Source organism: Nonomuraea sp. 3N208, from assembly GCF_052245935.1.
Taxonomy (GTDB): domain Bacteria; phylum Actinomycetota; class Actinomycetes; order Streptosporangiales; family Streptosporangiaceae; genus Nonomuraea.
The window spans coordinates 55,503-113,173 of the sequence record NZ_JBQQBR010000026.1; the positions used below are offsets into that span (position 1 = coordinate 55,503).

The 57,671-nt window shown below is 70.8% G+C and carries 43 protein-coding genes and 1 riboswitch (2 of these 44 cut by a window edge); of the genes, 23 read left to right on the forward strand and 20 right to left on the reverse strand.

Annotated elements, in window-relative coordinates; translation table 11 throughout:
• Positions 1 to 186 carry the start of a precorrin-8X methylmutase gene (locus ACTWPT_RS34675; protein ID WP_443181725.1) on the reverse strand. It extends 435 nt beyond the left edge of the window, so only the first 186 of its 621 coding nucleotides appear in the window; its start codon is at positions 184 to 186; its stop codon lies off the left edge, out of view.
• Positions 186 to 1,487, reverse strand: coding sequence for a precorrin-3B synthase (gene cobG / locus ACTWPT_RS34680; RefSeq protein WP_443181726.1), 1,302 nt, complete (start codon positions 1,485 to 1,487; stop codon positions 186 to 188). Before cobG ends, ACTWPT_RS34675 begins: the two co-directional genes overlap by 1 nt.
• Before the next feature lie 12 nt (positions 1,488 to 1,499).
• A riboswitch (cobalamin riboswitch) is annotated at positions 1,500 to 1,705 on the forward strand.
• Positions 1,706 to 1,736: 31 nt separating this feature from the next.
• Here cobG and cobN point away from each other — a divergent pair.
• Positions 1,737 to 5,333, forward strand: a complete 3,597-nt coding sequence (gene cobN, locus ACTWPT_RS34685) for a cobaltochelatase subunit CobN (RefSeq protein ID WP_443181727.1) — start codon at positions 1,737 to 1,739, stop codon at positions 5,331 to 5,333.
• On the opposite strand, the gene ACTWPT_RS34690 is transcribed toward cobN, so the two are convergent.
• The 15 genes from ACTWPT_RS34690 to ACTWPT_RS34760 form a co-directional block, all read right to left on the reverse strand.
• Positions 5,288 to 6,616: a cobyrinate a,c-diamide synthase gene (locus ACTWPT_RS34690; protein WP_443181728.1), complete on the reverse strand. Its 1,329-nt coding sequence runs from the start codon at positions 6,614 to 6,616 to the stop codon at positions 5,288 to 5,290. The two genes, cobN and ACTWPT_RS34690, sit on opposite strands and share 46 nt — an antisense overlap.
• Positions 6,610 to 7,212 (reverse strand): cob(I)yrinic acid a,c-diamide adenosyltransferase, encoded by a 603-nt coding sequence (cobO, locus tag ACTWPT_RS34695; protein ID WP_443181729.1) that lies wholly within the window; start codon positions 7,210 to 7,212, stop codon positions 6,610 to 6,612. Before cobO ends, ACTWPT_RS34690 begins: the two co-directional genes overlap by 7 nt.
• 2 nt (positions 7,213 to 7,214) lie before the next feature.
• Positions 7,215 to 9,284, reverse strand: a complete 2,070-nt coding sequence (locus ACTWPT_RS34700; RefSeq protein WP_443181730.1) for a magnesium chelatase subunit D family protein — start codon at positions 9,282 to 9,284, stop codon at positions 7,215 to 7,217.
• A complete protein-coding gene (locus tag ACTWPT_RS34705; protein ID WP_443181731.1) occupies positions 9,281 to 9,838 on the reverse strand; it encodes a histidine phosphatase family protein in 558 nt (185 codons plus the stop codon). Before ACTWPT_RS34705 ends, ACTWPT_RS34700 begins: the two co-directional genes overlap by 4 nt.
• 10 nt (positions 9,839 to 9,848) lie before the next feature.
• Positions 9,849 to 10,592, reverse strand: a complete 744-nt coding sequence (locus tag ACTWPT_RS34710; protein WP_443181732.1) for a CbtA family protein — start codon at positions 10,590 to 10,592, stop codon at positions 9,849 to 9,851.
• Between the two features lie 8 nt (positions 10,593 to 10,600).
• The gene (locus ACTWPT_RS34715; RefSeq protein ID WP_443181733.1) at positions 10,601 to 10,789 is read right to left on the reverse strand and encodes a CbtB domain-containing protein; all 189 of its coding nucleotides are present in this window, start codon (positions 10,787 to 10,789) and stop codon (positions 10,601 to 10,603) included.
• 282 nt (positions 10,790 to 11,071) lie between these two features.
• Positions 11,072 to 12,463, reverse strand: a complete 1,392-nt coding sequence (locus ACTWPT_RS34720; RefSeq protein ID WP_443181734.1) for an APC family permease — start codon at positions 12,461 to 12,463, stop codon at positions 11,072 to 11,074.
• Positions 12,464 to 12,912: 449 nt separating this feature from the next.
• Positions 12,913 to 15,258 (reverse strand): discoidin domain-containing protein, encoded by a 2,346-nt coding sequence (locus tag ACTWPT_RS34725; RefSeq protein WP_443181735.1) that lies wholly within the window; start codon positions 15,256 to 15,258, stop codon positions 12,913 to 12,915.
• Positions 15,255 to 16,310: a hypothetical protein gene (locus tag ACTWPT_RS34730; RefSeq protein WP_443181736.1), complete on the reverse strand. Its 1,056-nt coding sequence runs from the start codon at positions 16,308 to 16,310 to the stop codon at positions 15,255 to 15,257. The genes ACTWPT_RS34725 and ACTWPT_RS34730 overlap by 4 nt, the downstream gene beginning before the upstream one ends.
• A complete protein-coding gene (locus tag ACTWPT_RS34735; RefSeq protein WP_443181737.1) occupies positions 16,307 to 17,767 on the reverse strand; it encodes an alpha-L-fucosidase in 1,461 nt (486 codons plus the stop codon). Before ACTWPT_RS34735 ends, ACTWPT_RS34730 begins: the two co-directional genes overlap by 4 nt.
• The gene (locus tag ACTWPT_RS34740) at positions 17,764 to 17,943 is read right to left on the reverse strand and encodes a DUF6903 family protein (protein ID WP_443181738.1); all 180 of its coding nucleotides are present in this window, start codon (positions 17,941 to 17,943) and stop codon (positions 17,764 to 17,766) included. The genes ACTWPT_RS34735 and ACTWPT_RS34740 overlap by 4 nt, the downstream gene beginning before the upstream one ends.
• Before the next feature lie 12 nt (positions 17,944 to 17,955).
• Entirely contained in the window at positions 17,956 to 18,813 is an 858-nt protein-coding gene (locus ACTWPT_RS34745; RefSeq protein WP_443181739.1) for a carbohydrate ABC transporter permease, read from the reverse strand.
• 11 nt (positions 18,814 to 18,824) lie between these two features.
• On the reverse strand, positions 18,825 to 19,742 hold the full coding sequence (locus ACTWPT_RS34750) for a carbohydrate ABC transporter permease (RefSeq protein ID WP_443181740.1): 918 nt from the start codon (positions 19,740 to 19,742) through the stop codon (positions 18,825 to 18,827).
• A gap of 1 nt (position 19,743) precedes the next feature.
• On the reverse strand, positions 19,744 to 21,075 hold the full coding sequence (locus tag ACTWPT_RS34755; protein WP_443181741.1) for a carbohydrate ABC transporter substrate-binding protein: 1,332 nt from the start codon (positions 21,073 to 21,075) through the stop codon (positions 19,744 to 19,746).
• Between the two features lie 136 nt (positions 21,076 to 21,211).
• Positions 21,212 to 22,228, reverse strand: a complete 1,017-nt coding sequence (locus tag ACTWPT_RS34760) for a LacI family DNA-binding transcriptional regulator (RefSeq protein WP_443181742.1) — start codon at positions 22,226 to 22,228, stop codon at positions 21,212 to 21,214.
• A 90-nt stretch (positions 22,229 to 22,318) separates the two neighbouring features.
• On the opposite strand from ACTWPT_RS34760, the gene ACTWPT_RS34765 reads away from it, so the two are divergent.
• Complete coding sequence (locus ACTWPT_RS34765; RefSeq protein ID WP_443181743.1) at positions 22,319 to 24,115, forward strand: glycoside hydrolase family 35 protein; 1,797 nt, start codon at positions 22,319 to 22,321, stop codon at positions 24,113 to 24,115.
• On the opposite strand, the gene ACTWPT_RS34770 is transcribed toward ACTWPT_RS34765, so the two are convergent.
• A complete protein-coding gene (locus ACTWPT_RS34770) occupies positions 24,112 to 26,082 on the reverse strand; it encodes a beta-N-acetylhexosaminidase family protein (protein ID WP_443181744.1) in 1,971 nt (656 codons plus the stop codon). The genes ACTWPT_RS34765 and ACTWPT_RS34770 overlap by 4 nt on opposite strands.
• 34 nt (positions 26,083 to 26,116) lie before the next feature.
• Complete coding sequence (locus ACTWPT_RS34775) at positions 26,117 to 27,223, reverse strand: LacI family DNA-binding transcriptional regulator (protein WP_443181745.1); 1,107 nt, start codon at positions 27,221 to 27,223, stop codon at positions 26,117 to 26,119.
• A 162-nt stretch (positions 27,224 to 27,385) separates the two neighbouring features.
• On the opposite strand from ACTWPT_RS34775, the gene ACTWPT_RS34780 reads away from it, so the two are divergent.
• From ACTWPT_RS34780 to ACTWPT_RS34880, 21 genes are all read left to right on the forward strand, one after another.
• On the forward strand, positions 27,386 to 30,451 hold the full coding sequence (locus ACTWPT_RS34780; protein ID WP_443181746.1) for an alpha-mannosidase: 3,066 nt from the start codon (positions 27,386 to 27,388) through the stop codon (positions 30,449 to 30,451).
• A gap of 34 nt (positions 30,452 to 30,485) precedes the next feature.
• The gene (locus ACTWPT_RS34785) at positions 30,486 to 31,775 is read left to right on the forward strand and encodes an ABC transporter substrate-binding protein (RefSeq protein ID WP_443181747.1); all 1,290 of its coding nucleotides are present in this window, start codon (positions 30,486 to 30,488) and stop codon (positions 31,773 to 31,775) included.
• A complete protein-coding gene (locus ACTWPT_RS34790; protein WP_443181748.1) occupies positions 31,772 to 32,725 on the forward strand; it encodes a carbohydrate ABC transporter permease in 954 nt (317 codons plus the stop codon). Before ACTWPT_RS34785 ends, ACTWPT_RS34790 begins: the two co-directional genes overlap by 4 nt.
• Positions 32,725 to 33,573, forward strand: a complete 849-nt coding sequence (locus ACTWPT_RS34795) for a carbohydrate ABC transporter permease (RefSeq protein WP_443181749.1) — start codon at positions 32,725 to 32,727, stop codon at positions 33,571 to 33,573. The genes ACTWPT_RS34790 and ACTWPT_RS34795 overlap by 1 nt, the downstream gene beginning before the upstream one ends.
• 1 nt (position 33,574) lies before the next feature.
• Complete coding sequence (locus ACTWPT_RS34800) at positions 33,575 to 34,876, forward strand: glycoside hydrolase 5 family protein (protein ID WP_443181750.1); 1,302 nt, start codon at positions 33,575 to 33,577, stop codon at positions 34,874 to 34,876.
• Between the two features lie 10 nt (positions 34,877 to 34,886).
• Positions 34,887 to 37,220, forward strand: coding sequence for a glycoside hydrolase family 3 N-terminal domain-containing protein (locus ACTWPT_RS34805; protein WP_443181751.1), 2,334 nt, complete (start codon positions 34,887 to 34,889; stop codon positions 37,218 to 37,220).
• The gene (locus ACTWPT_RS34810; protein WP_443181752.1) at positions 37,220 to 39,883 is read left to right on the forward strand and encodes an endo-beta-N-acetylglucosaminidase; all 2,664 of its coding nucleotides are present in this window, start codon (positions 37,220 to 37,222) and stop codon (positions 39,881 to 39,883) included. Before ACTWPT_RS34805 ends, ACTWPT_RS34810 begins: the two co-directional genes overlap by 1 nt.
• Before the next feature lie 35 nt (positions 39,884 to 39,918).
• Positions 39,919 to 41,187: an ABC transporter substrate-binding protein gene (locus tag ACTWPT_RS34815; RefSeq protein ID WP_443181753.1), complete on the forward strand. Its 1,269-nt coding sequence runs from the start codon at positions 39,919 to 39,921 to the stop codon at positions 41,185 to 41,187.
• Positions 41,188 to 41,277: 90 nt separating this feature from the next.
• On the forward strand, positions 41,278 to 42,150 hold the full coding sequence (locus ACTWPT_RS34820; RefSeq protein WP_443181754.1) for a carbohydrate ABC transporter permease: 873 nt from the start codon (positions 41,278 to 41,280) through the stop codon (positions 42,148 to 42,150).
• On the forward strand, positions 42,140 to 43,015 hold the full coding sequence (locus ACTWPT_RS34825; protein WP_443181755.1) for a carbohydrate ABC transporter permease: 876 nt from the start codon (positions 42,140 to 42,142) through the stop codon (positions 43,013 to 43,015). Before ACTWPT_RS34820 ends, ACTWPT_RS34825 begins: the two co-directional genes overlap by 11 nt.
• Positions 43,012 to 44,496, forward strand: a complete 1,485-nt coding sequence (locus ACTWPT_RS34830) for a M81 family metallopeptidase (protein ID WP_443181756.1) — start codon at positions 43,012 to 43,014, stop codon at positions 44,494 to 44,496. Before ACTWPT_RS34825 ends, ACTWPT_RS34830 begins: the two co-directional genes overlap by 4 nt.
• Positions 44,497 to 44,950: 454 nt before the next feature.
• Positions 44,951 to 45,136 (forward strand): hypothetical protein, encoded by a 186-nt coding sequence (locus ACTWPT_RS34835; RefSeq protein WP_443181757.1) that lies wholly within the window; start codon positions 44,951 to 44,953, stop codon positions 45,134 to 45,136.
• A 337-nt stretch (positions 45,137 to 45,473) separates the two neighbouring features.
• Positions 45,474 to 45,740, forward strand: a complete 267-nt coding sequence (locus ACTWPT_RS34840) for a phosphopantetheine-binding protein (RefSeq protein ID WP_443181758.1) — start codon at positions 45,474 to 45,476, stop codon at positions 45,738 to 45,740.
• Positions 45,737 to 46,912: a glycosyltransferase gene (locus ACTWPT_RS34845; RefSeq protein ID WP_443181759.1), complete on the forward strand. Its 1,176-nt coding sequence runs from the start codon at positions 45,737 to 45,739 to the stop codon at positions 46,910 to 46,912. Before ACTWPT_RS34840 ends, ACTWPT_RS34845 begins: the two co-directional genes overlap by 4 nt.
• 28 nt (positions 46,913 to 46,940) lie before the next feature.
• A complete protein-coding gene (locus tag ACTWPT_RS34850; protein WP_443181760.1) occupies positions 46,941 to 48,401 on the forward strand; it encodes an amino acid adenylation domain-containing protein in 1,461 nt (486 codons plus the stop codon).
• Positions 48,398 to 48,577 (forward strand): MbtH family protein, encoded by a 180-nt coding sequence (locus tag ACTWPT_RS34855; protein ID WP_443181761.1) that lies wholly within the window; start codon positions 48,398 to 48,400, stop codon positions 48,575 to 48,577. Before ACTWPT_RS34850 ends, ACTWPT_RS34855 begins: the two co-directional genes overlap by 4 nt.
• Before the next feature lie 6 nt (positions 48,578 to 48,583).
• On the forward strand, positions 48,584 to 49,879 hold the full coding sequence (locus tag ACTWPT_RS34860) for an FAD-dependent oxidoreductase (protein ID WP_443181762.1): 1,296 nt from the start codon (positions 48,584 to 48,586) through the stop codon (positions 49,877 to 49,879).
• Positions 49,876 to 50,526: a DUF6875 domain-containing protein gene (locus ACTWPT_RS34865; RefSeq protein WP_443181763.1), complete on the forward strand. Its 651-nt coding sequence runs from the start codon at positions 49,876 to 49,878 to the stop codon at positions 50,524 to 50,526. The genes ACTWPT_RS34860 and ACTWPT_RS34865 overlap by 4 nt, the downstream gene beginning before the upstream one ends.
• On the forward strand, positions 50,523 to 54,728 hold the full coding sequence (locus ACTWPT_RS34870; RefSeq protein WP_443181764.1) for a non-ribosomal peptide synthetase: 4,206 nt from the start codon (positions 50,523 to 50,525) through the stop codon (positions 54,726 to 54,728). The genes ACTWPT_RS34865 and ACTWPT_RS34870 overlap by 4 nt, the downstream gene beginning before the upstream one ends.
• A complete protein-coding gene (locus ACTWPT_RS34875; protein ID WP_443181765.1) occupies positions 54,725 to 56,014 on the forward strand; it encodes an MFS transporter in 1,290 nt (429 codons plus the stop codon). The genes ACTWPT_RS34870 and ACTWPT_RS34875 overlap by 4 nt, the downstream gene beginning before the upstream one ends.
• A 34-nt stretch (positions 56,015 to 56,048) precedes the next feature.
• Entirely contained in the window at positions 56,049 to 57,074 is a 1,026-nt protein-coding gene (locus ACTWPT_RS34880; protein ID WP_443181766.1) for a methyltransferase, read from the forward strand.
• A gap of 69 nt (positions 57,075 to 57,143) precedes the next feature.
• Here the strand turns inward: ACTWPT_RS34880 and ACTWPT_RS34885 are convergent, their stop codons facing one another.
• On the reverse strand, positions 57,144 to 57,671 hold the 3' portion of the coding sequence (locus ACTWPT_RS34885) for a sulfatase-like hydrolase/transferase (protein ID WP_443181767.1). 93 nt of this gene lie beyond the right edge of the window; 528 of the gene's 621 nt are visible here — the last part of the coding sequence; its start codon lies off the right edge, out of view; the stop codon is at positions 57,144 to 57,146.

Genomic DNA, 57,671 nt, shown 5'->3' on the forward strand with positions numbered 1-57,671 from the left:
GGCCCGGCCGACCACCTGTGGCGACCAGTCCAGGTCGGCCACGAGGTCGGTCATGCCGCAGGCGTGGATCATCCGCACCGCCACCTGCGCCACTTCGGGCGGCATCCCGGAGAGGTCGGTCTCGGCACGGATGGTCGCGAACGAACGCCGGTAGATCTCCGCGCCGTCGCGGATGTAGTCGCTCACTACTGCCTTTCCTGGTATCCGTCGTCGGTGGCGATCATCTGGACGACCCGGCCGCGCGGCAGTCCGCAGCGCCGCTCGCAACCGGACCAGTGCACGGGCATCGCCGGAGTACCGTCCAGGGTCGCCACCCAGCGCCGCGCGTCCTCCTGAACGTCGGCCAGCGACTTGGCACAGCCCGGGCGGCCGGTGCAGGCGCTCACGCCGGCCCAGGGCGACGCCGGGTCGGTCACCAGCCCGGCCGCCTCCAGGACCCGCGTCGCCCGGTCCGCGGCGGCGCGCTCCAGGTCGAGAAGGACGACGGTCCGCCACGGCGTGAGCCGCACCGGAACCGCCCCACCGGTGGTGCCCTCCGCACCGGCAGCGTCGTTCACCTCGGCGGCTTCGGCGATGGCGCGCGCCTGGGCGGCGGACAGCCGTCCGAGCGGCACCACGGCCGCCAGCGCCACCCGCCCGTCCCGCTGCTCGACGCGCCCCGCGCGCTGCGAGGACGCCGAGGCGACCGAGGCAACCGCGGCGACCGGGGTGACCGGGGCGACCGTGGTGACCACGGCGTCCGAGTCGACCGTGGCGTCCGAGGCGGTCCCGGCGGCCGACGCGGCCCCGGAGTCCGAGTTCGACCGGGATAGCGGACGGGGTGTGGCGCGGAGGCGGGCGGCGATGCGGGCGGGCCCGTTCGCCAGCTCCGCGATCCGCCACGCGGCCTGGTCCCCTCCGGAGGTCTCACGCTCGTCGAGGAACGCCTCGGCGGCGGCGATCATGCGTTCGGCGGCCGTGTCCGGGCTCGCGGCGAGTCCCGCATCCACGCCCGCCAGCAGCAGCCGCCCGTCGAAGAACGTGACGTCGGCGCCGAGCGCGAGCATGTCGCCGGTGCCGTCGTCCACCGCGAACAGGAACCGCCCCGGCAGCCCGGCCAGGCGCGGTCGCGCGCACAGCGCCCGGTCCAGCGCGTCCACCAGCGGCTGCGGGTCCAGGAATCCGGTGCGGCCGCCGAGCGGCGAGGCCACGATGTTGCGCACCCGCTCGTGCGCCGCCGACGGCAGCAGCCCGGCGGCGGCGATCCGCTCGGCGAAGGCGGCGGGCGAGCGCAGACCACGCACCTGGACGTTCGCCCGGGAGGTCAGCTCGATCACGCCCGAGCCGAGGTCCTCCGCGCAGCCGGCCAGCTCGCGGAGCCGGCCGGGCGAGATGGCGCCGCCCGGCAGACGGACCCTGGCCAAGGGCCCGTCGGCGGCCTCGTGCACCTGTAGCGCTCCCGGACAGGCGTCAGGGCGCAAACGTCCGGAAAAGTCGGCTATGGACACGATCAGGATGGTAACGCCACTTCTGGCAACGGTCTTCCTGCCGTAGGCTCCTGCGTAGGCGATGGCAAGGGAGGAAGCCGGTGCGAATCCGGCGCGGTCCCGCCACTGTGACCGGGGAGCGAACCCCACCGAAGGCCACTGCCCGGCGACGGGTGGGAAGGCCGGGGTGAGCGTCGATCCGGGAGCCAGGAGACTCCAGCCGTCGCGACACCCACGACCGGGGCGAGGACCCCGAGGGAGGATTGCGCTGTGCCTGGCGACAGCCGTACCGTCCTGCTGCTTTCCACCTCCGACACCGACCTGCTGAGTGCTCGCGCGAGCGGTGCCGCCTACCGCTTGGGGAACCCGGCCCGGCTGGTGGCCGAGGACCTGCCTGCCCTGCTGGAGGACGTCGACCTGGTCGTGGTACGCCTGCTCGGCGGCCGGCGCGCCTGGGAGGAGGGCCTGGACGCGCTGCTGGCCGGGCCGCGCCCGGTGGTGGTGCTGGGCGGTGAGCAGGCGCCGGACGCCGAGCTGATGGAGCTGTCCACGGTCAGTGGCGGCGTCTGCGCCGAGGCCCACGCCTACCTGGCCCATGGCGGGCAGACCAACCTGGGGGAGCTGCACGCGTTCCTGTCGGACACGGTGTTGCTGACCGGACGCGGATTCGCGCCCCCGGAGCCCACGCCCTCCTGGGGGCTGCTGGAGCGCGACGCGCGTTCCGGGCGGGGGCCTGTGATCGGTGTGCTGTACTACCGGGCGCATCACATGGCGGGCAACACCGGGTTCGTGGAGACGCTCTGCGCGGCGGTCGAGGAGGCGGGCGGGCAGGCGCTGCCGGTTTTCTGCTCCTCACTGCGTACCGCCGAGCCCGAGCTGTTCGACACCCTGCGGGCCGCCGACGCGCTGGTGGTGACCGTGCTGGCGGCGGGCGGCTCGCGCCCCGCCGCGGCGAGCGCGGGCGGCGACGACGAGGCGTGGGACGTGGGCGCGCTGGCCGCCCTGGACGTGCCGATCCTGCAGGGGCTCTGCCTGACCACCAGCAGGCAAGCGTGGGAGGAGAACGACGACGGCCTGTCGCCGCTGGACGCGGCCTCGCAGGTGGCCATCCCGGAGTTCGACGGCCGGATCATCACGGTGCCGTTCTCGTTCAAGGAGATCGACCCCGACGGGCTGACCGTCTACGTCGCCGACGACGAGCGGGCCGCCCGGGTGGCGGGCATCGCGGTGCGGCACGGGCTGCTCAGGCACACCCCGCCCGCCGAGCGCCGCCTGGTGGTGATGTTGTCGGCGTACCCGACCAAGCACTCCCGGGTGGGGAACGCGGTCGGCCTGGACACCCCGGCCAGCACGGTCAGGCTGCTGGCCAGGCTCGCCGAAGCGGGCTACGACCTGGGCGAGGGCTTCCCCGGGGTGGCGGAGCAGGACGGCGACGCGCTCATCCACGCGTTGATCGCCGCGGGCGGCCAGGACCAGGATTGGCTGACCGAGGAGCACCTGGCGGGTAATCCGGTACGCATCTCCGCCGCGTCCTACGCAGAGTGGTACCGGACCCTGCCCGAGGGCCTGCGGGCGCAGATGGAGCGGCACTGGGGACCACCGCCGGGCGAGCTGTTCGTGCACGACGGCGACATCGTCCTGGCAGCACTGCGGGCCGGCAACCTCGTGGTGATGGTGCAGCCGCCGCGCGGCTTCGGCGAGAACCCGATCGCCATCTATCACGACCCCGACCTGCCGCCCAGCCACCACTACCTGGCCGCCTACCGCTGGCTGTCGGCCGAGTTCGGGGGCTCCGGCGCACACGCGATGGTGCATGTGGGCAAGCACGGCAACCTGGAGTGGCTGCCCGGAAAGTCGGCGGGCATGTCCGCGGCGTGCGGCACCGACGCGGCCATCGGCGACCTGCCGCTGGTCTACCCGTTCCTGGTGAACGACCCGGGGGAGGGCACGCAGGCCAAACGGCGGGCGCACGCCATCCTGGTGGACCACCTGGTGCCGCCCATGGCGCGGGCGGAGACGTACGGCGACATCGCCCGGCTGGAGCAGCTCCTGGACGAGCACGCCACCATCGCCGCCATGGACCCGGCCAAGCTGCCCGCCATCCGGGCGCAGATCTGGACCCTGATCCAGGCCGCCCGGCTCGACCACGACCTCGGCCTGGCGGACCGGCCGCACGACAGCGAGTTCGACGACTTCATCCTGCACGTCGACGGCTGGTTGTGCGAGGTGAAGGACGCCCAGATCCGCGACGGCCTGCACGTGCTCGGGCAGGCGCCGACCGGACAGGTGCGCGTGGACCTGGTCCTGGCGATGCTGCGCGCCCGGCAGATGTGGTCCGGCCGCGAGACGCTGCCCGGCCTGCGTGAGGCGCTCGGCCTGGCCGAGGACGGCACGGCGGAACTGGCGAGCGTGGACCGGGCCGAGGCGACCGCCCGCGCCCTCGTTGAGGCCATGGAGCGACGCGACTGGGCGGAGGACGCGGCGGGGGAGGTCACGCGCGGGCTGCCCGGCGACAGAGGCGACCTCGTGACGCGGGTCCTCGCCTTCGCCGCCACCGAGATGGTGCCGCGCCTGGCCCGCACCACCGACGAGCTCGACCACGTCCTGCACGCCCTGGACGGCGGCTACGTCCCCGCCGGGCCGAGCGGCTCACCCCTGCGCGGTCTGGTCAACGTGCTGCCCACCGGCCGCAACTTCTACTCCGTCGATCCTCGTGCGATCCCCAGCAGACTGGCCTGGGAGACCGGCCAGGCCATGGCCGAGTCGCTGGTAGAGCGCTACCGAGCCGACACCGGCGAGTGGCCGCGCTCGGTGGGGCTGTCCGTCTGGGGCACCAGCGCGATGCGTACGGCGGGCGACGACGTGGCCGAGGTGCTGGCCCTGCTCGGCGTCCGCCCCGAATGGGACGAGGCCTCGCGCCGGGTCACGAGCCTGGAGCCGATCCCGCTCGCCGAGCTGGGCCGCCCCAGGATCGACGTGACGGTCCGCATCAGCGGCTTCTTCCGCGACGCGTTCCCGCACGTCGTCGCCATGCTCGACGACGCCGTACGGCTGGCCGCCTCCCTGGACGAGCCGGACGAGGACAACTACGTCCGCGCCCACGTTGCGGCCACCGGCGGCGACCGGCGCCGGGCGACCATGCGCATCTTCGGCTCCGCGCCGGGCGCCTACGGGGCCGGGCTGCTCCCGCTGATCGACAGCCGCAACTGGCGCGACGACGCCGACCTGGCCGAGGTGTACGCGGTGTGGGGCGGCTTCGCCTACGGTCGCGACCTCGACGGCGTCGCCGCCCGCCCCCAGATGGAGGACGCCTACCGCAGGATCGCCGTGGCCGCCAAGAACGTCGACACCCGCGAGCACGACATCGCCGACTCCGACGACTACTTCCAGTACCACGGCGGCATGATCGCCACCGTTCGCGCGCTCACCGGCAGGGCGCCGGCCGCGTACGTCGGCGACAGCACCCGCCCCGACGCCGTCCGGACCCGCACCCTGTCGGAGGAGACGTCCCGCATCTTCCGCGCCAGGGTCGTCAACCCGCGCTGGCTGGCCGCGATGCGCCGCCACGGCTACAAGGGCGCCTTCGAGCTGGCCGCCACCGTCGACTACCTGTTCGGCTACGACGCCACCACCGGCGTGGTCGCCGACTGGATGTACGACAAGCTCACCGAGACCTATGTGCTCGACCCGGAGAACCAGGCGTTCATGGCGCAGTCGAACCCGTGGGCGTTGCACGGCATCGCCGAACGCCTTCTCGAAGCCGCCGAGCGCGGCATGTGGCAGCACCCCGACCCGGAGATCCTGCGCGACCTGCAGGAGGTCTATCTGAAAACCGAGGGCGACCTGGAGGACGACACCAGCCGCTGAGCGAGCATCGGCAGGCCCGCCCAGTGCAGGTGCAGGTACGACGCGGTCACGAGGGCGTCGCCGAAACCATCCGCGCCGCCCTCCCAGCGGAACAGCGGCTCACCCGCGTACTCGACGGCGGTGCGGTGGAACTCGTGCCCCCGGAAGCGTTCGCCCCTTTCCGTCAGCGGCGAACGCCTGAGTGCGACGGCGTCCCGGTAGCCGAGCGTGAGCCGGGACGTCATCCGAGCCCTGCCCGGCACCCGTCCGCACATCCGCTGCCCGTCCAACTCCTCGCACAGATAGAGCAGCCCGGCGCATTCGGCCGCGATCGGCCCGCGGAAGGCCGCCACCTCCGCGCGCAGCGGCTCGTTGGCGGCCAGCTCGGCCGTGTACACCTCGGGGAACCCGCCACCTATCACGAGCGCGGCGGTCCCGTCCGGCAGGCACTCGTCGCGCAACGGGTCGAACACGGCGACGTCCGCGCCGGCCGCCCGCAGCAACTCGACGTGCTCGGCATAGCCGAACGTGAACGCCGCCCCGCCCGCCACCGCCACCACCGGCCTGTCCGTCCGTTCCCTCCGCACGGGCTCCCACGGGGTCGCGTCCAGCGGCGGAGCCGACGCCGCCAGCCGCAGCAATCCGTCGAGGTCGCACGAGCGCGTCACCAAGGCGGCCAGCCGGTCCACCGAGGCCAGCGCCTCGGCTTCCCGCTCGGCGGCGGGCACCAGCCCCAGATGCCGGGACGGTGTGGCGACCGCGTCGTCCCGCCGGATCGCCCCCAGCACCGGCACCCCTGCTGAGGCCAGCGCGGATCGGCACAGCTCCTCGTGCCGATCCGAGCCCACCCGGTTGAGCACCACCCCGCCCACCCGCACCCGCGAGTCGAAGGTGGCGAACCCGTGCACCACCGCCGCCACCGACCTGCTCTGCCGCGCCGCGTCCAGCACCAGCACCACCGGCGCGTCCAGCAGCCGGGCGACGTGGGCGGTCGAGGCGAAGTCCGTGTCGCCCTTGCCGTCGAACAGCCCCATCACACCCTCGACCACCGCCACGTCACACCCCGCCGCCCCATGCAGGAACAGCGGCCGCACCCGCTCCTCGCCGACCAGCCACGGATCCAGATTGCGCCCGGGGCGCCTGGTGGCCAATGCGTGGTAGCCGGGGTCGATGTAGTCCGGCCCCACCTTGTGCGGGGAAACCCTCAGCCCTCGTGCCCGCAGCGCCGCCATCAGGCCGGTGGCCACCGTCGTCTTGCCGCTGCCGGACGACGGCGCTGCGATGACGAGCCGGGGCACTACCACTCGATGCCTTTCTGTCCCTTCTGCCCGGCATCCATGGGATGGCGGACCTTGGCCATCTCCGTCACCAGATCCGCCGCCTCGGTCAACCGCTCGGGCGCGTCCCTGCCGGTGATCACCACGTGCTGGTTGCCTGGGCGCCCGGTGAGCGCCGCCAGCACGTCATCCAGCTCCAGCCAGCCCCACTTCAGCGGGTACGTGAACTCGTCCAGCACGTAGAACCGGTACGTCTCGGCCGCCAGATCACGCTTGATCTGCTCCCACCCCTCACGGGCGTCCGCCGCGTGATCCTCCTCGGTGCCCGGCCGCTGGATCCACGACCAGCCCTCGCCCATCTTGTGCCAGGTCACCGAGCCGCCCTCGCCCGTCTCCCCGAGCACCTTCAGCGCCCGCTCCTCGCCGATGCGCCACTTGGCCGACTTCACGAACTGGAACACCCCGATCGGCCAGCCCTGGTTCCAGGCACGCAGCGCCATTCCGAACGCGGCCGTGGACTTGCCCTTGCCGGGACCGGTGTGCACGATCAGCAGCGGTCGAGTGCGGCGCTGCCGGGTGGTGAGGCCGTCGTCGGGTACGACGGCGGGTTTACCCTGCGGCATGGTCAGACCGCCTTCCTGTGGTTCCTGTGCTCACGAATGACCGAACCGAGATCGGCCAGTGAATCGAGGGACACGAGACGGGCTCGCAACCGGGACGCCAACCGGACCGCCAGCCCGAGCCGTACCGGCCCGCTCTCGCAGTCGACGACCACCGCCGCCGTGCCCTTCAACAGCGCGGCCGCCCGATCCACGTCCCCGCCCGCCGTGGCGCGCCCATCCGTCACCAGCACCAGCAGCGGCCGCCGTGCCGGGTCGCGCAGCCGCTCCACCCGCAGCACCTCCGCCGCCCGCGCCAACCCCGCCGCCAGCGGCGTACGCCCACCGGTCGGCAGCGAACGCAACCGCGCCGCACCCGCCTCGACCGACGAGGTCGGCGGTAGCGCGACCTCCGCGCTCAGGCCGCGGAAGGTGACCAGGCCGACCTTGTCGCGCCGCTGGTAGGCATCGAGCAGCAGGCTCAACACCGCCGTCTTGACCGCGGTCATCCGCCTGCGTGCCGCCATCGATCCGCTCGCGTCCACCACGAACAGCACGAGGTTGCCCTCCCGGCCCTCGCGCACCACCTCGCGCAGATCGTCCTGGAGCAGCACCAGCCCGGGACCGGTCCGCCCGCGCCGCGCCTGGTGCGGTGCGGCCGCCAGCACCGTCGCCGTCACGTGCAGATCGCGTACGCGTCCGCCGGGGCGGCGCGAGCCGACGGCCTGGCCGCTCGGGGTGCGCGAGCGTGACCGCCGCCCCGCCGCCCCCTCGCCGACCCCCGGCACCTCCAGCAACGGCACCCGGTACGGCGCCGCGACCCCGGCCACAGGCCCCGCCACTTCGCCCCCGGCGGCCTCACCGGCCGAGCTCGGCTCGGCGCCCCCTGAATCGCCGGTCGGCCGGTCTTCGACGGACGGTGCGCCGTCGGCGCCCGCTGAATCGCCGGTCGGCTGGTCTTCGACGGACGGTGCGCCGTCATCGGCCTGTGCCGGCGAACTCCCCGGCCCTTCGGACCCTTCGGGTCCCGAAATATCAGGACCTCCACCGTCGGGATCGTCGGGATGGTCGGGATCCTCATCCTCCGACGTCCGCGCCAACAGCTCGTCGAGCTCGGCGTCGTCCAACCCCGGCGCGTCGAACGGATCTCGCCGCCGCCGGTGCGGCAGCGACAGCCGGGCCGCGGCACGAACATCGTCGGTGGTCACCACGTCTCTGCCCTGCCAGGCGGCGTGAGCGATGGCCGTGTGCGCGGTGACCAGGTCGGCCCGGAGGCCGTCCACCTCGTACGCCGCGCACACCGTCGCGATCTGCCGCAGCCGGACGTCAGGCAGCCGCACGCCCGGCACGCGAGCCCTGGCCTGGGCGATCCGGTCCGCCAGCGCCGACTCCTCATCCGCCCACCGAGCAGCGAACGCTCCGGCGTCCGCGTCGAAGGCGAGCCGCCGCCGCACCACCTCGGCCCGCTCCTGCGGATCCCTGGACGCCTTGACCTCGACCGTCAGCCCGAACCGGTCCAGCAACTGCGGCCGAAGCTCGCCCTCCTCCGGGTTCATGGTCCCGACCAGCAGGAACCTGGCGGCGTGTCGCACCGACACCGACTCGCGCTCCACGTAGCACGTGCCGAGCGCCGCCGCGTCGAGCAGCAGGTCGACGAGGTGGTCGTGGAGCAGGTTCACCTCGTCCACGTAGAGGACGCCGCGATGCGCCGAAGCCAGCAGACCGGGCTCGAACGCCTTCACGCCCTCCGTCAGTGCCCGCTCCACGTCGAGCGAGCCGGCCAGACGGTCCTCCGAGGCGCCCACCGGCAGCTCCACCAGGGCAGCCGGACGCTCCAGGCTCTGGGCGCCGGGCTCGTGCGGCCCGTCCGAGCATTCCGCGTCGGGCACGGCCGGATCGCAGGAGAACCGGCATCCCGGCACCACGTTCACGGTCGGCAGCTGCGCGGCCAGCGCGCGCACGATCGTGGACTTCGCGGTGCCCTTCTCACCACGGACGAGCACCCCGCCCACGCGCGGAGAGACCGCGTTGAGCACCAACGCCAGCTTCAGGTCATCGAGCCCGACGACCGCGCTGAACGGATACGTGACGATCAAAACAGGACCTTCCGGTTGACGTGGGCGACCCGCCAGCCGCCCCGCGTGACGGTCAGTTCGGTGACGGACAGCGGCGCGAGATCGAATCGGGAAGAGTGCGGCGGATCCAGCCCCAGCGCGTGGCCGAGCGCAGCCCGGATGGCGCCCGTGTCGCAGACGGCAACGATGTCGCGGTCCCCGCGCACCGACTCGAGCCAGCCGGCGACCCGGCCGGCGTGCGCGGCCAGGCTCTCACCGCCGTGCGGGGCCGCCTGCGGGTCGGTCAGCCACTTCGCCACGGCGTCCGGCTCCTCCCGTGCGACCTGCTCGTACGGCAGGCCGCACCACCTGCCGCAGTCCGCCTCCGCGATGGCGGCGGACACCCGCGCCTCCAGACCGATGGCGGCGACGGTTTGCCGCGCGGCGGCGCTGGGAGCCGTCCATGCCACCGCCCCGGCCACCGCCGGAGCCATGGCGGTGGCCCGGGCCAGGCTCGCCGCGTCGGCGTCCTCATCGGCCGCGGGAAAGCACGCGGCCCGCATCCCCGGCGTGCTGGCGTGCCGGACGAACAGCACCCGGCTCAGCTCAGCCTGCCGGGGTCGCGGTCGCCGCAACGACCCCGGCACGACGCGCCGCCCGGTCGCTCACCCACCCGAACAGCACGCCGAAGGCCGTCCAGAAGACGAGCTGCGTCCCCAGAGACGCGATCCTGAACTGCCACAACAACGTGGCAGGAAAGCCCACGGGCACCTCGTTCACAGTCGGCAACAGCGCCCACGCCGCGATCACCGGAACCAGGAAAGCCGCCACAGCCGCGACCCACCGCGCCCACGGCCCGGCGGTGACCCGGCGCGCCGTCGCCACCGCCACCGCCACGGCGGCCAGCCCCACGAGGATCATCACCACGTAGAGGAACGTGCGGCTGTCAACGGTCTCCGGATTCCCCACGGCCGGCGGGCTGGCCGGATACTTCACGAACGGCACCAGGATCACCGCCACGAACGCGGTCCCCGCGGCGGCGAGCGCCAGCCCGCCCTCCGACCGAGGCCCGACCCGCCCGCGCAAACCCGCGTACACGAGGGCGAAGACCCCGCCCACGGCCAGCCCGTACAGACCCGTGGCCAGGAAGAGCCCCGCCTTCTGGCCCGGCCTGCTGACCAGCTCCTCCTCGCCGTGATCATGGCCAGGCGCTTCCTGCGCGGCATGGGCTTCCTCCAGCGCGATCGCGCTGTCCACCTGCGGCTCCCCGAAGGCGAAGGCGAAGCCGCCCGCGATCAATCCGGCCAGCAGCCCCAGAAGCAGGCCCCTGACCAGCAGGGTGCGTACCATGCCGGCGCCTAGTGGCAGGGCACGCCGAGCAGGTGGCGCCCGTCGTGCATGAGCTCGTGCAGGTAGGCCCCGGTCTGCGAGATGGCCCCGTTGTCCATCAGCACCAAGTACGCGATCAGCAGCAGCACCGGCACAGCGAGCAGCCACAGCAGCAGTCGGGGGAACGGAATGACAGAAGAAGTGGTCAGACCACTCATACGAACCTCCTCAGGGATGACGCGTCCCAACCAATGAGGTCACGGAGGTCCAAGCGACCTGGCTCCCGGGATCTACGTCCCGGATACAGTGGCGCGTCCGCACCGGCATCTCACCGGATTTCCCTTGGACAATCGTGAAATCCACCAGAACGTATCTGTTTCTCCTGTACGCGTCAATGATGCCGACGCCGCAGCCGAGGTGGCGTACCCGCTGAAAGACACTCCCGCACGCGCTCCTCCCGCCCTGAGCAGAGATGACGCGACTACAGGTTCGCGGAAACCTTACTTCGTCCTCTTGCCGGACCACCAGGTCATGACCCAGAGGATCACGCCGATAGCCAGCAGCGCGCCCGCGATTTGGTATTGACCTACCGGACGGCCGGAGGACCAGGGCAGGACCAGGTAGAGGCACGTGATCGTGCCCAGCACGGGGAGGACGCGGCCCGCGTTGAAGTGCTCGACCCCCGTCTCGTCCCTGCGCAGCACCAGAACGGACACATTGACGAGCGCGAAGACCGCGAGCAGGAGCAGCGACGTCGTCCCGCCCAGCAACGCCACGACGGGACTGTCGGGGCTCAGCGAGACGAAGGTGATGAGCCCGAGGGCGATGACGGTGGTGAACAGGATCGCCGCCTGTGGCGTGCGCCGGGAGGGGTGCACCTTCGACAGGAAGGACGGCAGCACGCCCCGCTTGCCCATCCCGTACAGGAGCCGGCTGGCCATCAGCATGTTGATCAGTGCCGAGTTCGCGACGGCGAACATCGAGATGAACGGCAACAGGTCGGAGATCGGGAAGCCTGGGGCCGCGGTCTGCACCACCGTCGACAGCGGGGTCTCGCTTTCGGCGAGCCGGCCGACGGGGACCACGGCAACGGCGCAGATGGACACGAGGATGTAGATCAGCCCGGTGATCCCGAGCCCGGTGAACATCATCCGGGGGAAGATCCGCGTCGGATTCTTGGTCTCCTCCGCCATGTTGACCGAGTCCTCGAAGCCCACCATGGCGAAGAAGGCCAGCGACGTCGCGGCGCTGACCGCGAGGAACACGCTCTTGTCGGCGGCGGTCTCGAAGGCGACGACGCGGGAGAAGTCCGCGTTCCCGCCGGCGATGAAGTAGAGGCTGATCAGGATGACGAGCAGCAGGCCCGAGAGCTCGACCGCGGTGAGCACGACGTTGACCTTGACGCTCTCGCCGACGCCTCGGAGGTTGACGGCCAGCACCAGGAGCATGAAGCCCAGGGCGATCAGCAGGATGACGCCGTTGCCGACGTCAAGGCCGAAACCGGCGACGAGGTTGGCGGCGAAGGCCCGCGAGGCGGCAGATGCCGAGGTGATGCCCGAGCACATCACGGCGAAGCACACCAGGAAGGTCAGGACGTGCTTGCCGAAGGCCTTGTGCACGTACAGGGCGGCTCCCGCGGCTTCCGGATATTTCGTGACCAGCTCCAGGTAGGAGCACGCCGTGATCAGCGCGACCGCGAAGGCGATGGCGAAGGGCAGCCAGGCGGCGCCGCCCACCTCGCCGGCGACCTCACCGGTCAGCGCGTAGATCCCGGTCCCGAGAATGTCGCCGATGATGAACAGCAGCAGCAGCCCCGGGCCCATCACCTGCTTCAGGCTGGGCTGGCCGCTGCCGTCGGCTTCGGTAGGACTGGGGGGACTGATCTGAGACATAGGGGGTGCTCCTTGTCGTGCATCAGCCGCGGGGCTGCATGGGCAGAGGATTGCGGCCGGCGCTCGCGCATCGGGAAGGCCGATCAATCGCGGCGCAGGCACATGGCATCGCGGGCCGGTCTAGGAGTGCCGCTCGGCTGAGGCAGGGCCCCGCTGACGCGGATCAGGCTTGTCTCGCTGCGCCGTGCTCGGCCGACCGGCGCCGGCGCGCCATGGCGGGCACGTGATCTCGACTCCCATTCTGACACTTTACGATCCTGCACAGTCATTCGTGAACACCTCGTCACGCTGAGCTGACGTGTGACGCCTTGAGGTGGGCGCGAAGGGAGTGGACGTGGCCGGAGATGAGTCCCCCTGCCGCTTCTTCGTAGATCGAGGCGGCATGCAGGACGGCGGGTGGACGCCGGGGCGTCCACCCGCCGGTGGTCGTTACACGCGTCCGGCCCGGCCTACTCGCCGGTGCGGTAGACGGCGATCTCGGTCAGCGTCGGGGTGTAGACCTCGGTCGGTTTCTGGCCGGTGAGCGCCACCCGGAGCCGGGAGGTCGTGACGCTGCCGAAGCCGGTCACGGTCAGGTCATGTCCGATGCCGTCGGCACGGCTGGCGAAGGTCACCCAAGCGCCGGTCCCGGCGTCCCATCGCTGCAGGTCGAACGTCTGGACCCGCGGGTTGGTGCCAGAATCGGTGTATTCGTCGAGGTACACCTCGCTGAAGGTGGCGTCCGCGCCGAAGTCGATGTCGAGTGTGATCGGGTAGGTCGCGTCGTCGGCCGCCGCCCAGCGGGTCGCCGGGTCGCCGTCGGTCAGCTTGTCCGCGGTGAGCGTGCCGTTCGCGCCGGGGTGGGTGGAGCTCGCGGTGACCGGTTTGCCGAGGGCGAGGTCGACCCGGTCGTCCGTATCGTCCTCGATGGGGTCGCCGTCCACCGGGTTGGCGACCTTCTCGCCGATCCGGCTCTCCGCGATGCCCATGTCCGGTGCCTTGCCGTAGTAGATGTGCGTGCCGAGGAAGTCCTCCGTGCCCAGGTGGGGGTTGTACCGGCCGGCGTCGATGAGCGGTGAGTCCCCGCGCAGCCTGAAGTGCGCAGCGGCCGTCCGGATCCGGTCCACGCCCGCGCCGGTGACGTACTTCGCCGGGTCGCCCACGAACTTCGGGTCGACCCGCAGCCCGGCCCGGTCGGCCGGTTCCTGACTGGAGTGGGTGCCGCTCGCCTCGTAATAGTCGTTGTTCGAGAACACCGCTTGGCGCAGGGCGCCGGTCCGGCGGTACCACGGCGTCGACTTCGTCGTGGAGGTGTTGTAGAAGATGTTGTTCAGGAAGTAGACCTTGCTCAGGAACGTCTCGTCGTGGAAGTAGTCGAGGTCCGCGCCGTCGTACACGAAGGTGTTGTTCGTGAAGTAGGTCGGCGAGTAGTTCGACGACAACATGTTCTTCACCAGCACGCCGTTGTCGTTGACGCTCAGGTTGTAGCGGGCGACAGAGTTGGAGCTGTTGCCCATGTACGACATCCAGCCGGCCTCGTTGTCGTGCGAGTAGTTGAACTGGTACGTGACGTTGAAGTTCGTGTACTCCAGGTCCCAGGGGGTGCCGTCGAACTCGTTGTCCGGGCCGCCGTAGACCTCGTTGTACTGCATGACCGAGTCGGCGCCCGCCCACAGATAGAGCGCGACGGACACGGAGTCATATCGCTCGAGGAAGCCGTTGACCTCGTTGTACTCGACCGTCATGTTCTTGGTGTTGGCCAGCTGGATCGCGCCCTGGCCGACGCTTTCCGCGTAGTTGTGGCCGATGTAGACGTCACGGCTGTACAGGTCGCGGGTGCGCACCCAGAGCTGTTCCCAGCCCTCGTGGAACTTCCCGCTCTCGTCGTACTGGCCGGAGTCGGCTCCGTCGGCGGCGAACCAGTTGAACGCGAACTGCACGGCGTGCAGCTCGACTTTCATGAAGGTGTTGTCCTCGATCCGGACGTCCTTGAAGTAGTAGCCGCCGGTGCCGTACTCCTTGTAGTTGCGGCTGCCGAAGACCTGGAAGTTGACGCCGCCGTAGTGGATCCGCTGCCACGTGCTAGGGCCGTCGAGATCGTGCACGTACACGTTCGAGATGCGGAAATGGTCCATGATGCTGTCCGCGCCGGCCGGTAGGAGGTCGGCGTTGATGGAGACCATGATGCCGTCGCGAACGTAGTGCCCGGTGGTGATGTCGGTGGCGAAGTCGTCGTCGTTGGACAGCTCGACGTTGTTGATCTCGAAGTACTGCTGGTTGCGCAGGACGATAGCCCCGGTGAGACCGACCGTGTCGGGGTTCTTCGTGCCGTCCGCGCGGAAGGGGCTCGGCACCTTGCCGTTCGTCGCGATGTACGGCTTGCGGGCGGCTGGGTCGCCGTACGCCGAGATGGTGATCGGCTTGCCCGCACTGCCCGAGCCCTTCGGCCATAACTGCTGGTCGTGCCACTGCTCGCCGCTCTTGAGCAGGATGCGGTCGCCGGGCCTGAACGTCGTCGCGTTCGCCTTGGCCAGGCTGCGCCAGGCGGTCTTCGGCGAGGTTCCGGCCACGCTGTCGCGACCGTTCCTGGCGTCGATGAAGTAGTCCGTGCCGCCGGTCGGGTTCGGTGCGTTGCCCGGCAGGTCCGGCTTGGCGGCGGTGGGGGAGCGGTCCGGGGCTGCGACGGCGGGTGCGGCGGGCGCGAGAGAACCGGCGAGCAGCGCGGCGAGCAGGGCGGCGAGCCCCATGCGCAGCGCGCGCGCCGAGCGCCGCCGGCGTGCCGGCGCGACGGGGAGTGCGGTACCGACAGGTTTCACTGGTGCACATCCTCTGTGTTGATGGCGTCCACCGCCGCCGTGTCGACCTTGAGGTCGCTGTTGTCCACTCGGCGCTGGAGGAACTGGTTGAACTTCTCCTCGATGAGCGACTGCCGGATGCGTCGGGAGTACTCGGCGAATGCCGCGTTCTCGTCGACGATCTTGCGGTTGAGTTCGTAGTAGGTGATCTGGCCGGTGCCCGGGACGGGGGCGGAGATCTGGCCCGGGGTGAGCTTGCCGAGTACCGCCATGAGGTCTTGGTCGTGGACGGCCGAGCCGCCGCCGTGGTGTGTGGCGGTCGTGAGCTTGGCGCCCGGCTCCCCGTCCGCTATCTCCGCCAGCCGGTCCGACGCGGCCACCCGCCGCTGGAGGCCGGCCGTGTAGTCCGCGGAAGCGCCTTCGGGCACCGGCACCACGAGCTTCGAGTACGTGTAGGTCGTCGCGTTGGCGCTCCAGGCGTCCCGGTCGGTGTCGAACGCCTGGCGTACGTCGGCGTCGGTGACCCTGAGCGGGCCGTCCGCCTTCTTGCTGAGCCGCTGCTTCAGTGCCGTCGTGAGCTCGGTGAGCCGGTGCGAGTAGTACTCCTCGGGCGAGAACTCCACCAGGCCGTAGACGACCTCGCCCCTGGCGACGGCGTCGGCGCGGCGCTCGTTCTCGACGGCCAGTTCGGCGAGGAGGTCCGCGTGGCCGGCGGAGCCGATCAGGCCCTCCTCCTTCGCGAGGACGAGTGTGGTCTTGTCCCGCCGGATCTCGTCGAGCGCGCGGGCCGCGAGCCGCTGCAGCGCGGTCTCGTCGCCGGCCTTCGCGCCCCGGACGCGTAACTCGTTCTGGACCTGGGGCGCGAGCCGCCGCATGTGGAAGAGCAGCTCGTCGTGGGTCACGGCGTACCCGTCGATGGAGGCCACCTCGTCGGTGCGCTGGGTGAGCACCACGCCGGTGATCAGCAGAGCGGCGAGCGCGGTCACCACGCCGGCCACCAGGACGACGGCCCGGCGCGACGGTCTTCGCACGGCGCCCTTGCGTACGGCGCGCTCCCTCACTGCGCCCTTCATGACGCCGCCTCGATCGCGGCCACGCGGGCGATGACGGGTGTGTCCCGGGCCTGGGGCACCTCGATCAGCACGGCGTCGACCTCGGCCGGCGGGAACGTCAGGATGCGCTGGTAACCCACCGCGTTCGCCTCGGTGAGCGTCGTCCATCGGCCGTCCCGGTGGCCCTGGACGACGACGTGTTCGATGCGCTGCCCCTGCGTGATGTCCTCACCCACGACGACCGCCTCGACCGGGCGGGGCCCGGCGAACGCGAGCCGTATGCCGGGCAGGGGGTCCGCGTCGTCCGGCCGCCACGGCGTACGCCCCCTACCGGGCCAGGCGGTCGCGACGTCGCCCGCGCTCCCGGACGACACCGTCGCGGTCGCCTCGACGCGCCGCGCCCGGAAGTCCTCGATGCGCCGCCCGAGCTGCTCCAGCACCGCCACGTCGATGTCCCGCAGCCGCCCGTCACGGGCCGGCGGGACGTTGAGCAGGAAACAGGAGTTGCCGCCGACGGCCCGCAGGTAGATGCCGAACAGCTCGTCCGCGGAGCGGACCGCGGCGTCCTCGGCCGGGTGGTGGAACCATCCGGGCCGGATCGAGGTGTTCACCTCGGCCGGGTACCAGACCAGGTCGTCTGCCCTTATCGGCTCGGGAGCTCCGCTCCCTTCGCAGTGTCCCGCCAGGGCGGCGCGGCTGCCGAGGTCGCGGTCGTCGCTGCGGACGAGCCGGGCGAAGGCGCCGTCGTCCGCCTGCTGCGAGCGGTCCGCGATCCGCTCGGCGTCCTGCAGGGCCCGGGGGACCACGCTCCACTCGTCGGGGCGGGTGTCCCCGGCCTCGTTGCCACACCATCGGACGTCGGGTCCGCACACGCTGATGACCGCGTCCGGCTGCAGCTCGCGGACCACCGCGTAGTACCGCTCCCAGTCGTACACCTGGCGCTTGCCGTTCGGGCCCTCGCCGTTCGCGCCGTCCAGCCACACCGAGAACACCGGACCGTACCGGGTGAGCAACTCGGTGAGCTGGGCGACGTAGAAGTCGTCGTACGCGGTCCCGCTCCCGTAGGACGCCTCGGTGCGGTCCCAGGGCGACAGGTAGATCCCGAACCGCAGGCCGTGCCGCCGGGCCGCGCCGGCGACCTCCGCGACCACGTCACCCTGGCCGTCGCGCCAGGGCGACGAGGCGACCGTGTACGTCGTGACGCCGCTCGGCCACAGGCAGAAGCCGTCGTGGTGCTTGCACGTGAGGATCACGCCGGTCATCCCGGCGGCCTTGAGCGCCGTGATCCACTGGTCGGCGTCGAATCCGGCCGGGTCGAAGGCCGCCGGGTCGTCGTGCCCCTCGCCCCACTCCCGGTCCGTCATCGTGTTCATGCCGAAGTGGATGAACCCGTAGAACTCCATCGCCTGCCACGCGAGCTGCCGTTCGCTCGGCCGGACCGCGGCCAGCGCGCGTCCGGCCGACGTCCCCGCGATCACCGGAACCGCCGGTTGTACGAGGCGAGCACGGCCAGCAGGCCGCCCAGCCCGGCGAGCATGATGCCCAGGCTGCCCCACCCGACCGTCGCGCGTGCGGTGACGACGAGCGCGACGCAGCCGGCCGCGACGAGCGTCCGGGCGGTGACGAGCAGCACGCTGCGCGTCGATTCCTTCATGACCAGGCTCCTTCAGCCCTTCACACCGCCGGAGGCCATGCCTTCGATGAGCCGGCGCTGGATGAGCGCGTAGAAGATGAGGACGGGGACGATGACGATGACCATGCCGGCGTAGAGACGCCCGTAGTCGGCCGCCGCCTTCTGCGCGGTCATCAGGTTGAGCAGGCCCACCTGCAGCGTCTTGCCCTCGCCGGGGAGCAGGGTGAGCGCGATGATGAAGTCGTTCCAGTAGGCCAGGAAGTTGAAAAGGATCACGGTGGTGAGCGCCGGCCGCGCCATCGGCAGCATCACCCCGGTCATGATCCGCAGGCGGGACGCCCCGTCCAGGGCGGCGGCCTCCTCGTATTCGGCCGGTATGGACCGGAAGTACGCGGTGAGCAGATAGATGGTGAACGGGATCGACGTGGCCGCGTAGACGAGCGAGAGGACCCCGGGGTTGTCGATGAAGAAACCACCGGGGAGCACATCGACGAGCGCGCGGTCCCAGCCGACCAGCATGAGGAAGATCGGCACGACGATGTAGTTGACGTTGACGAACAACCCGGCCAGCAGCGCGACCTCCACGACGCCGCGGCCGCGGAACTCGTACCGGGCGATGACATAGGCCGCCGGCACGGAGACCGCCAGCACGAACACCAGCCCGAGCAGTGTGACGAGAACCGAGGTGAAGAAGTACTGGCCCATGCGGGCGGTGACGAACGCGTCGACGTAGTTCTGGAGGTGGAGGCCCTCCGGCAGCGCCCAGGGGCTGCCGAAGAACTCGCTCTTCTGTTTGAGCGAGGCGAACAACACCCAGGCGACCGGCACGGCGATGGCGAGCGCGATCGCGGTGAGGAGGACGTAGGTCAGCAGCCGGCGGGTGGTGGTCATGGTGGCCGTCCTCAGAACTGCAGGGGCGCGCGCCGCGTCGCGCGGCTCACCAGGAGGGAGACGAGGAACGAGAACGCGAAGATGACGACGCCGATGGCCATGCCGTAGCCGTACGACGAGTTCGTGTACGCCTGCTTGTACATGTAACTCAGCAGGACCTCGGAGGAGCCGTCGGGCCCGCCGCCGGTCATCGCGCGGACCAGGACGAAGCTGAGGTTGACCGCGCTCATGACGAAGAACGTCAGCGTCGTGCGGAGGTTCTGCCAGATGAGCGGCAGCGTGATGGCGAAGAACTGCCGGCCGGCGGACGCGCCGTCGAGCGCGGAGGCCTCGTAGAGCTCCTCCGGGATGCTCGCCATGCCGGACATGTAGAGGACCATGTAGTAGCCGAGTGACTGCCAGACCATCGCGAACGCGACGGACCAGAGCACGAGCTGCTGGTCGCCGAGCCAGACCTGCTGCAGGGCATCGAGCGAGAGCAGCCGCAGGGTGCCGTTGAGCAGGCCGTTCTCCTGGTCCAGGACGGCGGAGAAGATCGCCGCGATCACGACCACGGACAGCACGCTCGGGACGTAGAGGACGAACCGCAAGAGGGTCCGCCCCCGCAACCGCTGCCTGGTCATGATCGCGGCGAGGAAGAGGCCCAGGCCCATCGTCACGACGGTCACGACGACCAGGAGCGCGACAGTGTTCTGGAAGGCCCGGACGAACTGCTCGTCGTCGAGGAGCCGGGTGAAGTTGCCGAGCCCGGCGAAACGCATGTCAGGGGAGAACCCGCTCCAGGTGTAGAAGGACATCCGGAACACGTTCACGGTCGGGACGACCATGAAGACCGCGAAGAGCACGAGCGCGGGCAGGAGGCAGGCGAGCACGAAGAGGCCGTCGCCGCGCCGGCGCCCTCCGATGCTCGACAGGCTGCCACCGGGCACGTCAGCTGCCCGCCTGGCGCAGCTTCTCGCTGGCGTCGTTGAGCGCGGCCTGCCACTGGTCCTCGGTCTTGTCACCGCTGATGATGCTGTTGGCGGTGTCGAAGAGCGTGGCCTTGATGTCGACGCCCGCGACGGGCGCGGTGCCCGCGAACCCACCGACGAGCGCGGAGACCGACGGGTCCTCGTAGACCTTGTAGAACTCGGCGTTCTCCCCGGACAGGCTGCTCGTGATGCCCTGGATCGGCTGGATCGCGTCCGACTTGGCGAAGATCTTCGCCGCCTCGTCGGAGTAGAGGTACGCGACGAACTCCTTCGCCGCGTCCTTGTTCTTGGCCGCGCTGGGGATCCAGACCGACTCGACCGACGTGGTGATGTAGCGCTTGCCGCCCGCGGTGACCGCCGGCAGCGGCGTCAGCCCCCACTGGAAGCCGTCGGCGCGCGGGGCGTCCGCCATCTCGCCGACGACCCAGGTGCCGTTCGGCATGAACAGCGCCTTGTTGTCGAGGAGCGACTGCTGGTTCTTGGTGAAGTCCTGTTCGTTGGCGTAGCCGACCGTGGTCGGCGCGGCGTACTTCAGCAGCCGGGTGGTGAGGTCGAGAACCTGCCGGGCCTGCGGCGTCTGCCAGACGCCCTGCTTGTACGTCATGACGTCGGTGTAGAACTGCTCGCCGCCGATGTCGGCGAGAAGCGCGAAGAAGAACGAGTCGAGGTACCCGGCGGTCGGGTACGTGAACAGCGCGATCTTCTCCTTCTTGGCCGTCTCACCGAGTGCGAACATCTCGTCCCAGGTGGCCGGGACCTTCCAGCCCTTCTGGTCGAACAGGCCCTTGTTGTAGACGAGCCCGGTCGGCGCGTAGTACATCGGCAGCAGGTACGTCTGGTCCGTGCCGTAGGGGTTGGTGTTGAGATTCCCGACGATGCCCTGGATGAGCTTGTCCCCGACGGCCTTGTCCTCGCCGGGCACCTTCGCCTTCAGCACGGGCGTGAGGTCCTCGAGGGCCTTGTCCTTGATGAGCGTCTCAGTGAGCGCGGCCTTACGGCCCTGACCGAGCACCACGACGTCCGGGAACCGCCCGGCCTTCATGTTCGGGGTGATCTCGTCCTCGATGCTCTTCGAGATCTGCAACTGGACGTCGACGTTGGGATGCGAGGTCTCGTACGCCTGGATGACCTCGGTGTACATGTCCCGCCCATATCCGCCTTCGAGGGCGGCGACGCTCAGGGTCGTCTTGCCGGAGGTACTGGGGCTAGAGCCCTCTCCGCCGGCCGAGCAGCCGGTGAGCAGTCCGAGCACCGTGACGGCGGCGCTCGCCAGGACGAATGATCTCCTCATGGTTCTGGGATCCTTCCCGTGGACAGCTGCCCACCTGGGGGGTGGAGGACCGGAGTCCGGGTCCGGACGTTGTTACAGTGGCATCGATAACATGGGCGGCGCAAGAGGCACTTTGCGAACCGGGCGGCCCGTGGGCTCAGGGACGACGCGGCGGCGCCGTGGAGTCGCGTATCGACAGCGACGCCGTGACGAGGGACTCTCCGGCGTCGGCGCCCTGCAGCAGCACGGCGACGGCGGCCGCGCCGGAGCGGTAGAAATCCTGCCGCACGGTGGTCAGTGGTGGGCTGCAGTAGGCCGCCAGGGCGATGTCGTCGACGCTCACGATGGACACGTCGCCGGGCACCGACCGGCCGCGCTCGCGCAGGGCGCGGATCACCCCGAAGGCCATCTCGTCGCTGGCGGCGAAGACGGCGGTCACGTCCGGGATCATCGCGAGGACCTGCCCCTGCCGGTATCCGGAGTCGGGCGACCAGTCGCCCTCCAGCGGGGGCGGCGCCTCGATCCCGGCCGCGGCCAGGCACTCCTGCCAGCCCTCTCGCCGCTGGCGCGCCTCGATCCACTCGTCCGGTCCCGAGACGTGCCACACCTGGCGATGCCCGAGGTCGAGCAGGTGCCGCGTGGCGAGGCGGCCCGCCTCCTTCTGGTCGATCCCGAGCACAAGGGCGCTCGCGGTGCGGGAGCCGTCGAGAGTGACGGTGGGGATGTCCCGGGTGATGTCCTCCATCTTCTGCGTGACGGAAATGAGCGGCACGGCGATGACGATGCCGTCCACGCCCTGGTCGGCGAGCTTGGACAGGGAACGCTCCATCATGCCGGTGTCGAGCCTGGCGATGGTCGCGATGCTCACCGCGTATCCGGCCTCGCCCGCGGCCGCCTCGACGCCGGCGGTCACCGCGGAGCGCGAGTAGTAACCGCCGGACTGCAGCAGCACCAGCCCGATGGTGTGGCTCTGCCCGGAGGAGAGCACCCTGGCGGCGTTGTTGAACCGGTAGCCGAGCTGCTCCACGGCGGCCAGCACGCGTTTCCTCGTCTCCGGGTTGACGTTCGGAGAGTCGCGGAGCGCGCGCGAGACGGTCTGCGCCGACACCCCGGCGGTCCTGGCCACGTCAGCCATGCTCGGCTGCCTCCTGGGCCGCGCGGTGGCCTTGGTCATGGCGCTCCTCTCTCGCGGGCGGGGCCGCCTGTCGTCTGCTGAATCATAGCGTCCTTGTTACACATGGCATCGATAACATAGTCTCGCGTGGTGATCGAGCTGCCTGCGCCGGACACCTCGCCGGCCCCGACGACGACCACGACCGACGCGCCGGCCGGCGCCGCCGCGCTCACCTGGCGCGGGCGCCGCCTCTACCGGCACGGCGTCCCTCATCGCATCCTGTCCGGAGGGCTGCACTACTTCCGCGTGCACCCCGATCTCTGGCGGGACCGGATCCGCCGGCTCGCCGACCTCGGGCTCAACGCGGTCGACACCTACGTGGCGTGGAACTTCCATCAGCCACGCGAAGACGGGGTGCCACGCTTCGACGGCTGGCGGGACGTCGAGCGGTTCATCCGCATGGTGGGGGAGGAGGGCCTCGACGTCGTCGTCCGGCCCGGCCCGTACATCTGCGCGGAGTGGTCGAACGGCGGCCTGCCGAGCTGGCTCACCGGCCGCGACGTCACGATCCGCAGCTCCGACCCCGCGTTCACCGCCGCGGTCGGCCGCTGGTTCGACGAGCTGATCCCGCGCATCGCCGCGCTCCAGGCCGCCGAGGGCGGACCGGTCGTGGCGGTGCAGGTGGAGAACGAATTCGGCAGCTTCGGCGACGACCATGCCTACCTGCGATGGAATCGCGAGGCCCTGACCGTCCGCGGCATCCGCGAGCTGTTGTTCACCGCCGACGGACCCACTGAGCTGATGCAGGACGGCGGCACCCTGCCCGGCACCCTCGCGGCCGTCACCCTGGGCTCCAAGCCCGACGTCGCCCGGCGGCTCCTCGCCGAGCGGCGACCGGACGAGCCGTTCGTCGTCGCCGAGTTCTGGAACGGCTGGTTCGACCACTGGGGCGAGCGGCACCATGTCCGCGGCGCGGACAGCGTCGTACACGCCCTTGAAGAGATCATCGCCGACGGCGGCAGCGTCAGCATCTATATGGCGCACGGCGGGACCAACTTCGGGCTCTGGGCGGGCGCCAACGAGCAGGAGGGCCGGTTGCAGCCCACGGTGAGCAGCTACGACTCAGACGCGCCGGTCGCCGAGGACGGCACGCTCACCGCCAAGTTCTTCGCCGTGCGGGAGGTGCTCGGCGCGCGCGGACCCGTGCGGATGCCCGTTCGGATGCCGACGCTGCCACCGGCGCGCGTCCCGCTCGTCCACCGCGCCGACCTACTCGCCGGGCTGCGCGCCGTGCCGGCGCCCACCTCGACCGGCCCGCGCCCCGCCTCGTTCGAGCAGCTCGGGCTCGACGCGGGAATGGTCCTGCACACCGCGCACCCGCGCATCCCGGCGGGGGAGCACCGGCTCGTCCTCACCGACGTACGCGACCGGGCCCTGGTCTTCGGCGACGACACGGTCCTCGGCGTCGTCGACTCCGGTGACCAGGAACTCCCGCTACGCGGAACCGGCGACGTCGTACGCCTGGAGGTCCTGGTCGAGAACCTCGGCAGGGTGAACTACGGACCGGGCATCGGCCGGCACAAGGGCCTGCTCGGCCCCGTCCTCGTCGACCGGCGGAGCGTGCAGGGCTGGGACAGCACGCCGATCGCGCTGCAGGAGTGGTCTGACGCGGAGCTGGCCCGCGCGGTCGCCGCCGGCCCCGCGACCACGCACGCCGGGTTCGCCGTCGCCACGATGCACGTCGACACGCCCGCGGACACCTTCCTCGCCCTGCCGGGATCGAGCCGTGGCCTCGTCTGGGTCAACGGATTCCTGCTCGGCCGCTACTGGGAGATCGGGCCGCAGGTCACGCTGTACTGTCCGGCGCCGCTGCTGCGTGTGGGCGAGAACGTCGTGACGGTACTCGAGCTGGGACCTTCCGAGGAGTACGTCGAGGAGTTCGGCTAACTCGCGCTGAGCCTGGCGTCGGCCTCGGCCAGGAAGACGTCGAGCACCCCGTCGCCGACCCGGGGCTGGGCCGCGCCCCAGCGGTTGCGTGGCGGGCTCACCCGGATGGCTTGGGCCTGCCGCTGCAGCTCACGCGACTCGGCGAGCAACGCGCCGGCCTTGGTCTCGTCTCCGGCCTGCTGGGCGTGGAGCGCGTCGAGCATGACCACCATCGCCCGGCCCCACAACGCGGTGGCGTCCAGCCAGGATGCGGCGTCATCGGTGAAGCCCTTCTGCACTGATCCGCCGCGGATGGTGGCCGGCGCCGTGGCGATGGCGTTCGCGTACGGGCGCAGCGCGGTGATCGCCTCGGCGGGTCGCCCGTCGTCCCATGCCTGCCAGAACGCGGCCGTACGCGCGGCGAGCTCGGGTGCCTGGGGCTGCCAAGGCGTGCCGCCGAAGGTCGGGGCCACGTGCTGAAGGTCGCCGAAGACCAGCAGGGCCTCGATGGCCGCCTGGTCGCCGCCGGCGAGATAGGCCATCGCGCGCGGCCAGCTCGTCCTCGCGTCGTACGCCTTGTCGTTCCAGGTGAAGTCCGCGGCGCCGAAGACCGCGACCTTGCTCGCGTACGGCTGGTTCATCGGGTTGGCCACGATGCCGGACAGGTGCGCGGACAGGCCGCTTTCCCGCTTGTCGTAGGGCGCCAGCAGCAGCCGGCCGCTGGTCTCGCCGTAGTCGTTGACCGGGTAGTTGTCCCAGACGAAGACCTTGCGCCCGAACAGCTCCGCCGCCTTCTCGGCCTGCGCGTTGGTGATCTCTGGAGGCACGGTGTCGGTGCCGGTCCACATCACCTCGACCGCGGGATCGAGGGATTCCCGCATGGTCTGCTTGTACGTGGTGTCGGTCAGATCGCCGTACTCGGTGGGCACCATCTGCAACGGCTGGGCGCCTTCTCGGCCGGCGATGAAGCTCCGCTGCACGTCGTTGAGCAGATCGACCTGGGCCTTCGCCGCGGCGGTGCGTCCGGCCGCCCCGTACGCGGCCTCATCCGCCGCGCAGTTCCAGCGGGTGTAGCTGATGTCGTCCAGCGGAATGGAGAAGGCCCTGGCGCCCAGGTCGTAGAGCGCCTGCAGCTTCTGCTTGAGTACGGTGCGGTCCGCAGGGTCGGAGTAGCAGATCGACACGCCGGGGGAGAGGGCGAAGGTGAAGCGGACATGGTTCGCGTTGGCCCGTGCCACCAGCTCACCCAACTCGGCGAGTTTGTCCGCGGGGTAGGGGTCACGCCACTTGTCGCGGTGGTAGGGATCGTCCTTGGGGGCGTAGATGTAGGTGTTGGCCTTGACGTCGCCGTAGAAGTCCATCTGGTCGAGGCGTTCGGCGTGTGTCCACGGCGCACCGTAGAAGCCTTCGATGGTGCCACGCAGCGGCATGGACGGGAAGTCGCTGACCTGGACCCCCGCCACCTTCCAACCGTCGCCGGACGGGACGAACAACTGGCGCAGCGTCTGCACGGCGTAGAACTGGCCTGCGGCGTCCTTGCCGCCGAGAGCGATCTGGCGCGGCTTGTCGCCCGATACCCGTAACGCGTATCCCTCGGCCTCGCCAGGCAGGACCGTGTCGCCGAGCGCCTGGGCGATGTCCGGCCGTGTCGCCGGGCCGAGGCGCACCGTGAGCAGGCCGGGCGCGGCTGCGGGGACCCTGTCAGGGGTGACGACGTCCACCTGATCGGCGCCGTGCGCCTTGAGTTCCCCGACGAGGCGGTCGCGCGCGGCGGGGTCGGTCTGGTCGTCGGCGAGCACGAGCACCCGGCTGGTGACGACGGCGGCGGCACCGATGCCGGTCAGCGACTGCGGAGCCGGCGACACGGAGGGTAATGAGCCGTTCGGATCAGGAGCGGAATGGGCTGCGGGGATGGGCAGGAGTACTCCGGCACACAGGGTCGCGGCCAGCGCAAGGCATGTTGTGGGGGTGATCTTGCGTCTTCTCACGAATCTCTCCACTCGTCTCTGCCGGGGAAGGTGATCAGGGTTCGGCTGGAGGGGCGGTGCTGGCGCGTAGCACGAGCTCGGGCGTGGGAGCCTGCACCGCGCGGGGCTCCGGACGCTCGGCGATCACGTGGAGCAGCTCGGTCGCGGTGAGCGTGCCGAGCGCGTACGTGTCGCGGGTCAGGGCGGTGATCGGGGGATGCGGCAGCTGGGTGAGGATGGAGTCGTCGAAGGACACGATGGAGACGTCGCCCGGGACCCGGACGCCCATCTCGGTGGCCACGCCCAGTCCTGCCGCCGCCATGACGTCACTGTCGTAGATGATCGCCGTGCATCGAGGGTTCGCCTCCAGCAGTTGGCGCGTGGCCGAGGCGCCTTGGGTGTCCGAGTAGTCGGTCGCCACGCTCACGATGTCGAGGCCGAGTGTTTCGTGCGCGTCGGCGACGGCCTGGAGGCGGCGTCGCGTGTGCTGGTAGGAGGGGACGCCGCTGACGTGGCCGATGATCCGGTGGCCGAGCGCGGCGAGGTAGGCAAGGATGCGGGTCATCGCCGCGTGGTCGTCGACCCAGACGCTGGTCAGCGGCAAGGCGGCTCCATGCCCGCCCAGGATGACGGCGGGGACGCGGAGGTCGGCGATGAGCTGCGGCCGGACGTCGTCGACCGCGAGGTCGAAGAGCACGAGCCCGTCGATCCGGTTCTCGGCGGCCCAGCGGCGGTAGACCGCCGCCTCCGCCTGGGTGTCCTCGACGATGAGGATCTGCGTGGCGATTCCCTCATTGGACAGGCGGGACTGCAGGCCGGACAGGACATGCGCGAAGAACGGCTCGACGCCCAGCGTGCGGGCCGGACGTGCGAGGACGATGCCGACGACGTCGTTGCTGGCCCCTTTGAGTGCGCGTGCGGCCCGGTGCGGGCGCCAGTTGAGCTCCTCGGCGACTTCGAGGATGCGTTTGCGGGTCGCGTCGCTGATGCCGGGGCGGGCGTTGAACGCCAGCGACACCGCCGAGACGGAGACGCCCGCCAACCGCGCGATGTCGGTGCTCCGCAAGCGGCCAGGTGCGGCGCCCGCCAAGGGGTCGGAGGGCTCGGGAGAGCCAGGTGAAGCGGCGGAGTCCTGGGGCGGAACCTCATCGTTCGGCGGCATCGCTCCTCCATCGATGTCCGGCCCACGGGCGGCCGTCGTTATACAAACGAGATGAGCCTCCCGCGTGACCATGCGAACTAAAACGTATTAGTCTGCGGTCATCCTAGGGCAACTAAAACGTATCAGGCATATTGTCATATCTCCGCTACGGAGAGGTACGAGATGCACAACCACCTCAGCCGCACGCTTGAACGGCTCGCCCGCGTCAAACGAGAACGGATCCTGCCCCGGATGCACACCCGGCTGGGAGGCGTAGAGGTCGAGGCGTGGACGGTCGCGGACGACGGGGAGCCGGTGAGCGCCCGGCATGCCCTCGGGCTCGCCCGCGACACCGGCCGCACCGCCCCCGGCTACAGCCACTTCCCGCTCGGCGCCGCCTGGGGGAAGGCCTGGTCCACGACGTGGTTCCGGATTCGGGGCAAGGTCAGCCCGCAGCAGCCGGGGCCGATCGACCTCGTGCTCGACCTGGGCTGGTTCGACCACTCCGTGGGCGGTCACTGCGAGGGCCTGATCTTCACCCCGGACGGCGCGATCGTCAAAGGTCTGCACCCTCGCCAGTCCGACGTCCGGTTAAAGGGCGACGGAGCCGTCCCCGGTCTGCTCGATGCCGACGGCGCGTTCCTGCTCTACGTCGAGGCGGCGGCGAACCCTCTGTTGCTCGGGTTGCCGCCGTTCGTCGTCACCGAGCACGGGGAGAAGGGGGCGGAGGAGCCGTTCGAGCAGTTCAGGCTGCGTCGCGCGGAGATCGCCACGTTCTCGCCCGAGATCCACGCCCTGTGCAATGACCTGGACGTGCTCGGCGGACTGGCCGCCGAGCTGAGCGCCGACGAGCCGCGTCACTGGCGGCTGCTGCGGGCGATCGAGGAGGCCCTGGACGTCTACGACGAGGCGGACGCCGAGGCCGCCGCCCGTCGGGCGCGCGCGATCCTCGCTCCGCTCCTGGCCGCGCCCGCGCACGCCAGCGCCCACCGGATCACCGCCGTCGGGCACGCGCACATGGACACGGCGTGGCTGTGGCCGCTGCGCGAGACGGTACGCAAGCTCGCCCGCACGGTCTCCAACGCGCTCGCCCTGCTCGACGCCGACCCCGCACTGGTGTACGCGATGTCGTCGGCACAACACTTCAGCTGGCTCGAAGAGCACTATCCCGAGCTGTTCGCCCGGGTACGACGCCACGTCGAACAAGGGCGGTTCGTACCGGTCGGAGGCATGTGGGTCGAGGCGGACGGCGTCATCCCCACCGGCGAATCGATGGTGCGCCAGCTGACCTACGGCAAGAGATACTTCATCAGCCGCTTCGGCCGGGAACCGCGCGAGATGTGGCTGCCCGACTCCTTCGGCTACTCGGGCGTCCTGCCGCAGCTGGCCCGCCGGGCCGGGTCTCGCTGGTTCCTGACACAGAAGATCTCCTGGAACGACACCACGGTCTTCCCGCACCACTCGTTCTGGTGGGAGGGCATCGACGGCACGCGGATCTTCACTCACTTCCCGCCCGCGGAGACGTACGCCGCCGAGGTGACCGCCCGCGAGCTCCGCCACGCCGTCGCCACATTCAAGGACAAGGCGATCGCGTCCCACTCGCTGCTGCCCTACGGGTACGGCGACGGAGGCGGCGGACCCACCAGGGAGATGGCCGAGCGGCTGCGCCGCTTCGCCGACCTGGAAGGGGCGCCACGCGTGACCTCCAGATCTCCGGCGGAGTTCTTCGAGGAGGCGGAGGCCGAACTGCTGGACGCCGGATCTCTGCAACCGGTCTACCGCGGCGAGCTCTACCTGGAGCTGCACCGGGGCACCCTGACCTCGCAGGCGGCCATGAAGCGGCACAACCGGCGCTGCGAGTCGCTGCTGCGGGCGGCGGAATACCTCAGCACGGCGGCGAGCGTCCTGCGCGGCGCACCCTATCCGCGCGAGGACCTCGACGAGATCTGGCGCACCGTGCTGCTGCACCAGTTCCACGACATCCTCCCGGGCACCTCGATCGCCTGGGTGCACCGCGAGGCCCGCGACACCTATCGGGCGATCGAGGAAAGGCTGCACGAACTGATCAAGGTGGCCGGCGCCGCACTGGGCGGTGAGCAGGCCGATCCTGCCGGTGGTGTGCTGCCTCCGTTCACCGTGGCGAAGCCGCCTGCGGCCGCCGTCGAGGTCACCGACGGCGACGGCACCGTACTGGATGACGGCCTGCTCCGCGTCGTGATCGGCGACGACGGCCACGTCACCTCACTCCTCGACCTCCGCAGCGGCCGGGAGGTGGTCCCACCCGGCAGGCGACTCAACGAGCTCCAGATCTTCCGCGACGAGCCGGTGCGCTGGGATGCCTGGGACGTGGACCGGCACGTGCTCCGCCACCCCCAGGTGATCGACGAGGTGACGAGCCGGAGGGTGATCCGCGGCGGGCGTGACGCCGGCGTCGAGGTGGTCCGCCGGGTCGGCACGTCGACGATCACCCTGTCCATGTGGCTGCGAGCCGGCACCGGGCGGTTCGAGACCGAGTGCGTCGTCGACTGGCAGGAACGCGAACGCCTGCTGAAGGTCGCCGTCCCGGCGCGGATCATGGCGCGCACCGCGCGATTCGAGACCCAGTACGGGTACGTCGAACGGCCGCTGCTCACGAACACCGCGGCCGAGGAGGCGATGTTCGAAGCCGCGATGCACCGCTACGTGCAGGTGGCCGACGGTGACTTCGGCCTGGCGATCGTCAACGACTCGATGTACGGAGCCGACGCCCGAGCGGACGGCGACTCCACCGTCGTCCGGCTGTCCCTGCTCCGCGGCGCGCGCTTCCCCGATCCCCGCGCCGACGAGGGCACGCATACGTCCCGCTGGGCAGTGCTGCCCGGCGCGGACGTTCCCGCCGCGGTCGAGGCCGCCTACGCGTTCAACACCCCCGACCTCGCCGGCCTCCCGCAGGTGGCGCCGCTGGTGCGGCTGGAGGTCCTGACCGGGCACGCGATCGTCGACTGGGTGAAGCAAGCCGACGACGGCTCCGGGGATCTCGTCGTACGGGTGTACGAGACGCAGGGAGGCCGGGCGACCGCCCGGCTGCACTGCAGCGAGGAACTCGGCTCCGGAGCCGTCCTGTGGGAGACCGACCTGCTCGAACGGGAGATCGGCGGCGACGAGGACCTACCCGTGGCCGTGGGGCCGCCGGGCTCGCGCCGTCCCGTGAGCGAGGCCCGTCTGGATCTCGGCCCCTTCCAGGTGGCGACACTGCGGATCGCCCCGTGACCTGCCACGCACAACGCATCAAGGAGGACATCCGATGACGACTATCGGGAAAGGCCGGGCCCTGATCGCGGGGCTGGCCCTGGGATCGCTGCTGTTGTCCGGGTGCGGTGGCGACACGACGCCGCAGGCCTCGGGCGGGTCACTGTCGGGATCGATCAAGTTCCAGACGTGGAACCTGAAGAACGAGAAGTTCACGTCCTACTTCAATGAGCTGATCGCGGCCTTCGAGAAGGCCAACCCGGGAACGAAGATCACCTGGGTGGACCAGCCCGCCGAGGGCTACCAGGACAAGCTGTCGGCCGACGCGGCCGCGGGGGCGCTCCCCGACGTCGTGGACATGGGACCCGAGGCCGCCTACACCCTGGGCCAGGCGGGGGTCCTGCTCGACATCGCCAAGGCCGACCCCCAGGCCAAGAGCCTGTACCTGGACAAGGCGTGGGAAGCGATGACGTTCAGCGGCCTGGGCGGTGGAACCTATGGCTACCCCTGGTACCTGAACACCGGGCCCTCGTTCTTCAACAAGGCGCTGTTCGAGAAGTGTGGGCTGGACCCCGACAAGCTGCCCGCCACCTACGACGAGCTCTTCAGCCAGGCCGAGACCATAGCCAAGAACTGCTCGGACGTCTCGATGATCGTCAGGATGCCGGCCATCGAGAACTTCGGCGAGTACGGCGTCCCGCTCATGGACGCCACAGGCAAGAAGTTCACCTACAACGACCCCAAGGGCGTGGAGTTCGTCGAGCGCTTCAGGAAGCTGTACGCCAGCAAGGGCCTGACCCAAGAGTCGCTGAACAACCTCCAGACCAAGGAAGTGGAGGAGTTCAAGGCCGGCCGGCTGGCGTACCTGTCGGGCAGCTCCTACACCCTGAACGACCTGAAGGACACCGCGCCCGACATCTACAAGTCGCTGGGGATCGGGCCGCGGATCAGCACGGCCGCGCCCAACATGTACATCGAGTCGCTCGTCGTGAACGCCACCACTGAGAACCAGCCGCTGGCCATGGCCTTCGCCAAGTACGTGACCAACGCCGCCAACCAGCTCGCCTTCGCCAAGAAGGCTTCGGTGTTCCCCTCGTCGGCCGGGTCGATGGACGACGAGTACTTCACCAAGGACGACGGCGACCCCGCCACGAAGGTGCGGCTGGAAAGCGCCGCCCAGGTCAAGAAGGCGGTCGTGTGGTGGCCGCCCGCGTTCTCCGGCTCGGCCGACGCCGAGACGCTGCGCGAGCAGATCGCCCAGGCGCTGCTCGGCAAGAAGACGGTGCAGCAAGCGCTGGACGAGTCGGTCAAGTACTCCAACGACCGGCTGGCCGCGCACGGATGACGGTCTCCGCCCAGCACAAGATCTCCTTGCGGTGGGGCCGGCGCCGGCTCCACCGCGAGGAAACGGTCCCGGCCACCCATCGGTGGCGCCTGACCCCATGGCTGTTCCTGCTGCCGGCGCTGGCCGTCATCGTGCTCCTGGTCCTGGTGCCGTTCCTGAACACGCTGCGGCTGTCGTTCACGGACTCCACCCTGCTGAGGGGCGGGGAGTTCACCGGGTGGGACAACTTCCGGCGGATGTTCGCCGACGAGCGGTTCGGCACCGCGCTGCTGAACTCCACGCTCTACACGGTCTGCGTGGTGCCGCTCATGGTCGCGCTGCCGCTCGTGCTGGCCTCGCTGCTGAGCGGCGCCGGGCGGCTGATGGGGTTCTTCCGCACCACCATGTACCTGCCAGTGATCATGTCGCCGGTCATCGTCGGCCTCATCTGGACGAACATGCTCGACAAGCGCGGCCTGGTGAACGAGCTGCTCGGCACGCTGAAAGTGGTCACCGAGCCCGTGCCCTTCCTCACCGACCGCTGGCTGCTGCTGTTCAGCGCGATGTTCGTCACCGTGTGGATGGGCCTGGGCTACTACATGGTCATCTACCTGGCCGCGCTGGCCAACATCGATCCGAGCCTGTACGACGCGGCGGCCATGGACGGTGCGGGCCCCGTGCGGACGTTCTTCCACGTCACCGTTCCCGGAGTGCGGTCGACGATGGGGCTCATCGGGGTCCTGTCCTCGGTGGCGGCCTTCCGGGTGTTCGGCGAGATCTACGTCCTCACGAACGGAACAGGCGGCGTGGGCGGCGGCGACCTCACGATGACCATGCTCATCCAGCGCGAAGGCACCGGCCTGCAAGCGCGTACCGGCTATGCGGGCGCGATCAGCCTGGTCATGTTCGTCATCCTCGGCGGGCTGCTCATCGCGCAGCTCATCCTGCAACGCAAGCAGAGGACGTCCTGATGTCCGTCTCCGGTCCGGCCGCACGAACCAGCCGCCCGGGTCTCGTCGTGCGCTACTTGATCCTGCTGCTGATGGCCGTGCTGCTGGCCGGCCCCCTGCTGTGGCAGATCTCGCTCTCGCTCAAGGGCGCCGGTGACGCGCTGTACACGCGGCCACCCGAGCTGATCCCCGGCCATCCCACGCTGGGGAACTTCACGACGGTACTCGACCGCGTCCCGGTGCCCGACTACCTGGTCAACTCCCTGATCGTGGCCGCCATGGCCGTCTCCGGCAACGTCGTGGGCGCCACCTGCGCCGGCTACGCGCTGGGCAAGCTTCGCTTCCGCGGCAGAGGGGTGGCGGCGGGGATCTGCGTCGCAGCCCTTCTCGTCCCGGCGGAAACCGTGCTGATCTCCCAGTTCCTGCTGGTCCGGGCGGCCGGCCTGGCCAACACCCTGGTGGGCGTCGTGCTGCCGACGATCGTGGCCGCGCTGAACGTCCTGCTCATGCGCAACGCCTTCCGCAACCTGCCCGCCGAGTTCGAGGAGGCGGCCATCGTCGACGGCGCCAACGCCTGGCAGCGGTTCATCCGCGTCTCTGTCCCCCAGGTCAAGGGCGTCATCACGGTCGTGGCGATCTTCGCGTTCGTCGGCTCGTGGAACGACTTCCTGTGGCCCCTGATCGTGCTGTCCGACGAGGCCAACTACACCCTCACCGTAGGGCTCAACCGCCTGCACGGCACCTTCTACGACGATCCGCGCCTCATCGCGGCCGGCACGATCATCGCCTTGATTCCCATCGTCGCGTTCTTCGCCGTCTTGCAGCGCTACTTCTTCCGCGGGCTCGAAGCGGGAGGCTTGAAAGGGTGAAATGCTGAGATTCGGGGTCAACTACACGCCTTCCCATGATTGGTTCTACTCCTGGCTGGACCCGGACTGGACGGCCACCCGGCGCGACATGAAGGCCCTGGCCGGCCTCGGCCTGGATCACGTCCGCGTCCTGCCGTTGTGGCCGGTCCTGCAGCCGAACCGGACGCTGATCCGCCGCCGCGCCCTCGACGACGTGCGTCACGTCGTGGAGATCGCCGGCGAAGCAGGTCTCGACGCCGGCGTCGATGTCCTGCAGGGACACCTGTCGGGCTTCGACTTCGTGCCGAGCTGGCTGACGGACTGGCACCGGCGCAGCATGTTCACCGACCCCGACGCGGTCGCCGCGCAGGCCGCTCTGGTCGAGGCGCTCGACGAGCACCTGCACGACCTGCCCAACTTCCTCGGCCTGACCCTCGGCAACGAGGTCAACCAGTTCACCTCCGCCCTCCACCCGGCCCCGATGGCGGCCACGCCCCAGCAGGTGACGGCCTGGCTGCGGGCCTTGCACGGCGAAGGCCCGCGCGACCGGCGCCATTTCCGGCTCAACGCCGAATACGATGCCGTCTGGTACGCCGACGGCCACCCCTTCACCCCCGCGCACTCCTCCCGGCACGGCGATATGAGCGTGATCCACTCGTGGATCTTCAACGGCACCGCGCAGGGGTACGGCGCGATGTCGTACGAAAGCGTCAGCCACGCCGCGTACCTCATCGAGCTGTCGCGCGCCTTCGCCCTCGACCCGGCACGTCCGGTGTGGCTACAGGAGGTCGGCGCGCCGCTGAACCACCTCACCGAGGACCAGGCGCCCGGATTCTGCGAGGGGACCGTGCGGGCGGCGGCCGACAGCGATGCCCTGTGGGGCATCACGTGGTGGTGCTCGCACGACGTGGAACGCCGGCTGGCCGACTTCCCCGACCTGGAACACAGCCTCGGCCTGATCGGGGCCGACGCCACGGTCAAGCCGATCGGCCGGCGCTTCGCCGAACTGGCCGCGGAGCTGCGGCACCGGCCGCGGCCCTCCCCACGGCGGGAGGCCGTCGTCGTCCCGGTCGACTCCGAGGACGTCCCCACGTCCCGGGCGGAGCTCTCTCCCGGCGGCGGCGTCTTCGAGACCTGGATGCGCCGCGCCCGCGCCGGAGCCCGCCCCACCCTGGTCACCTCCGCGACCGCGGGTGACCCGGCGGCGCTGCGCGCCCGCGGCATCGAACGGCTCGTCCGCGCCGAGCCGACGGGCCGCACCTTCTACAGCTCGGTCGCCGACGCGGAGGTGCTCGAGCGGATGGCCGCACATGCCGAACGCTGAGAAAGGGGACGTGGTTGAACACCTCCTCGCCGAGCTCTCCCTGCGGGAGAAGGTCGGACAGCTCAACCAGCGCCTCTTCGGCTGGCAGGCCGTCGAGCGGGCTCCCCGGGGCGGCTTCCGGCTCACCGACCTCGCCCGTGCCGAGCTCGACCGGTGGGGCGGGCTCGGCGCGCTGTACGGGGTCTTCCGCGCCGACGCCTGGTCGGGCCGCTCCTGGGCCAACGGGATCCGGCCGGAGGAACGCGCCGAGGTCGCCGCCCTCGTCCAGGACGAGGTGTCGCGGGCCGGTCGGCACCGCATCGGGGTGCTGCTGTCGGAGGAGGCCCCGCACGGGCACCAGGCGCTCGGCGGGACGCTGCTGCCCACCAACCTCGCGGTGGCCGCGGGCTGGGATCCGGCGCTGCTGACCGAGGCCGCGGCCGCCGTCGCGGCCGAGCTCGCGGCAAGTGGGGTGCACCTGGCCCTGGTGTCCGCGCTCGACCTGCTGCGAGACCCGCGCTGGGGCCGGGCGGAGGAGTGCTTCGGAGAAGATCCACTGCTGGCCGCCGGGCTCACCGGGGCGCTGGTGATCGGCATGCAGGGCAGCGATCGCGGCGCGGTGGGGCACGACGGTGTCGCGATCGTGCTCAAGCACCTGGCCGCGCAGGGCGAGGCCGTCGGCGGACGCAACGGCCAGTCCGCCGTCATCGGCCCCCGCGACCTGCGCGAGCTGCATCTCCCGGCGGTCCGGGCCGCGGTGGAGGCCGGGGCGCTGGGGTTCATGGCGGCCTACAACGACATCGACGGGGTGCCGTGCTGCGCCAACCGCGACCTCCTCACCGGCTTCCTGCGGGCCGAATGTGGCTTCGACGGCATCGTCATGGCCGACGGCCTGGCCGTGGACCGGCTCACCACCATGACGGGCGACGCGACGGCCGCCGCCGTGGCCGCGCTGGAGGCCGGCGTGGACCTGTCCCTTTGGGACGAGTCCTTCACCCTCCTGGAACAGGCCGCCGCGGCGGACCCACGGGTGGCCGAGCTGGTCGACGCGGCCTGCCGGCGGGTGCTCGCTCTCAAGCACCGCGTCGGCCTGCTCGCGAACAGCCCGCACGCGGTCACCGCGCACGGCGGCACCGCGCACGGCCGCACCACGCCCGCGAACGGCGCGGGTGAGCGGGCCACGCTTGCCGGAAGCGCGCCTGAACAGGCTCTTACCGCTGATGACGAGGGGCTCGAGGCCGCCCGCCGGGCCACCGACCGTCTTTCGCGTCGCCTGGCTCGGCAGTCCTTGGTCCTGCTGCACAACGCCGGCGGGCTCCTGCCCCTCGACCGGCGCACCTTGACCAAGGCGGTCCTCACCGGCCCCAACGCCCGCGACGTCACCACCCTGCTGGGGGACTACGTGCCGCCCCTGCCCGAGCAGTCGGCCGCCGGCCTGGACCTCGCCCTGCGGCAGGCGCTACCCGGCGCCGAGGTGACGTGCGCATCCGGAATGCCCACTGCGGCAGATCTGAGCGGCGCCGACGTCGTGATCCTGGCGCTCGGCGGGACGAGCCACCGCACCTACGCGGAGGACTTCGCCGCCAACGGGGCGATCGCCGGCCCGGCGGCCGTCGCGACCTCCGGTGAAGGCGTGGACCTGGCCGACCTCTCCCTGCCCGGCGATCAGGACGACCTGGTCGCCGCCGTCAGCGCACAGGCCCGCTGCCCCGTGGTGGCCGTCGTCATCGCCGGGCGTCCGCATGTGCTCACCGGCGCGCTGGCCGGCACCGATGCCCTGCTGTGGGCCGGCTACCCCGGCCCGCACGGAGGCCACGCGATCGTCGACGCGCTGCTCGGCGATTACGAGCCGGTCGGCCGCCTGCCGTTCACCGCGCCACGCCATCCAGGGGCCGTGCCGGTACGCCACAACGACCGGCACCCGGCCTCCGGCGTCTACCAGGACGCGCCGGACCCGGTGCTCTTTCCCTTCGGCTCCGGCCTGCGCTACCGGCCCGTGCTGTTCGACCGCCTGACCGCAGAGGTGCACGCGGCCACGGTCCAGGTGAGCGTCCAGGTCATCAACCCCGCCGGCCCCGAAGCCGAGGTCGCCGAGGTGATCGTGCCGCTGTTCGGGCGCCGTGCCGGAGGCGTCGTGCTGCCTCGCCTGCGCGAGGTGCTCGCCTTCCGCAGGGTCACCGTCCCGCCGGGCGCCCGCGCCACCGTTGTGTGGAATCTGCCCGCCGCGCGCTGCTTCGCCGAGGGCGCGGGCGACCGGGCCCGCACCGACCTGTACGTCGAAGACCTCCACGAGACCATCCGTCCGCCCAGCCACCCCCAGGCCGCCATCCCGGCCGAGCCCTTTTCGCACAGTGAGGAGTTGTGATGGCCCGATCACATCGCACCGGCAGGCGGGCCGCGACCCGCGCAGGCATCGCCGCCCTGGCCGCGATGCTCGCCGTCGTGCTCGCCGCCGGCGGCGCCGCGGCCAGCGACACGCTGCCCTGGACGGGCGAGAGCGCGGTCGGCGCCAACCAGCCCTACCAGCACGGTTACTCCGCCACCGACCTGCTGCGCTGGAACCCCGCCGACGAGGCCCACGCCGAGCTGTTACGCGCGAAGGTGCCGCTCCAGAAGCGCAACCCCGCCAACGCCGCCACGCAGCGCAATCCGGCCCTGCCCGCCGATACCCAGCTGCTGAGCCTGGCCGGCGACTACGGCAACGCCTTCTTCGAAAGCCACCCCTACACCAACGAGTTCAGCCAGTACCTCTTCAACTACTGGCAGTACGCCGACTTCTACGCCTCCTGGCACGGCATGCCCACCGAGGGGGTGCCGGTGAGCTACTACGACCCGACCGCCGACTGGCGGGAGAAGTGGTTCGAGTTCGGGATGCTCAACCTGCCCAACCCCGGCTACACCAACGCGGCCCACGCGAACGGGGTGCGCTCGCTGGGCTGCATCTTCTTCTCCGACAACGACCGCGGCGACCAGACCTACTCCGAACTCCTGGTCCGCGACGCCGACGGCGGCTTCCCCGTCGCCGACAAGCTCATTCAGGTCGCCAAGTTCTACGGCTTCGACGGCTACTTCATCAACCAGGAGTCGCGGGTCGCGCCGGCGGACATCCCGGTCTACAAGCAGTTTCTGCAGGCACTGCGCGAGGGCGGCCTCTACGTGCAGTGGTACGACTCCATCCACAACTCCACCGGGGCGATCTCGTACCAGAACGAGTTCAACGCGGTCAACGGCCCGTTCGTGCGCGACCCGCAGCTCGGCGACGTGTCCGACTCCATCTTCCTCAACTACTGGTGGAACAGGACCAAACTCACCGACTCCAAGAGCTACGCCGCCGGCCTCGGCATGGACTCCCGCAAAAGCGTCTTCGCCGGTGTGGAGGCCGGGAAAGACCAGTTCAACCAGCCCTACAACCTCGAGGACAACCTCGACGCGGCCGGTGCGCCGATGAACGCCATCGCCACCCTCGGCGCCGACTTCGTCTCCTCCGACTACGCCGACAAGACGAACGACGCCGCCCAGCGCGACGTCTTCGACCGGGAACGCCGCTGGTGGACCGGCTCCTCACAGGGCACCACCACGCCGGAGGGCACCTGGAAGGGGATCTCCGAGTACATCGCCGAACGCTCGGTCATCACCGGCACCACGTTCGCCACCTCCTTCAACACCGGCCACGGCCTGTCCACCTGGACCAAGGGCCGGCTGTCCAACCCGAAGGAGTGGGGCAACATCAACCTCCAGGACATCCCGGTGACCTGGCAGTGGTGGATCGACGCAGCCGGAACGCCCCTCAGCGCCGACTTCGACTACGGCCCCGCGTACACACCGGCGAGCCGGTTCTCGTACCAGAAGATCGGCGCCTACGACGGCGGCAGCTCTCTCGTCCTCAGCGGCACGCTCGACAGCGACAACACCGTGCGGCTCTACAAGACGGACCTGAAGGTCGCCAAGAGCTCGACCCTTGAGCTGACCTACAACAAGCCGTCGGCGAGTGACGACTCCGAACTCCGGCTCAGGCTCGTCCTGGCCTCCGACCCCGCCAAGGTGATCCAACTGCCGCTGACCGGCTCGGGACAGCGCACCACGGGCTGGACGACCCGGTCGGCCGACCTGTCGGCGTACGCCGGTCAGCGTGTCGCCGCGCTCGGCCTGGTCGTCGCCGCCGGTGCCCAGCCGATCTCCGGCTACCAGGTCAACCTGGGTTCCTTGGTCCTGCGCGACGGCGTCGATCACACGCCCGCCACGCCCAAGGGCCTGCGGATCACCCAGTTGCTGCCGGAGACCGGTGAGCTGTTCCTGTCGTGGAAGCGTGCCGGCTACGACGAGGTGCGCCGCTACGACGTCTACCTGGATGACACCTATCTTGGTGGAATCTATGACGACGTTTACTACGTCAAGCGATTCACGGCCACGTCAGGGACGATCAAGCTGGTGGCGGTCGGCCACGACGGGTCGGAGAGCCCTGCCGCGACCGTGTCGTTCGACCGGGCCACGGCGCCGAGCCAGGTGACCGCGCAGGCGAAGCCGGATGGCACGCTGACCGCCGCCTGGACGCCGCCGCCGTCCGGCGAGCCCATCACCGTGAAGGTCCGCAGCCTTGACACGGCCCGCCCGTACACCAAGGAAGTCACGGTGACCGGCACGGGCACGACGCTGACCGGCGTGCCCGTCAACGGGGCCGCCTACCTCCTCACCGTGCGGGCGGGAACGGGCACGGCCACCGGGGTACGCGGGACGTTCGCCGACACCGAGATCAGCGCCTACCCGGCCTCGGCGGTGACGATCAACGGGAACACGTTCACGTTCTCCCGGCCGACCCTTCCGGACTGGCACACCCTGACCATCCTTGAGGACGGCCAGCCGAAGACGTTCGCGACGACGTACAACTCGGGCGCCAAGCCGTACATCATCCGCGGCCGCACCACACGTGCCGCCGAAACGGTGACCATGTCCAGCGCCACCAGCAAGGTGGTCGCCATTTTGGAGGACTACGCCGGCAACAAGGTCACGACCGTGCTCCGAGGCAACTGATCGCGAAGGCGCGGCACACGAGCGAAAGGTTGATCATGCACCTTCGAATCGCACTCTCAGCCGTGGCCGCCGTCATCGTGACCGCGACCAGCGCCTGCGGCTCCAGCTCTGGCGGGTCCGGTGAGGGATCCGCCGGCGGCTCCGGCGCGACGATCACGTGGAGCATGTGGTCGGGCGACAACGAGTCCACGAAGAAGCTCGAAGCCCAGATGGCCGGGGCGCAGCAGCTCGTTCCGAATGTGAAGATCGAGCTCCAGACCGCGCCCTGGGCGGACTACTTCACCAAGCTCAACGCCAACCTGGCCTCGGGCAAGCTCGCCTGCGTCACCGCGATGAACGGCCAGCGGCTCTCCGGCTACACCGCCGCGCTGACGCCGCTGACCGACGAGGACCTCAAGGCCGCCGGCATCTCGCGCGGCGACTACGACCCGGCCGCGCTGAGCGTCATGGAGCACGGCGGCAAGCTCTACGGTCTCCCGTACGACACGGCGACCATGTTCCTGTTCTACAACGCCGACCTGTTCAAGAAGGCAGGCGTCGCGGAGCCGACGAACACCTGGACGGTCGACGACTTCGAGGCCGCCGCGAAGACCATCACCGCGAAGACCGGCGTCAAGGGATTCGCGGTCAGCATCGACGAGTTCCAGTGGCTCTCCCTTCCCATGGCGAAGGCGGGCACGCAGGTGGTGACCCAGGACGGCAGGCTCGACCTCACCAACCCGGCCTTCGTCAAGGCGGCCGAGTGGTACGCCGGACTCGTCACCCAGAGCCGCGTCTCGAACGCCGTGCCGTCGGCCTCCGAGTCGGCCTGGGACCCCGGCCAGTTCGAGACAGGCAAGGCCGCCATGATCATCGACGGCTCATGGAACGCCGCCAAGTACACGGGCAAGGACATGCCGTTCACCGGAGGCGCGGTCCGCCTCCCCGGCGGCCCGGCCGGCCCCTTCGGCGTCACCCTCGGCTCGGGCTACGGCATCGCCGCCAACTGCGCGAACAAGCAGGCCGCGCTCAAGGTCCTCGGGGCCCTCGCCGGGCCGAAGGTGCAGGCGGTGATCGCGGAGCAGGGCGGCTACCCCGCACAGCTCGGCAGCCAGCCGCTGTACTTCCAGGCGCTGCCCGCCGAGTCGAAGGAGAAGCTCACCGCTGCCTTCAGGTCCGCCTTCGACGGCGCGTCCGCGCAGCGGGTGACCGAGAAGTGGACGCAGATCACGACCGCTTTCCCGCAGGAACTGGTGAGTGTCTACGCCGGTCAGAAGACGATGGCCGACGCGCTCGCCGGCCTGCAGCAGCGTTTCGCCCAGTGACACCCGGGAGGAGCCGTGACAACGCGGCGAAGCGGTAGCCGGCGCGCGGGCGCCCTCGTGCGCGCTGAGACCGGGCGCAGGGGCGCCCTTATGCGGCACGAACGGTGGCAGGCGCTCGGGTTCATCACGCCCGCCGTCGCCGGGCTCTCCCTGTTCACGGTGATCCCCGTCGGCCTCGCGATCATCATGAGCCTGTTCGACTGGCCCATCTTCGGCGAGCGCAGCTTCAACGGGCTCGGCAATTACACCGAGCTGCTCACGTCGAGCCCGGACTTCTGGCCCGCTCTGCGCAACTCGATCGTCTTCACCGTCCTGTACGTGCCGATCAACCTCGTCGTCGCCTTGGGTCTCGCCCTGCTCCTGGGGCCGCGGATCCGCGGACGTGCGGTGTTCCGCGTGCTGTTCTTCATCCCGGTGGTCACCCCGATCGTCGCCAACGTCCTGGTCTGGAAGCTGATCCTGCAACCGGACGGCCTGCTCAACGGCATGTCGCGGACGATGTTGGGGATCGAGCTGCCGACCTTCCTCGCCGACGCCGACTGGGCGATGATCGCGATCGTCGTCATGAGCGTGTGGGCCGGCATGGGCTACAACATGCTCGTGCTGACCGCCGCGCTCGAGCAGCTGCCCGCATCCGTGATCGAAGCCGCTCGCATCGACGGCGCGCGCGGCTGGCGCATCCTGGCGCACGTCACGCTTCCGCTCATCTCACCGGCGATCTTCTTCGCCACGGTCATGACGATCATCTCGTCGCTGCAGGTGTTCGCGCAGCCGCAGCTCCTGACGGGGGGCGGCCCGGGCACCTCGACGATGCCGCTGGTGATGTTCATCTACAACACGGGATTCGAGTTCCAGGATCTCGGGCTCGCGGCGGCCGCCGCCTGGATCCTGTTCGCGCTCATCATCGGCGTGACGGCCGTGCAGTTCCGAGCCCAGACGCGGTGGGTGCACTATGAGCACTGACCAGCCTGACGGCGGCGGGCGGCGCCGCGGCGGGGAGGGGCACTCGCGGTTCGGCACCGTCGTCGCGTACGCCACGGCGGTGATCGCGGCGGTCGTCTTCGCCGCGCCGCTCGTCTACGCCGTCTTCTCCGCCTTCAAGCCCTCGCGCGAGGTCCTGCAGACGCCGCCGAGCCTCTTCGGCTCCCAGTTCCGGTGGGAGAATTTCACCGAGGTCTTCACCTACGCGCCGTTCGCCACCTACGTCACGAACTCGTTCCTCGTCTCGATCGCGGGCGTGGCCGTCGTGCTCGTGGTGTCGGCCACGGCCGGCTACGCGTTCGGCCGGTTGCGCTGGCCGGGGCGCGACATCCTCTTCGTGCTCTTCCTCGGCACCCTCATGGTGCCGCAGGAGGTGCTCGTCATCCCGATGTTCGTCCTCATGCAGTGGTTCGGCTGGGTCGACACGTACCAGTCGCTCGTCCTCCCGTGGGCCTTCACCGCGTTCGGCACCTTCCTCATGCGGCAGTTCTTCCGCGGGATCCCGTACGAGCTGGAGGAGGCCGCACGCGTCGACGGGGCGGGGCCGCTGCGCACCTTCCTGCGGGTGATCCTGCCGCTCGCGGGCCCGGCGCTCGCCGTGCTCGCCGTCTTCACCTTCCTCAACTACTGGAACAGCTACCTGTGGCCGCTCATCACGGTCAACGACTACCCGGCCCGCGGCACGCTGCCGATCGGCCTGGCGAGCTTCTCGACCCAGAACGGAACCCGGTGGGACCTGCAGATGGCCGCCTCCATCATCTCGATGATCCCGACGACCATCCTCGTGATCGCCCTGCAGAAGCACCTGGTCAAGGGCATCGCGACCTCAGGGCTAGGGGGACGGTGACCGACGCGTGGCGGCCCCGGATCGCGGTGGCCGGGATGTGGATCGAGTCCAGCGCGTACTCGCCACATCGGGCCGGCTACCGGGACTTCACGACCTTCGGCGGCGACGAGGTCGTCGGCCGGTACGCGTTCCTCGCGCCGGGCTCCGAGCTGGCCGCCTCGGCACGGTGGACCGGGATCTTCCACGCCCGGTCCATCCCAGGCGGACGGGTCCAAGCCGGCGTCTATGCCGACTTCCGTGAGCGCATCGCCGAGGGACTGCGCCGCGAACACGAACGCGAGCCGCTCGACGGCATCCTCCTCGACGTCCACGGCGCCATGAGCGTTGAGCACATGGACGACGCCGAGGGCGACCTCGTCGCCGCGATCCGCGCGGCGGTCGGCTCAGGACCGCTCATCTCGGCCTCGATGGACCTGCACGGCAACCTCTCCGAGCGATTCGTACGAGCGTGCGAGCTGATCACGTGTTTCCGCCTGGCACCGCATGAGGACGCACTCGAAACCCGGGAGCGGGCCGCGCGCAACCTGGTCCATCACCTGCGTACGGGGCAACGGCCCGTACGCGCGTGGTCCCGGGTCCCGATCCTGCTGCCGGGCGAGAAGACGAGCACGCGCGTCGAACCGGCCAAGAGTCTCTACCGGCGGATCCCGCCCATCGAGGCGAGCGAGGGCATCACCGACGCGTCGATCTGGATCGGATATGCCTGGGCCGACGAGCCACGCTGCCACGCGAGCGTCGTCGTCTCCGGCACCGACGCGGCCAAGGTACGCGACGCGGCAAGCGGGCTGGCCGGCGAGTTGTGGGCGGTCCGCGGCGCGTTCGGCTTCGTCGGCCCGCCCGGCACCCTTGAGGAAGGCGTGGAGCGCGCGCTCGCCGCGACCGCCAAGCCGTACCTCATCAGCGACTCCGGCGACAACCCCGGCGCGGGGGGCACCGGAGACGTCACCTGGACACTCCGCCGCCTCCTCCGGATGCCCGCACTCACCGCGGACGACGCGCCGGTGACGTATTGTGCCTCCGTCTTCGACGCGGCCGCGATCGACGAGCTCTTCTCCGCCGAACCGGGCTCCGAGGTCTCGGTCACCGCGGGGGCGCGTGTCGACTCCCGGGTCAGCGGTCCGGCGCTCGTCGAGGGGATCCTCGTCGCACGCTTCGAAGGAGACCCCGCCGCCGGACGCACGGCCGTCGTACGCCGTGGCGGTCTCCATGTGGTCATCACCGAGTTCCGCAAGGCGTTCCACGACGTCGCCGGCTTCCGCGCCATCGGACTCGAACCGAAGGAAGCCGACATCATCGTCACCAAAATCGGCTACCTCGAGCCCACCCTCTACGCCATCGCGGCAGGCTGGACGCTCGCGCTCACGCCGGGACCGGTCGACCAGGACCTCGACCGACTCGGGTACGAGCGGATCACGCGCCCCATGTTCCCCTTCGACTCCTTCGACGCCGAACCCGACCTCACGGCGGTGCTCTACAGATGACCGCGTGCCCCGGCCGCGCCCATGGAAGGTCAGCCGGCCGGCGTATGCCCGCCTGACTGAAGCCGCTCAACGGATCCTCAAAAAGGACTCAACCCGCGCCACCTTACGGTCCTCTCATCGGAGCATCGGGCGTACGGAGAGGCCAGTGCCACTCAGGCGGAGCGGATGCGGGCGTTGCTGTAGCCCGGACCGGCTCCGTGGGATGAGCTCGTGTAGCGAGAGCCAGCGCCGATATACCTCGCGCATACCGGCACGCTCTACCGTCGACAACGCGCGCTGTTCTGCCCGCACGGGTATCGCGGTGCGTTGCGCCCGGTGAAAGGGGGTTCGATGGCGGTCGCCGAGACTGTGTCTGCCGATGATCTCATCCGTGCAGGTCATCCGCCTTGCCCGGCTCCTTCTGGTGGGAGCCCGCTTCGGCTCTCGGAAGGGGACCGAGGCAGGATGATCACTCGTGCTCTTTCGTCTGAACGCCTTCACCGCGCTGCGGTCGTTGCCCGGGGTAGATCGGGACAAGGACGTCGAGATCCTTGCCCGGCGAGAGGTCGTGCTCCCGTGCGGTTTCTCGACCGCCCGGATACCGTCCTGCGCCGGCATCGCGATCTCATTGAACGGCTTCATGCCCGTACGCGCCGGGTGAAGTGGCCTGGGCGCCCGCCGACTCCGCGCTAGATCCGCGCTCCCCAGCCGGGGCACTCCCGGCACCCGGCCGCTGCCGGGAAGTGATCGAGGCACTATTGGGAGCGCTCCCAACCGCTCTCCTAACAGAAGTGAAGATGACTCTGAAAAGGTTGACCCGCCCGCTGACGCGAGCCTAGCGTTTCGGTTCGCGGGTGAACCATGATCTCGGAAGGCGGGCGCGTGATCCGCGCCCAGGGTGTTAAACCCTTCGCAGGCGATGAGCGCCACTGAAGGCGCACGGTTCCTTCGACCGCTTGGCGACGGGCGTCCTTTCTGCGCTACGAGGAGAAGGTGTTATGGCGATGCTCGGTGTGCTCGAAACCGAGGTCATGCGGTTGTGGTCGGAGATTCTCGGTGTCGACGTTACCTCTGCGGACCAGGACTTCTTCGAGTTGGGAGGCCAGTCGCTGGCGATGGTCCAGTTCCTGGCGATGGTGGAGAGCGAGTTCCGGATCGAGTTGCCGGTGGAGGTGCTCTTCGTCGAGGGATTGACGGTCGCCGAGGCGGCGCGAGCGATCGAGGAGGGGTCTCGGACCCTGGCCGCGACCGGGGAGCCCTCTTGACGACCGTCATCATGGTCACGCATGGCACGCATGGCGATGTCCTGCCGTTCGTGGGCCTGGGGCGGATCCTGCGGGAGCGCGGGCACCGGGTGGAGATCCTCACGCACGCCCCCTTCGAGACAGTGGCCCGGCGCGAAGGCCTGGAGTTCACGCCCATCGACACCGAGCGCGACTACGAGCGGTACCTCGCGGACACGCCGATGCTGCTCGGCGCCGGGATGGACCGCTGGCGGAGCTTCTACGACGCCATCGGGCTGTTCGACCAGATCAGCTTCGAATGCGAGGTGCTCAAGGCCCGTCACGTGCCCGGGGAGACGGTGTTCGTGGGGCGCCACACCACGGCGATCTCGACGCTCTTCGCCGGCGAGGCGCTGGAGGTGCCGACCGCATGGGTCGCCGTGACGCCGGTGCAGTACATGTCCGAACGTCCTGCCGTGCACATGTACCGGGAGACCATGAGCGACCGGCTCGACGCCGTGCGCGCGGTGCTCGGGCTGGCGCCGGTCGACGACTGGGCCTCCTGGTTCACCTCGGCCCGGCTCCACCTGGGGTTGTGGCCGGAGTGGTTCGACCGGGCCGGGGTCGCCGCGCCGTCGCGTGCGCGCCTGACCGGGGCGCCCTATGGTGACGACACCTTCCTGGACCCGGTTCCGCCGGAGGCCGAGCGCCTCCTCGACCGCGGCGCGGTGATCGTGACGGGCGGAACCGGCCGCATGATCCACGAGCGGTTCTACGCGGCCGCCGTGGCGGCGTGCGCGGCCGCGGAGGTGCCCGCTCTCGTCGTGGCCAGGCATCGGGACCTGGTGCCCGACCGCCTGCCCACGGGCATTTCCTGGTTCCCGCACCTGCCCTTCCATCAGGTCATGGCGCGTGCCCGGGCGGTGCTGCACCACGGTGGGATCGGCACCGTCGTCAGAGCCGTGGCCGCGGGGGTCCCGCAGGTGCTGCTGGCGCACGGTTTCGATCGTTCCGACAACGGCATGCGCCTGGCCAGGCTCGGGCTTGGGTCCTGGTTGCCCGAGCGGCGCTGGACCCCGGAGGAGATCGGTCCCCTGCTGCGTGCCGCCCTGGACGCCGACGGCTACCACGAGCGGGTGGCCATGTACTCGGAGGCCGCGCAGCCTGGGCTGCGGGCGGCCGCCGAGGCCATCGAAGAGCTGCTGAGCGCCTGACTCGGCCGGACTGTAACCGGAGTAGACAGTGCCCATTTTGGGAGCGCTCCCAAACGTTGTTGAATTATTCGCGCGCCAGGCGGCGAGCACACCGGACCGGATCGCGCTCGTCGCCGGCGACGAGCGCCTGACCTATGCCGCGCTGGAGGCGGCCGTGGACCGGCTGGCCGCCCGGCTCGCCGCGGCCGGCGCGGGACCGGGCACCCTCGTGGGCATCTGCGCGGGCAAGTCGGCGGCCTGCGTGACGGCGATGCTCGCCGTCCTGAGGACCGGCGCGGCCTACCTGCCGCTCGATCCCGCGCACCCGGCGGCCCGCATCGAGCTCGTGCTGGCCGACTCGGGCGCGCGGCTGCAGGTGATCGCGGGCGAGCCCGTCACGACCGTGGTGCCGGCGCTGCGGCTGGACGAGGACGCGGTGCCGGCACCGCGGCTGGAGGAGGGACCGCCTCCAGCCGCACATGTCCCCACCGTGCCTCAGGACCCCGCATCCCCGGCGTACGTCATCTACACCTCGGGCTCGACCGGCCGCCCCAAAGGCGTGATCGTGTCGCACCGGGCGCTGGCCAACCTTCTCGCCGGTATGCGCGAGCTGGTGGCGTCGACGGCCGACGACGTCTGGCTCTCGGCCGCCGCCCTCACCTTCGACATGTCCGTGCCCGAGCTCTACCTGCCGCTTCTGACCGGAGGGCGGCTGGTCCTCGTCGAGCCCAAGGCCGCGATCCTCGGTAAACGGCTAGCCGCGCTGATCGAGCGCGAGGGTGTGACCCACATGCAGGCCACCCCGTCGGGCTGGCGGGTCCTGTTGTACGCCGGGTTCCGCAACCCGCGGCTGACCGCGCTGATCGGCGGCGAGGCGCTGCCCGCGGCCCTGGCCAGGGACCTGCGCCCCCGGGTAGGACGGCTGATCAACATGTACGGCCCGACCGAGGCGGCCGTCTGGGCCACCTCGTGGGAGGTGCCACAGGAGCCGGAGACGATCTCGATCGGCGGCCCGCTGCCCGGCGCCACGGTCCACGTCGTGGACGACCGGCTGAACCAGGTCAGCCAGGGCGAGCTCGCCATCGGCGGGGTGGGCGTGGCCGACGGCTACCTCGGCCGGCCCGCGCTGACCGCCGAACGTTTCGTCCCCGACCCGTACGGCGAGCCCGGCGGCAGGCTCTACCTGACCGGCGACATCGTGCGCCGTACGGATGGCGCTCTGGAATACCTGCATCGAGCCGACACCCAGGTGAAGGTGCGCGGCTACCGGGTGGAGCTCGGCGAGGTGGAGGCCGCCATGGAGGAGCTGCCCGGCGTGCGGCAGGCCGTGGCGTCCGTGTCCGGCGACGCCCTGGTGGCGTTCGTGGTCGGTGACTGTCCTGACCTACGCACCCGGCTGGCCGCGATCCTGCCCGCGTACATGGTGCCGACCCGGGTGATCCACCTGGACTCCCTGCCACTCACCCCCAACAAAAAGATCGATCGGCGCGCTCTTGAGGAGATGGTGTGAGCGACGTGCTGGTGGTTGTCAACCACGAAGAGCAGTACTCCGTCTGGACCGCGGACCGGGAGTTGCCCCCCGGCTGGCGGGCCACCGGCTTCGCCGGGACCCCTGAGGAATGCCTGGCGCACATCGAGACCGTGTGGACCGACATGCGTCCCCTGAGCGTGCGCGGCGGGGGGTGAGGCGGCATGGACTCCACCGTGGTCATCGTGGGCGCGGGCTTGGCAGGCCCCTTGCTGGCGAGCCTGCTCGCGCGGCGTGGATACCAGGTCGACCTGGTCGAGCGCCGCCCCGACTCCCGCTCGGCCCGCCACGACAGCGGCCGGTCCATCAACCTGGGCATGTCGGCCCGGGCGATCACGGCCCTGCGCGAGGTGGGGCTGTGGCAGGAGGCCAAGCGGCTGTCCGTGCCCATGCGCGGCCGCATGGTGCACACTGCCGGCGGGCGGCAGGCGTTCTACCCCTACGGCAACGACCCTTCGCAGATCCTGCACTCGATCGGACGGGACGCGCTGGTCTGCCTGCTCGTCGAGCACGCGGAGAAGCAGCCCGGCGTGCGGCTGCACTTCGAGACCCGGTGCACGGCCGTCGACAGGGACGGCGCCGCCGTCACCCTGGAGGACGGCAGGAAGCTCGCCGCGGACTTCGTGGTCGGCGCCGACGGCGCGTCCTCGCTCGTCAGGACCGAAATGCAGCGTGGCCTGCCGGCCGACTTCAGCCGCGAGTACCTCGAATGGGGCTACAAGGAGGTCACCATCCGTGCCAGGCCCGGCGGCGGGCCCGCGGTACCACTGGAGGCCCTGCACATCTGGCCGGGTGAGCGCGGTCTCGGGGTGGCGCACCCCAACATCGACAACAGCCTGACCTGCACGCTCTTCCTGCCGCGCGACGAGCCGCCGGACCCGGTCTCCGATGCCTTCCCGCACCTCGCGGAGCTGGTGCCCGACCTCGACGAGCAGGCGTCCGCCGCGCCGATGGGGCACCTCACGACCGTACGCACCGCGCCGTGGCACCACCGCGACACGATGGTTCTCGTGGGCGACGCCGCCCACGCCGTCTACCCCTTCTACGGCCAGGGCATGAACGCCTCGTTCGAGGACTGCCTGGCCCTCGACCGCATGCTGGCTCGGCACCCGAGTGACCGGCAGGCCGCCTTCACGGCCTACGAGCGCTCCCGCAAGCCGCACACCGACGTACTGGCCGAGTTGTCGGCGCAGAACTTCCTGGAGCTGCGCGACGGCATGCGCTCACCGTTGCGCCTGGCCAGGAAGCGCCTCGACCTGCTGCTGCACAAGGCGTTCCCTGGCACCTGGGTGCCGCTGTACACGCTCGTCTCGCACACCACCGTGCCCTACGGCGAGGCGCTGCGGCGCGCTCGGCGCCAGGACCGGGTAGCCGCCGCGCTGGCCGCGACCGGGGTGGGCCTGGCCGTCGCCGGCCTGCTCGCCGTGCTCCGGCAGCGCTCCGAGAGGACCCCTCGATGATCAAACATCCGTACGACGACTCCCTCGTCCTGTTCGATCCGGCCGACGTGGAGCCCGACCTCGCCCCTCACCCCCTGATCGGCGCGCACCAGGCCGACCTGCGGGCCGTCGTCGCGTGGGCGCGTGCCTACCTGTGCCGGCCGCACGCGGAGCTGGGCCGGCGCGGGCCGGTGTGCCCGTACGCGCAGGCGTCCCTCGACCGAGGGGCCTTCCTGCTGGCCGTCCAGCCGGGCGACGGGCACACCGTCGAGTCCCTGAGCGCCCTGCTGGCGCCCTACCGTGACTGGTTCCTCGACCTTGCCCCGCGCGGCGGGCCCGCCGCGCAGTCGACGACCATCCTCGTCCTGCTGCCTGGCATGCGGGACGCGCCGCAGGTGATCGACGCCGCGCAGCGCGAGCTCAAGGACGCCTACGTGGGCCACGGCCTGATGATCGGGGAGTTCCACGACGGACCGCCGGACAAGAGCGGGTTGTGGAACGCGGACTTCCGCCCGCTGCGCAGCCCGGTGCCGATGCTCGTGATCAGGCACATGGTGCCGACCGACCTGCCCTTCCTGATCTCCGACGAGGCGCACCTGGCCGCCTACCGCAACCTGTTCGGCGAGCAGGTGCCCGTGCACCTGAGGGACCTGGTGACCAAGCCATGACGGCCACGAGCTTCCCGCTGACGCCCGCCCAGGAACGGCTGTGGTTCCTGCACCAGGCCGGGCAGGACCCATCCGGCTACCAGGTCAGGGACGGGCACCGGTTACGCGGGCCCCTCGACCCCGGCCGTCTGCGCCTGGCGCTGAACCGCCTGGCCGCCAGACACGAGGCGCTGCGCACGAGGCTGGCCGACGCCGGGGACGGGCGTCCGGCTCAGATCGTGAGCGACGAGGTCGACGTGGACCTGGAGCTCGTGGAGGTCCCCGACGAGGCCGCGGCGCATGCGGTGTGCGACACGTTCGTGGCCCGGCCGTTCGAGCTCGGCGGGGCACCGCTCATGCGGGCGCTGCTCGTCCGGCTGGCGCCGGATGATCACGTGTTCGTGTTGTGCCTGCATCACACGATCTGCGACGGGCGCTCGCTGCAGATCCTCTTCACCGAGCTGTACGGCATGCTGGCCGGAACCTTCGAGCCCGACGCGCCTGCCGTCCCGTTCTCCGATTACGTCGCCTGGCTCGGCCGGGAGAACCAGGAACGTGACCGCCGGGGCTCGGTCGCCCGCGACTACTGGCGTTCCCGGCTGGCCGGCGCACCCTCCCTGCTGGGCCTGCCGACCGACCGGCCCCGCCCTGCCCTGCCGAGTGGACGCGGCGCGCAACATCGCTGGGTCCTGCCCGCCCACCTGCACACCGGCCTGGTGGAGGGCGCGCGCAGGACCAGGACGACGGTGTTCACCATGGTGCTGGCCGCCCTGGGCGTCACGCTGGGCAGGTGCGCCGACCAGGACGACGTCGTCGTCGGATGCCCGATGGACGGCCGCACGGCGCGGGAGTTCGGGCAGACGGTCGGCATGTTCGCCAACACCGTCGCGCTGCGGCTGGATCTCGGTGGCGACCCGACCGTGACGGACCTCCTTCGCCAGTGCAGGCGGACCGTGGCCGAGGCCCTCGCGCACGGTGGCACGCCGTTCGACGAGGTAGTGGAGCTGGCCGGAGGTCGCCGCGACCTCAGCCACAACCCGCTCTTCCAGGTGATGGTCGTCATGGACCATCTGGACGGCCGCCCGCGGACGGCCGGTGACCTCCTGACCGAACACTGGGAGCTACCTGCCCCGGAGGCCCGCTTCGACCTCACCTTGTACGTCACCGTGGGTGACGACGTCGAGCTGTACCTCGACTACGCGGCCGACCTGTTCGACGCGGAGACCGTGGCCGCCCTGGCGGGTCACCTGACCACCGCCATCGAGGCCCTCACCGGCGACCCGGACCTGCGGGTGAGCCGGATCTCCTTCGACGCCGCGGCGGGCCGCGGCGGACCGCCCGCGCCGCCGTCCGGGACCTGGGAGAGCGTGGCTGACCTGATCGTGCGGCAGGCCGAGCGGGCCGCGGACCGGCCCGCCGTCCTGGCCCAGGGGGAGTGCCTGCCGTACGGCGAGCTGGTGTCCCGGGCGCAGGAGCTGGCGGCGCGCCTGAAGCCGCTCACCGGGTCCGGCGACGCCCGTCCGGTGGTCGGCGTGTCGCTCCCCGCGGGGCCGGACGGAATCGCCGCCGTCGTCGGTGTCCTGCTCGCCGGGGCCGCGTACCTACCGCTCGACCCCGCTCATCCGCCGGCCCGGGCGGCGCTCCTGCTGCGTCAGGCGCAGGCGGTCGCGGTGGTCGCGCCGCCCGGCAGGCTGGCCGAGCTGGACACGTTCGCGGGGGCGAAGGTGCCGGTGTCCGGCGGCACGGGCCTTGCCTTTCGCCGGCCGGTGCGCCCCGGCGACCCGGCTTACGTGATCTTCACGTCGGGGTCGACGGGCACGCCCAAGGGCGTGCTGGTGCCGCACGGCGCCGTCGCGGAGTTCACCCGCTCGTTCGTCGACGTGCACGGCTTCGGGCCCGAGCATCGGGTGCTCATGTTGCCGCCGCTCACCTTCGACGCCTCGGTCGGCGACCTGTTCCCCGTGCTCACCTCCGGCGGGACCCTGGTCATCCATCCCGAGCCCGCCCGGCTGGACGGCGCGGAGCTCGTACGTTTCTGCGCCGAGCACGGCGTCACCGCCGTCGACGCGCCCGTCGCGTTGTGGCGGCGCTGGGTCGCCGACCTGGCAGGGACGGGCGTTCCCGAGAGCTGGCCGGTCGAGATCATGATGGTCGGCGGAGAGGAGGTGCCGGTCGAGGACGTGCGCACCTGGCAGCGGGTGACACGCGGCAGGTGCGCTCTGTTCAACCACTACGGCCCCACCGAGGCCACCGTCTGCGCCACCGTGCACCGGATCGGCGGCACGGAGGAGCTCGGCGACCTCGGCCGGGTGCCGATCGGCACGCCGCTGCCGCACGTGCGCGCCCGCGTCCTGGACCGGTCGGGACGTGTGGTGCCCACCGGCGGTGTGGGCGAGCTGCACCTGGGCGGGGCCGGCCTGGCCGACGGGTACGTGCGCGAGCCCGCCCTGACCGCGGCGGCCTTCGTGCCCGACCCGGAAGGGCCCGCCGGGGCCCGCCTGTACCGGACGGGCGACCTGGCGCGGGTACGGCCGGGCGGCGCGGTCGAGTTCCTGGGCCGGCGCGACCGCCAGGTGAAGATCCGGGGCCACCGGATCGAACCGGCCGAGGTCGAGCACGCCATCAGGGCACACCCGGCCGTCACCGACAGCGCCGTCGTCGTTTCCGGGGACCGCCTCATCGCCTACGCGGCGACCGGCGCGCCGGAACCGACGCCGGGCACGTTGCGCACGTTCCTGCGCGAGCGGCTGCCCGGATACCTGGTGCCGGCGGCGTTCGTGATGGTCGAGGCCATCCCGCGCACGACGCACGGGAAGGTGGACCAGGCGGCGCTGCCGCCCCTGCCGGGACCGGCGGGCGAGGCGCCCGCGAGCAGCACGGAGTCGGCGCTGGCCGCGGTATGGCAGCGAGTCATCGGCGTGGACGACGTGCGCAGGTCGGACAACTTCTTCGAGGTGGGCGGGCACTCGCTGCTGGCCGGCCGGGTGGTGGCGGAGATCAAGCGGGAGCTCGGCGCGGACGTGTCCCTGCGCGCGGTGCTCGAGACGGCCGACCTGGCCGAGCTCGCCGCCGCCGTGGAGCGCGGGGCCGAGCAGGAGCACCTCGACCTGGAACCGCTCGCCGTACTGCCACCCGACCTCGCCGTACGGCCGACGACCGCACCCTCGGTACGGCGCAGCTCGGCGATCCTGCTGACCGGGGCTACCGGCTTCCTCGGTGCCCACCTCATCGGCGAGCTCATGGCCCGCACCGACGCTGAGATCGTCTGCCTGGTCAGGGCCGCCGACGAGCACCAGGCCCGGCAGCGGGTGCTGGACAACCTGCGGGTCTACGGGCTGGACGCTCCGCCGGGCAGGCTGCGCGGGTTGCCCGGTGATCTGGGCTCGGCCCGGTTCGGCCTGGACCAGGAGCGGTTCGCCGAGCTGGCCGGCGCGGTGGAGGTGATCTGCCATAACGGCGGGCAGGTGAACTTCTACGAGAGCTTCCACCGCATGCGCCCGGTCAACGTCGGCGGCACGGTCGAGGCCCTGCGGCTGGCCGGACTCGGCGGCGCCCGCCTGCACTTCGTCTCCACACTCGGCGTCTTCCTGGGCGGGGCCCACCGGGACCGGGTGGTGGCCGAGACGACCGCCCCGGACGATCCTGCCGGCCTGGAGACGGGGTACGACCAGAGCAAGTGGGTGGCCGACCGGCTGGTGCGCCGGGCCCGGGACGAGGGCCTGCCGGTCGTGGTGCACCGGCCGGCGCGGGTCAGCGGGCACAGCGAGAGCGGCCTCGGCAACGCAGGCGACTACTTCAGCCGCCTGCTGGCCACGTGCGTCCGTCTCGGCATGGTGCCGGACCTGCCGATCGAGGAGGACATGGCACCCGTGGATTACGTCGCGGCGGGCATCGCCCACCTGATCACCGATTCCGCGGCGGCCGGCGACTACCACTACTTCAACGGCGCGACGATCTCCTACCGGGAGATCGCCGAGGCTCTCGACGCCGCGTGCGTGCCATGGGACACATGGCGGGCGCAGGCCCGCGGCCTGGGCGCGGACAGTCCGATGGCGCCGTTCGCGACGGTGTTGTCCGCGGCGGACCCGCAGTTCCGGCGGCCCGCCTTCGACTGCGGCCACACCGAGCGGGTTCTCGCCCGCGCCGGGATCGTGTGCCCGCCCGCGGGCGGCGCGCTCGTCAGGCGCTACGCCGACCGCCTGGCCGAGGTGGTGCACGCATGAACATCGTCCGGTTCGCGCTCATCTGGACGGCGTCGCTGCTGTCGTCCGTCGGCTCCAGCCTCACCACCTTCGTGCTGGGCGTCTGGGTGTACCAGAGCACCGGATCGCCGACGGAGTTCGCCCTGGTCGTGCTCAGCGGCATGCTCCCGGGCATCCTCATCGGCCCGTTCGCCGGGGTGATCGTCGACCGGTTCGACCGGCGCCGGGTGATGATCGTCACCGACTGCCTGGCGGCCCTGTCGACGGCCGCCGTCGCCGCCCTGATCGGGACGCAGGCGCTGGCCGTGTGGCACGTCGCCCTGGCAGGCGCCGTCAGCGGCGCGTGCGGCGTCTTCCACCTCACCGCCTACCAGGCCATGACGCCGCTACTGATCCCCGAACGGCACCTGGGCCGCGCCAACGGGCTCATGCACCTGTCCACCGGCGTCCAGATCGCCGCGCCCGTCCTCGGGGCCACGCTCCTGGCCACGGTCGGCATGACCGGGGTGGTGGTGCTCGACCTCGCCACCTTCGGCGTCGCCATGTCGGCCCTGCTGCTGATCCGGCTGCCCGCCACCGTGCTGCGGCCGGGCGCCGCCACCGAGCGGCCTGCCATACTGCAGGATCTCGGGTCGGGCCTGCGCCACCTGCGCGCCCGGGCCGGGCTGCCGGCGCTAGTGGCGGCGCTGACCGGATTCAACTTCACCTTCGCCGTCGCCGGGGTGCTGGTGCAGCCGCTGATCCTGTCCTTCGCCGACCCCGGGGTGCTGGGCGTGCTCATGTTCGCCGGAGGCGCGGGCATGCTCGCGGGCAGCCTCGTCATGGGCGCCTGGGGCGGGCCGCGCCGGAAGGTCACCGGGATGACGGCGTTCATGGCGCTCGGCGGGGTCTTCCTCGTGCTGCACACGTTGAGCCCCTCGCCGCTGCTGGTGGGGCTGGCCGCCGCCGGGTTCCTGTTCACGCTGCCCGTGGTGAACGGCTGCGCGCACGCCGTGCTGCAGAGCCGCATCGAGCCGGCCGTGCTGGGGCGGGCCATGGGCACCGTGCACACGCTCGGATCGGCCGCCGTCCCCGTCGGTTACCTGCTGGCCGCACCCGTGGCGGAGCACCTGCTGAACCCGGCGTTGGTGCCCGGCGGGGCGCTCGCCGGCAGCGTGGGCCTGCTCGTCGGCGTCGGCGAGGGGCGCGGGATCGCCTTCGTCCTGCTCCTGGACGGGCTGCTCCTGCTGGCCATGGCCGCCGTCCTGGCCACGCTGCCCGCCCTGCGCCGGCTGGAGCACCGGCCGGTCCCGGTCCCCGTCGCCTGAAGAGTCACCGGAAGAGCCGCCTGAGAGGAACGCTATGCCAGTCGACCTGCCACCCCACGAGGTGGCCGCTTTCCGCCGGGGCGAGGCCCCGGCGCCGATGCTGGACCTGATCGGCCTCATGGCCTGCCATGCCATCGGGGCAGCGCGCTCGCTGGGGCTGTTCGACGCGCTCGCCGCCGGACCGTTGACGACGGACGAGCTGGCCGCGGCGGTCGGCGCCGCCCCCGACGGGCTGGACCAGCTGCTCGGACTGCTGCGTGCCACGGGATACGTCGAGCGCCACGATGGCCGGCACGCCAACACGGCCGCGACGGCGGCCTGGCTCTGCTCGACCTCGCCCGTCGACTACGGGCGGATCCTCGGCCTGTGGCAGGCCATCGTTGAGGAGCAGTGGGCCGGGCTCAGCGCCGCGGTGCGCTCCGGGACCCCGGCGGGCGGCTTCTACACCTGGCTCGCCGGCCGTCCGGACCTCTCCTCGGCCTTCCACGACCTGCAACGCGGCCTAGCCGAGTGGCTGGCGGAGGAGGTCGTCTCGCTCGTGCCGCTGCCGGAGGGCAGCAAGAGCCTGCTCGACCTGGGCGGCGGCCACGGTTTGTACGCCGAGGCGTTCTGCCGTGCCTACCCCGGGCTGTCGGGCACGATCGTCGACGGCGCCGTCACGGAACGCTTCGCAGGAAAGCTGACCTGGCGGTCCGCCGACCTGCTCACCGCCGACCTGCCGGGCGAGCAGGACGTGACCGTGCTCTTCAACGTGCTGCACGGGTTCGGCGCGCACGACGCCGCCGCGCTGGTCGCCAAGGCCGCGGGCACGCTGCGGGCGGGAGGCCTGCTGGTCGTCCTGGAGAGCATGCCCGAGCACCGCGGCAACGCCGCCGACGTCGCCTTCGGGGCGGGATTCTCGCTCAACCTGTGGCACACCCAAGGAGGCGCCCTGCACCCGGCGGCGACGATCCGGGGATGGCTGGAGGCCGCGGGATGTACCGCCGGTCCCTGGCAGGAGCTCACCCGCTCGCCGACACACGCCCTCGTGACGGCCACCACGCCGGCTGATCCCGGCTGATCCCGTGGGCCGGCACGTCCACCCGGCGGTCATCTCGGCGGTCGCGGCAGTGCGCGGAAGCCCGGCGTCTCAGGGCCGCGGGAGGTTTCGACCCAGCCTCGATGAGACAACCGGCCACCTGGACTGATCCTGCTTGGCGCACATCACGTCGGCGTAGCGGACGCCGAGAACTCGCTGGCTGGCCGCGTCGAAGTGCGGTCCCAGCCGCTCTCCGTACCGGTCCTCGTCGGTTTCCTGTGTGGTCAGTCCGTCGGAGGAGACCCAACCGGAGTTCTCGATCACGTCTGGAACCTGCCGGATCAGCGCGGCGAGTCCCTCGTGTGCCCCCTCGTAGATCTGCCGGAATCCACTTCTCCCGTCATGGTTCACTCCGGGGACATGCCACTTTCCCGCATGCGCGGTGTCGTAAGCGGCCTGGCGGAACAGAACGCCCAGCGACCGGGTGGGAAATGAGTCCGGCACGACGGGGATGTTGTCGTTCACGCCCAGCTCCGACGGCATCCGCCCGGTGATCATTGATGCGCGAGACGGCGCGCACAGCGGGCTCGTGCAGTACGACCGGGAGAACCGCACCCCCGCCTCGGCCAGGGAGTCGAT

Coding starts and splice junctions, on each gene's coding strand:
- cobO (WP_443181729.1), bottom strand. CDS start 7,212: ATGCCGCAGGGTAAACCCGCCGTCGTACCCGACGACGGCCTCACCACC.
- ACTWPT_RS34710 (WP_443181732.1), bottom strand. CDS start 10,592: ATGGTACGCACCCTGCTGGTCAGGGGCCTGCTTCTGGGGCTGCTGGCC.
- ACTWPT_RS34715 (WP_443181733.1), bottom strand. CDS start 10,789: ATGAGTGGTCTGACCACTTCTTCTGTCATTCCGTTCCCCCGACTGCTG.
- ACTWPT_RS34720 (WP_443181734.1), bottom strand. CDS start 12,463: ATGTCTCAGATCAGTCCCCCCAGTCCTACCGAAGCCGACGGCAGCGGC.
- ACTWPT_RS34730 (WP_443181736.1), bottom strand. CDS start 16,310: ATGAAGGGCGCAGTGAGGGAGCGCGCCGTACGCAAGGGCGCCGTGCGA.
- ACTWPT_RS34740 (WP_443181738.1), bottom strand. CDS start 17,943: ATGAAGGAATCGACGCGCAGCGTGCTGCTCGTCACCGCCCGGACGCTC.
- ACTWPT_RS34745 (WP_443181739.1), bottom strand. CDS start 18,813: ATGACCACCACCCGCCGGCTGCTGACCTACGTCCTCCTCACCGCGATC.
- ACTWPT_RS34755 (WP_443181741.1), bottom strand. CDS start 21,075: ATGAGGAGATCATTCGTCCTGGCGAGCGCCGCCGTCACGGTGCTCGGA.
- ACTWPT_RS34760 (WP_443181742.1), bottom strand. CDS start 22,228: ATGACCAAGGCCACCGCGCGGCCCAGGAGGCAGCCGAGCATGGCTGAC.
- ACTWPT_RS34775 (WP_443181745.1), bottom strand. CDS start 27,223: ATGCCGCCGAACGATGAGGTTCCGCCCCAGGACTCCGCCGCTTCACCT.
- ACTWPT_RS34780 (WP_443181746.1), top strand. CDS start 27,386: ATGCACAACCACCTCAGCCGCACGCTTGAACGGCTCGCCCGCGTCAAA.
- ACTWPT_RS34785 (WP_443181747.1), top strand. CDS start 30,486: ATGACGACTATCGGGAAAGGCCGGGCCCTGATCGCGGGGCTGGCCCTG.
- ACTWPT_RS34790 (WP_443181748.1), top strand. CDS start 31,772: ATGACGGTCTCCGCCCAGCACAAGATCTCCTTGCGGTGGGGCCGGCGC.
- ACTWPT_RS34795 (WP_443181749.1), top strand. CDS start 32,725: ATGTCCGTCTCCGGTCCGGCCGCACGAACCAGCCGCCCGGGTCTCGTC.
- ACTWPT_RS34800 (WP_443181750.1), top strand. CDS start 33,575: ATGCTGAGATTCGGGGTCAACTACACGCCTTCCCATGATTGGTTCTAC.
- ACTWPT_RS34810 (WP_443181752.1), top strand. CDS start 37,220: ATGGCCCGATCACATCGCACCGGCAGGCGGGCCGCGACCCGCGCAGGC.
- ACTWPT_RS34815 (WP_443181753.1), top strand. CDS start 39,919: ATGCACCTTCGAATCGCACTCTCAGCCGTGGCCGCCGTCATCGTGACC.
- ACTWPT_RS34820 (WP_443181754.1), top strand. CDS start 41,278: ATGCGGCACGAACGGTGGCAGGCGCTCGGGTTCATCACGCCCGCCGTC.
- ACTWPT_RS34825 (WP_443181755.1), top strand. CDS start 42,140: ATGAGCACTGACCAGCCTGACGGCGGCGGGCGGCGCCGCGGCGGGGAG.
- ACTWPT_RS34840 (WP_443181758.1), top strand. CDS start 45,474: ATGGCGATGCTCGGTGTGCTCGAAACCGAGGTCATGCGGTTGTGGTCG.
- ACTWPT_RS34860 (WP_443181762.1), top strand. CDS start 48,584: ATGGACTCCACCGTGGTCATCGTGGGCGCGGGCTTGGCAGGCCCCTTG.
- ACTWPT_RS34865 (WP_443181763.1), top strand. CDS start 49,876: ATGATCAAACATCCGTACGACGACTCCCTCGTCCTGTTCGATCCGGCC.
- ACTWPT_RS34870 (WP_443181764.1), top strand. CDS start 50,523: ATGACGGCCACGAGCTTCCCGCTGACGCCCGCCCAGGAACGGCTGTGG.
- ACTWPT_RS34875 (WP_443181765.1), top strand. CDS start 54,725: ATGAACATCGTCCGGTTCGCGCTCATCTGGACGGCGTCGCTGCTGTCG.
- ACTWPT_RS34880 (WP_443181766.1), top strand. CDS start 56,049: ATGCCAGTCGACCTGCCACCCCACGAGGTGGCCGCTTTCCGCCGGGGC.